The organism is Ruegeria sp. I3, assembly GCF_056532525.1.
On sequence record NZ_JBQFNI010000004.1, the window covers coordinates 1 to 55,377 of the forward strand.

Consider the following 55,377-nt stretch of genomic DNA (forward strand, 5'->3'; position numbering starts at 1 on the left):
CCAACTCGCGGGAATTGCGGCACAATTCCGGGTCAGAAAACACAACTGGATTGAGACAGGTATGAGTGGCGGGGAGACAGGGATTCGAACCCTGGGAACGCTCTCACGTTCAACGGTTTTCAAGACCGCCGCATTCGACCACTCTGCCACCTCCCCGCGTGAGGCTGGGTCTAAGACGAGTTGAGCGCGGAGGCAAGCCATAAAGCGGGAAATCTTGCCGAAGCGAATGTAGCAGTCTTTCCATGGCCCGATGCCCGCGCTATGATCTGCGGGAAAGACCGCACAAGACTGGCAAAAAGAACCAGCAATGACGCGGTGGGGCGCGGCCGGAATGGCCTTGTCAGGCAAGGGATTGAGAAAATGGAGCGAGCTACGGGCACACGCTTTGGGCCACAACGGCTGGCAATTTTGGTCGTGACCATGGCAGCATTGGCTGGATGCGAAGAAGGGCTACTTACTACAGAGGACCCGCTTGAGGATACGGCCGCCGAAGACGCGGACAACACAAACCGGTTCGAACTGTTCCCCGAGGCTGCCGCGACCAATCAGCGCGATGTTGAAGCCCCCGAGGTTTTTCAGGTCACCGAAGCAGGGTTGTGGGACGGGCGGCCATCGCTGGGTGGTATCTGGGTGGCGCATCCCGATGTGACTCAACCCGAGCGGGTGCTGATCAAGAATACAGCCAACAACAAATCGGTAACGGGTGCCCTGTTCCGCCGTGAGCGGAATTTGCCGGGACCCGCGCTGCAGGTCTCGTCATCCGCTGCCGAGCAATTGGGAATGCTGGCTGGTGCTCCAACCAGGGTGCAGGTTGTCGCGTTGCGACGTGAGGCCATTGAAGAACCCCCTGCACCTGTCGCCGCGGAACCTGCCGAAGAGACAGATAGTGCAGAGAGTTCGGAAACAACCGACACCGCAGAAGCGTCGGAAGCGGGCGCTGCTGAAAAGCCTCAAAAGCGGAAATGGTGGCAGAAAAAGCCAAGCACCGAAGCAGCGACCGGAGCTGCAGTCGTTGCTGGGGCTGCCGTTGCTGCATCGTCGAATGAAGATGCGCCCAGTGCAGAAGCCTCGACCAATGCAGAAGCCCCGACCAGTGAATTGGCCGCGAATGAGGCCCCAGCCCCAGAGAAACCGGCCAAACGCAAATGGTGGCAGAAAAAGCCAAGCGACGAGACTGCAGTCGCTGCAGCTGGCGCAGCAACCGCAGCGGCTGCCGAGACCGAATCCCCTTCGTCAGAAACACAGACGGCAGCATTGTCGGATCCCGAACTGACGGCACCGGCTGAAAAACCGGCCAAGCGCAAGTGGTGGCAAAAGAAAGACCCTAACGCAATCACCGAAACGCCTCTGGACCCGATTGCCGGAGCGGCAGCGGCCATCAAGGCCTCTGAACCAACGGCCGCGGCACCAGCGACGGCGAGTGCTGCGACGACAAGTGGGTTGGCAAAACCTTTTGTTCAGGCGGGCACCTTCAGCGTAGAATCCAACGCCAAGAGCGCGGCGGACAAGATCCGGCGCAATGGCATGGCCGCCGAAGTCATGGAACTGAAAAGCGAGGACAAGTCGGTCTGGCGCGTTTTGGTTGGACCCGTTGCAACCCGCGCGGAACGTCGGGCGATGTTGAACGATGTGAAAGACCTTGGGTTTACCGATGCTTTCACGGCAAAGAACTGATCAAACAGGAGGCCCATGATGCTTTCCGCTTTGCGATCCACCACACTGGCCCTCGGGTTGGCGCTGTTGGCACTGCCCGCCCATGCCTTCGACACCACCGCGCGTGCGGCTTATGTGATGGACCAGAAAACCGGCACTGTGCTGTTGTCTAAAGACGCCGATCAGCCTCTGCCTCCAGCGTCCATGTCGAAGCTCATGACGCTTTATGTGGCGTTTGAAGCCTTGCGCGATGGCCGTTTGACGCTGGACGAAACTTTGCCCGTCTCGGAACATGCAATGAGCTATGGCGGCTCGACCATGTTCCTGAACACGCAGGATCGTGTCCGGGTCGAGGATCTTTTGCGCGGGATCATCGTGCTTTCGGGCAATGACGCCTGTGTCGTGATCGCCGAAGCGCTCAGCCCCGACGGAAGCGAAGCCGGATTCGCCCGTTTCATGACTCAGCGGGCGCAGCAGATGGGCATGAACAACTCGAACTTTGCCAATTCCAACGGCTGGCCTGCTGCTGGGCACATGATGTCAGTGCACGATCTGGCAGTACTGGCCGACCGGCTGATCACCGATTTCCCCGAGTACTATCCCCTGTTTGCCGAAGAAGAGTTCGAATTCGATGGCCGCGCGCCCTCGAACGCGCGGAACCGCAATCCGCTGCTGAAGCTGGATATCGGGGCCGATGGCCTCAAGACTGGCCATACCCAAGAGGCAGGATATGGTTTGGTCGGTTCTGCCAAACAAGGCGACCGACGGGTTGTCTTTGTACTTTCAGGGCTCGACAGCACTGCCAAGCGCGCAGAGGAGGCTGAGGCCGTGGTTAACTGGTCGTTTCGAAATTTTGTCGAGAGGACAGTTGCCAAATCAGAAGAACCGGTAGCCCAGGCCAAGCTTTGGATGGGGGCGGAAAAGACTGTGGGATTGGTGCCCGAGGGTGATCTGACCTTGCTGTTCCCCGTTTTGGGCGACAAGGACATCAAGGCCGAGGTTGTCTATGACGGCCCTATCAACGCACCGGTCAGCAAAGGCCAGCAATTGGCCGAGTTGGTGATCCAACCCGAAGGATTGCCCGAAATCCGCCGCCCGCTGGTGGCGGAAAAGGATGTTCCCTTGGGCGGGTTTGTCGTACGTATGTTGACCGTGGGTGGCATCGTTCTGAAAGAAGTGATCAACACTCCGCTGGAGCAAATGTGACAGCGCGCGGAACGTTTCTGACCTTCGAAGGCATTGACGGATCAGGCAAGTCCACGCAGGCGCGCCTGCTGGCCGAGCACTTGCGGCATCAAGGCCGCGACGTCGTTCTGACGCGCGAGCCCGGCGGATCGGACGGGGCAGAAGAAATTCGCAGCCTTGTGCTGCAGGGTGATCCGGACCGCTGGTCGGCCGAGACCGAGATCCTGCTGTTCACCGCTGCCCGGCGCGATCATCTTGAGCGCACGATTGAACCCGCGTTGGCAGAGGGCAAGGTTGTGATCTGCGATCGCTTTGCCGACAGTACCCGGATGTATCAAGGTCTGTCGCGCGGCGATCTGCGGGGTTTGGTGGATCAGTTGCACAGCTTGATGATCCGGCGAGAGCCAGATATGACCTTGCTGATCGATATGGACCCGGAAACCGGTCTGTTGCGCGCCAAAGGTCGTCAGGGCACCGAAGAACGATTCGAAGATTTCGGTTTGGATCTTCAACAACAGATGCGGGCAGGTTTTCTGGGTCTGGCCCAAGAATTCTCTGACCGTTTCCACGTGGTCGACGGCAATCGGGACATGGACAGCGTTGCGCGGGATGTGACAGATATTGTCATGGCGTCCCTGCAATTGAGCTGACATGAGCGACGATATCCAAACACCGGATCAGGCCCCTGGTGCCCCGCATCCGCGCGAAACTCTCAAGCTGTTCGGACAGGATGCGGCCCAAGAGGCGTTTTTAACCGCGTATAACTCGGACCGGCTGCACCACGGCTGGTTGCTAACGGGGCCGCGCGGCGTGGGCAAGGCTACCCTTGCCTGGCGCATTGCACAGTTTTTGTTGGCCACACCTCCGGCAGATGAAGGCGGGTTGTTTGGTGCCCCTCCTGCGCCTGAGACGTTGGACATCGACCCGGACCACCCCGTCGCTCACCGAATCCAGGCGGGGGCCGAGCCCGGCCTTGCCGCAATCACCCGGTCCGTCAACGATCAGGGACGGCTGCGCAACGAAATCGTTGTCGATGACATCCGCAAACTGGGCAAGTTCTTCGGCCTGTCCTCTGCCGATGGTGGTCGCCGGGTTGTTATCGTCGATTCAGCGGATGAAATGAATGTCAGCGCCGCCAATGCGCTGCTGAAAATGCTCGAAGAACCCCCAGCGCGCACGACGCTGCTGCTGGTTTCACACCAACCTTCGCGCCTGCTGCCGACCATCCGTTCGCGTTGCCGCACGCTGCGGCTTTCACCCCTTGGCGCAGATGACATGCAGGCCGCGCTAGCGCAGACCGGCACAGAAATCCCTAGTCGGGCCGAGCATTTGGCAGCCCTCGCCGCCGGTTCAGTGGGTGATGCCGTCCGCTTGATCAATCTCGGCGGGCTAGAGCTTTATGCCGAGCTGATTGCAATTCTGGGCTCCCTTCCCCGGCTCGACCGCCAGTGCACCCTAAAACTGGCAGAAGCGGCTGCTCAGCGAGGTGCTGCGGAACGGTTTGATCTGCTGCTTTCACTGATCGACGTTGCGCTCTCGCGTTTGGCGCTGACAGGTGCAAAGGGTGCCGCCCCCATACCCGAGGCCGCCCCGAATGAGGCTGAAACTCTGTCGCGCCTCTCTAACTCGCAGCACAAGGCCCGCCAATGGGCGGAGGTCGCCGCGCTCATCACGGCGCGCGCGCGGCATGGGCAGGCGGTGAACCTTGACCCTGCCTCGCTTGTCCTAGATACGGTGTTCAAGATACAGGAAACCGCCGGTCACAGCTGATGAGCCTCACCCCCGAAATTACCGACAGCCACTGCCATCTGGATTTCCCTGATTTCGACGGTCAGTTGGATGAAATCGTAGCACGCGCTGCCGAGGCTGGCGTGACCCGCATGGTGACCATCTGCACCCGGCTGCGCAACGAACCCGCTGTGCGCGCCATCGCCGAGGCTCACGCCCCAGTCTTCTACGCTGCAGGCACCCACCCGATGAGCGCCGCTGATGAGCCGATGGCCACGGTCGATGAGCTGGTCGCATTGGCTAAGCATCCCAAGTTCGTGGGCATTGGGGAAAGCGGGCTTGATTATCACTACACGGCCGAGTCGGCAGATGTTCAGAAACAATCGCTGCGCATCCATATCGAGGCCGCCCAGCGCACTGGCCTGCCATTGATCATCCACGCGCGCGCTGCTGATGACGACATGGCCCGCATTCTGACCGAAGAGCATCGTAATACGCCCTATTCCTGTGTCATGCATTGTTTCTCTTCATCGGCTGAACTGGCCCGGGCCGCGCTTGATCTGGGCTTTTACCTGTCCATGTCCGGCATCGCGGCCTTCCCAAGAAGCCAGGAACTGCGCGATATCTTCGCTTCGGCACCTGTTGACCGAATTCTGGTCGAAACCGATGCGCCCTATCTTGCCCCCCCACCATATCGCGGTAAACGGAATGAGCCCGCCTATACGGCACACACCGCCCGTAAAGGGGCTGAGGTCTTCGGATTGGAGTACGCAGATTTCGCCGCACAAACGCAGGCCAATTTTGACCGGCTCTTCACCAAAGCCGCCACATACAAGGCGGCTGCATGAGCGAGCTGCGCCTGACAATTCTGGGCTGCGGGTCATCCGGTGGCGTCCCCCGTCTCGGGGGACATTGGGGCGATTGTGATCCGGAAAACCCGAAAAACCAGCGTCGGCGATGCTCGTTACTGGTCGAACGGGACGGGCCGGACGGGACTACGTCGGTTCTGATCGACACCTCACCTGATATGCGTAGCCAATTGCTGGACACCGGGACTGGGCGATTGGACGGTGTCGTCTACACGCATTCCCACGCGGACCACATGAATGGGATCGACGATCTGCGGATGATCGTTTTCAATATGAAAACCCGCGTTCCCGTCTGGGCCGATGGTGACACGCAGAACGATCTGCTCAGCCGGTTTGGCTATGCCTTCGTTCAGCCCGAGGGATCGCCCTATCCGCCCATACTCGACCTCAAGACAATCAATGGGCCGTTCGAAATTCCCGGTCCAGGCGGCACGATCCCGCTTCGGCCATTTCGCGTGAACCACGGATCGATTGATGCGCTTGGCTTCAGAATGGGAAACATCGTCTATCTGCCTGATGTAGCAGAGCTTTATGATGAGAGCATGACTGAACTGGCGAATCTGGAATGCCTGATTATTGACGCTCTGCGTCGTTCCCCGCATCCAACCCATGCCCATCTGGAAAAGACGCTGGAGTGGATCGACCAATTGAAACCAAAACGCGCCGTTTTGACCAACATGCATATCGATCTGGATTATGCGACGGTCGATGCGGAAACACCGGATCATATCACGCCTGCCTATGATGGCATGGTGATCCGGCACGCCCTGTAAGGCATGCTGCTGCACGCGCTTACGATACCCCGTATGGCGCCGCCATGTTACAAAGCCTGATTGATGTCATCCTGCCGGTGTTTCTGGTCATCGGTGCCGGATACACGGCGACGAGGTTCGGCTATTTTCGCGAAACCCATATCGATGGGTTAATGAGTTTCACGCAGAACTTTGCCATTCCTTGCCTACTGTTTCTCGCCATTGCCAATCTCGATCTCGGCACCAGCTTCGATCCTCGGCTTTTGGTCAGTTTCTATTCAGCAGCTGGTCTGTGTTTTGTCGCTGGTATGATCGGTGCGCGCCTGATCTTCGGACGAGCGTGGGAGGATACGGTTGCTATTGGATTTTGCTGTCTGTTTTCAAACTCGGTCCTCTTGGGGTTGCCTATTACCGAGCGCGCCTATGGGGTCGAAAATTTAGTTGGCAACTTCACAATCATCGCGTTCCACTCACCCTTTTGCTATTGCCTCGGCATCACGGTGATGGAGGTGCTTCGAAACCGCGGCAACGGCGGAGTGCTGATGTTGAAATCCGTGCTGTCGGCCATGTTCAAGAATGCACTCATTCTTGGGATCTCGTTGGGGTTTGTCGTAAACCTCACTGGACTGGCCATACCCGGAGTTGTAGACGAAGCCTTGAACCTGATCACCCGCGCGGCCTTGCCCGGTGCCCTGTTCGCGCTGGGGGGCGTGCTGGTTAAGTACCGACCCGAGGGCGATCTGCGTACCATTATTTTCGTCTGCTGTATCTCATTGATGCTGCACCCGAGCCTGGTTTGGTTCTTCGGGTCATCTCTGGCGCTGCCGCAAGACCTGTTCCGCTCGGGCGTTCTTACCGCAGCGATGGCGCCGGGGATCAATAGCTACATCTTCGCAAACATGTACGGACATGCCAAACGTGTGGCCGCGTCGTCAGTTCTGATCGGAACGACCGCGTCAATATTGACGGTCTGGTTGTGGCTGACCCTCTTGGGATGACGAAAGTGCCAACACCGCATTGACTCTGCCCACCAGCAATACATCTATCGCAGAACCTATCCGGAGCCCTGCATGACACACGCCGTTATCGTCGCCCATGGCCAACCCTCGGACCCTGCACCTGCAGAAGCTGCGCTAGCAGCCTTTGCGCGAGAGGTAGATGAGTTATGTCAACGGGTTTCGGTATCGTCGGCCACATTGGCAGCCCCGCAGGCGTTGGAAAATTGCCTTGATGGATTGACCAGCGACACAGTTATCTACCCCTTATTCATGGCGCGCGGCTGGTTTGTCACCAGCGCTCTGCCAAAGCGGATTGGCCAGCGTTCTGTCACGATTCTGGACCCCATGGGTATCGATCCCGAACTGCCTGCCCTGATTACAGCGGCCATACATCAGGAACTGACGCACAGGGTTTGGAGCGCGGCGGACACAAATCTTGTGATCGCTGCACATGGCTCGGGCCGCAGCGCCAATCCGGCCATTGTCGCAAAGGGTTTCGCCGAGAATCTGGGTCGGCTTACCGCATTCAATAGCATTCGCACCGGGTTCGTTGAGCAAACCCCATCAATTGCGGACGCCGCCAAAGGGTGCGGTGGCAAGGCGCTGTGCCTGCCGTTTTTTGCCTGCACCGGAGGCCATGTTTTGGAAGATGTACCCGAGGAGCTTGCCCGCGCCAGCTTTCAGGGACACGTAATGCCTGTGATTTCAGAGCTTCCTCAGGTCAAGCGACACATCGCGGCGATGTTGGATACACTGTAGCGAAGCAAAGGGGTGCCACCTGCGTCAACCTGAATGCTGCGCATCCGATAGCTCGCAATAGAAACGGTGGCAGGATCGCCCGCTTCGTTTCGCTGCGTATAAAGCCAGATCGGCGGCATGAAGAATATCTTCGGCCTTGGGCACTTCGAATTGTGTCGAGAGTGCTGTACCAATACTTGCCGATATACGGCAGGTTGCCCCATCGAACTGCATCGGCTTGCACAGGCGTGAAATCAGGCGCCCTGCAATACCATCAAGCTTTGTACGATCGTTCATGCCCTTAAAAATCAAGACAAACTCATCACCCCCGACTCGGGCAACCGTGTCGTCGCTGCGTGTGACGTCCAGCATGATCTTTGCGGCTTGCTGCAGAACATAGTCCCCTGCAGCATGCCCCAATCGATCATTGACCGATTTGAAGAAATCCAGATCCAGATGCATCATTGCAAAACTCGATTTCGACGAAATCAAATGCCCCAGTATATGATCCATCGCGCGTCGATTTTTCAGCCCGGTCAACGTGTCCGTATAGGCTTGTTCTTCTGCCGCCAGCATCGCACCTTGCAGACGCAAGTTCAGCGAGCGTGACGCTTCCATCGCGGCAGAATTTGCCTCGACCAGATACAACAATTCTATGGCCAGATCAGTGCCCGGGAAATCGGTGCTGGTCAGAGAATAGTCGCGTACCGCATCCAGTATCGAAATTCCAAACGACAGGTTGATGACCGCCCCGCTTCCGCCAGGAAACGGCGCGATCAGACCTTTGAACGCAGTCTGCGGCCGGTCTTGAAATCTGAGGTGTAGCTTTCGGTCCGGCACCATCATCAGCGCAGCTACTGTCGTGATTGAGCGAGGGCGCACCAGCTCAAAGACATCCAGAAAGCTTCGGCCGACCATAGGCCGATCCGGACGTAGCTTCTGCAGAGTTGGTCCAACCTGCCCGATCCGCCCCATGTCATCTACAAGGACGAACATCGGACATAAGGTGTCCAGCAACTGTCCAAGATCTGCGGTCTTGATCATGATTTACGTGCCCCAAGATCAAAGTGACGCCCTTCGGCAAACGCGCTTTCGATCAATGTGATTGAAATCAACTCAACCCCGTTTTGGCACCCTTCATTGGACAGGATCACCAACGCCCCATAGTCATCCGCCATGGCTCGTAGTACACCTGTCATGACGCTGGAATACCCCGGCAAATCAGGAGTGCAGTGCAAGTGATATTCCCCGGGCGAGTGTTCCTGCAGTTCCAAATCCGGCAATCTCAGATCGGACACAGCAAGGCGGACGCGATCCGACAGATCATCAAGCGAATGCAGAAACTCCAAATAGGTGACCCCGCCAAAACGCAATAACCTGCGTAGATCTTCCATGTTCGAGTGTGAGACCAGATAAGTGCCCAAATCCTCAAGAAATTCGGATTTTGGGCGGTTCAAGTCAGCGCACAAAGCGTCGAGCACTCGGGTCGATATCTCCGCGTCATAGATCAACATCGCCTCGAACTCATCAAATCCCAGCCCGGCCGTATGAGTCGCGCGCAACCAGCATTGACGCCCGTAGGTGGCGCAGACAAAGGATTGGATCGCCCTGTTGATCAGCCCGTGCATGAGTCGCCTCAGATTGAAAGACACTCTCAAGTGATCGCAGAAAGCTTAACAAACACCCAAAATCCGATACGGGATTATGAGAATCCGATCTAATCCCAAACTGAAGGGCTGATTCGGCAGCGATCAGAAATCGGTCGGCGCACCGCCTTCGGCCTTGCGGCGCTCAACAAACTCGGCCAGCTCCTCGCGGATCGCCTCATCCATCTTCGGGGCTTCGAAATTGTTCACGATCTCCTTGAACATCCGATGGGCACGTTCCGCAGTCCAGATACCACCAGCTGCTTCCCAGGCTTCGAAGTTTTTCCAGTCACTCAGGAACGGCTGATAAAATGCGGTGGTATAACGATCTTGCGTATGTTGGATGCCAAAGAAATGCCCGTCGTTTCCAACAGACCGGATCGCTTCAAGGGCGATGTCATCCGGGCCCGTTGCTGTCAGTTCCGGCTGCATATACCGCTGAATCTGCTGCAGGATTTCGCAATCCATGATGAATTTCTCGGGGCTTGCGATAAGGCCTCCTTCCAGCCAGCCTGCCGCATGATATACCATGTTGGTGCCTGACTGCACCGCCGCCCAAAGGGAATTCGAGGTTTCCCAAACCGACTGCCCATCGGGCACATTTGCCGCGCAAACGCCCGAGGACCGCATAGGCAAGCCATAATACCGTGCCATCTGCCCAGTCATCTGGGTCGAGCGCATGTATTCCGGTGTCCCGAATGCAGGCGCACCGGATTTCATATCGACATTCGAAGTAAAGGTCCCGATCACGCATGGAATACCCGGGCGAACGTACTGAAACAACGCAATCGCGCACAGCGCTTCGGCAAGCGATTGTGCCACTGCGCCAGCCATCGTCACAGGGGCCATCGCCCCGGCCAGAGTGAAAGGTGTCACGACAATTGCCTGCCCACGCCGCGCAAGCCGCAGGCAGCCATCGATCATTGGATGGTCGTGTTTCAACGGTGAGGTCGAGTTGATGTTAGTGTACATCCGGGGCGTGGCCTCGAATTCCTCGTGGCTCAGGCCACCCGCGATACGCACCATCTCCATCACGTCTTCGACGCGCTCTTTCCCCAGCGAATAGGCATGCATTGCCTTATCAGTCAGGGTCAGCTTGTCATAAAGCACATCAAGGTGCCGAATGCTGGCGTGGATATCGACCGGCTCAACCGGATATCCACCTGCAAAGTGGATACAGTTGAAGTATTGCGTCAGCTTCAGCAGGTCCTGACACATCCGCCGGGTGCCGGGCACTTTTTTTCCGATTTCCATGTCCCAATAATTTGGTGGGGATGAAACATTGCCGAACAGAATGGTCTTGCCACCAATCTCGATCTGATGCTCCGGGTTGCGCGGCGTGATGGTAAATTTGTTGGGCGCCTTGCCCACCATTTCCATCACGAAATCCCGGTCCATACGGACGTTGTCGCCGGAAATTGTACAGCCCGCCTTGCGCAGGATCCCGATGGCTTCTTGATTGTAGAACTCGATGCCGATCTCTTCGAGAATCCGCATGGCACCTTCGTGAACCGCTTCGATTCCCTCGGGTCCCAACGGCTCGATTGGCTTGTCGATGTTTGTGGGCGGGTTCCAGGGCATCTGCTCGATCACCGCCGCGCCGCGCCTCGCGGCTGCGCCCGCGCGTCCACCACCGCGACGTTTGCGTGTCTTGCTCTCAGCCATCACCATCCTCCGCGCTTTCACTCCTATGAAAGCCCCGAAGATTCAGTATCGCCGTTCTGTCTGCGACAAGAGTTGTCGGTTTTATTATCCAACCCGGCGATTTGGAACCGAGGTTATTCGGTTTTCGACAACCAGCCGGGAATGTGCCTGATGTTGGGCAAGACGACATCCGCCAGCGGTTCGAGTGTTTTGGCCGTCGCCATGCCGGTCAGAACCCCGATGGTGACCATCCCTGCGGCGCGTCCCGCCTCTAGATCGTGAAGACTGTCACCAACCATCGCAACACGAGATGGCGCGACCTCGACATGCTGAGCAAAGGCCAATAGCTGCCCCGGACCTGGCTTGTAACCATGTCCGCTGTCATATCCGGCTACAAAATCAAAATGGTCTCGCACACCAACGGACTGCAGGTGCTGCAGGGCCGGCATTTCAGCATCGTTCGTCGCAACGCCCAGTTTCAGCCCGGCGCGACGCAGCTCGGCAAGGAATGGTGCCAAGGGAACGGCTTGGATCTGCTCTGCGTTCGCTGACGCCCGGTTGAGTGTTTCGATCAGGTGCCCCAGAGATACCTCAGGCAAATGCGGTGTCAGGGCTGCAGCAACTTCATCGACCGTTCCGGCGATGACTACGCTATTCGGGTCGTAGCTCTCTTGTTCAAAATCAAATCCGATGGCCTTCCCCAACTCGGTCGCGCGCTGCACATCTCCATCAGAGAGCTGCAGCATCGCGATACGCCCGAACGCACCCCAAGTGGCTGCAAAATCAAAAAGAGTACCGTCCTTGTCGAACACGAGGGCGTCGATTGCCATGAAACAAATTTCCTTTGGGTTAGGTCCAGTGCATATCCGAAATTCCGGACAACGCGGCACGGGCTTGACCCGGCTCTTCGTAGGGCACGGAATTGGCGTCACAAAAAGCGATCACCCATGAATCGTCAAGCAGCAGAAAGTCCAACACAGACCCAAGAAATTCAGCCTCACCCGCACGGTCGCGCAAATCTTGTTCCGAGGCACCTGTCGCCCCCAGGAAAACGGGCAGCAACTCATCATTTCCCACCAGCCAGCCCAGCACATTCAGGGCCAGAGTTTCAGCGGAATTGGCGGAGATCGGCATAAACTGGCCTCGGACACTGTGTTGGAAAGGGTTTGTTAACCAGACTCATAAACACTTTAGCAACGCATGCAATCAAACGGTGAATGGCTATGTCTGTACAAGGCACCATACTCGTCCTCGACGGTGTTTCGACCAATCGCATAATGCTCAAGGTTCAGTTGACGGCCGCCTGGTACCATGTCGTGCAGGGTGAGAAACTGGCCGGGCTTGGTGCATTGCTGCGGCGGACACGGCCTGATCTGGTTCTTACAGCGCAAACTCTGCCCGACGGAAGCGCTGCGGATGTTAAGAAAGTGATGGCGGCAGATCCTGCTCTGATCGATGTGCCGATTGTTGCGATTGCACCGCAAAACGACAAAGCAGCGCGTTTGAAGGCACTGTCGGACGGGCTGGATGATGTGCTTGGCTATCCGTTCAAGGATACACTTCTATTGGCCCGCGTGCGCAGCTTGTTACGTACGCGCGCCGAACGGCAGGAATTAAACATCGAAGGTTCGGCCCAAACCATTGGCTTTGGCGAGGCGCCACAGGTGCTGATCGCCCCGCCATCGACGGCAGAGATCGCGATCCTGACGCAAACAGTTCGAACCAGCGCGTTGTGGAGTAATGCTCTGACCCATCAAACCCGGCATCGTGTGACCGGCCATACTCTGCCTGATCTCAAAGGCATCCTGTCCGGAACGATCCCGGACGCGATTATTGTTGAACTTGCACCGAATAGCTCGGGGCGGAACCTACTGGCAGATCTTCGGTCGCGCGGTGCGACACGAAATACGGTGCTGATCGGTGTGTTGCCGGGTGATAATCCCGCACTTGCGGCCGAGGCGCTGGACCGAGGTGCTGATGCGGTCTGCATGGGCGGGTTTCAGACAGATGAGATATGCTTGCGGCTTGAAACTTTGATCGCCCGCAAGACCCGAGACGACAGATTGCGAGCGACATTGCGCAGGGATTTGGCCGAATCCATGATCGATCCGCTGACCGGACTGTTCAATCGCCGCTACGCGATGCGCGCGCTGGACCAGATCGCGCATCAGGCCCCAGAAACGGAACACGGATTCGCCGTGATGCTGGCCGATCTGGACCACTTCAAGGCAATCAATGACCGTTACGGTCACGCCGCGGGGGATTTGGTTCTGACCGAAACCGCGAAAAGGCTGCGAGTCGTGATAGGAAAAACCGGTTTTGTCGCGCGTATCGGCGGCGAAGAGTTCATGATCGGGCTACCGAATGCCCCAACCGACCAAGCGCTGAAGCAAGCGAAACAGATTTGTGAAACAATTTGCGAAAAACCTTTTCAGCTGCCGGATCGTCCGGCCCCAGTACCCGTAACGATCAGCGTGGGGGTGAAATTATGTACCTCGCCCGAACTCTCTCATCCAGGCGAAGCAGACCCGGTTGGTCGATTGATCAGCTCGGCGGACAAAGCACTTTATGCCGCCAAAAAAGCGGGCCGCAACCAGGTACAGATTCGGCAAAGCGCAGCTTGACTAGTCAGTCCCGTTTTTTGTGTTTGCGCGGGCCGCGTTTAACCACGTCCTCCAGCCGGTCCGCGTAAGCGGCACGTTGGTCATCATTCATGGCCGAGATCTGGGCCAGCCATTGCTGATGAAGCGCAATCTGCAGATCAGCAGTTGCCTTCGACTGCTGTGCCAAAAGACTCGCAACCGCTGCGGGATCGAAAGGCACGGCCCTAAGCACTTGACTAAGAGCAGTAAAATCCTGCTTGCGCCGATGTGATCCTTTTCCGCGCAGGTCCGACAACTCACCTCTCAGAGCCTTTCGATCCGACTTTGGCAGCGCATAATACAGCGCCGGGCCAAATCCCGGAGGCGCATCGGCATGAGCGCTTCCTTTAAAGCGCAATGCCGCACCCAAAATGACTCCGACAATCAGCAGATTCAAAGCAAGAGAGACAACCAGCAATATCGGCATCCATTTGCGTTTGGGTGCGGGATGATCGCTCATTCTGCGTCCTCCAGATAGTTTTCGTCTAAATTCAGATCGGCCATCAGATAGGTCGTCTCTTGTGAGATGAAATAATCAACAGGGTCCGGTAAGAAGGCCGGAGCGGAGAACCCGATCCAGACGCCAGCTGCGCTTGCGGCCACAAGACCGCTCAACCCTTGCCACCCCCCGATAACGCCTATCTTTTGCCGCCATGCCCGCCGCTGCGGTCTTGCAGTCCGGGCCAGACGTATGGCTTCGGCATCAGTTTCGATGCGAACCGCAAGATCGTCAGGAAACGTATCCCGCGCCGCACGCGCCCGTGCAAACAGATGGTCGAGTTCGTTATCTTGATCAGCCATGTTCGTACCCCAGTTCATCCCGACGCCCCGCCAGTATCGCGGTCAGAGATCGTTTGCCACGCGCGGTCAGGCTTTCAACCGCCTCGACCGAAATATCCATGATCCCCGCGATTTCGGGATTGGACAATTCTTCGATGTGCCGCAGAACCACAGCCTGCCGCTGCCGGTCCGGCAAATGCTCCAATGCAGCCTGCAACGCGTCCTTGCGGGCACTCTCCTGCATCTGGTCGACCACACTGGCAGTCTCATCTTCGGGTTCGGCCACATTGTCCAACGCTTGAGGCCGCTTTTTCCGGCGCAAGTCCACACATAGATTCAGTGTTACGCGATAGAGCCAGGTCGATAACTGCGCCTGCCCCGGCACCCAGTCAGGTGCCATCTTCCAAAGGCGCATCATCGCTTCTTGCGTCACGTCCTCTGCTTCTGCTGGGTTTCCCAGCATTCGCAAAGCCACGGAATAACTTCGCGGCCCCAACCGCCCGGTCAGCAGGCGGGCCGCCGTAGCATCGCCATCAGAAAACCGGCCCAGCAACTCTTCGTCGCTGGGCTCGGGCATGGCAGGTGTTCCGCCATGCTCGATGTCGGGATAAGAGGTCAGATCCTCCATCCCGCATCAGTTGTTGTCGGTGTCCGACTTCTGATGCCGCTTGTGTTTCCGGCCCATTTTGTCTTTTGCATCCGCGTATTCCTGTTCTGAGATCGAACCGTTGCCGTCGGCATCGATGCGCTCGAACATCTTGGAGGCGCGGCGCGGTTTCGGCAATTCATCTTCGCTAAGGAAACCATCCGCATTTGCGTCGTGCTTTTCGAACATCTTGGTGACACGCTCGTTGGCCTTGGTCTGCGCCGCAGCCTGCATTTCTTCGACGCTCAGTTGGCCGTCGCCATCCGTATCGGCAGCGGTGAATTTCTGGTTGCGATGTGTCTCGATCTCGGCCTGAGTCACCTGCCCGTCCCCGTCGGCATCCAGTTCCTGAAATGTCGCACGCGGGCCCTTGGCCAAAGCGGAAGTGCCGGTCACAGTAACTGCAGCTACGACGATTGCCGAAATGAAGCTTTTGGTTTTCATTACATAGTTCCCTGAATTTGGCGGCCATTTGCCGCTGTTGATACCTGTTCAAACGCGGCTTGGGCGGGTTTCCGTCGCTTCCGGCACAACTTTTTTTTGGTTTATTTGAAACGCCAATAGAAAATGATACGCTAAGCAGCAGCGCCACAAAGCGACGCACCCCCCTTTTCCGTTGGGTCTGATCCTGCCTATATGCCTTCAGGAAAGATGCGCGAGATACATATGATTGACCAAACTATTGACAGTTCGCTCGAAGAAGACCGCCCAACAAAACCCGCATTGATCCGAGGGTTCCGGTGCAAATGCCCGAATTGCGGTGAGGGTGCGCTGTTGCACAGCTATCTCAAGGTGAATGACACCTGTTCGGAATGCGGGCAGGAATTGTTCCATCATCGCGCTGATGACGGCCCGGCCTACCTGACGATCCTGCTGGTGGGGCACCTTCTGGCACCCGCCCTTCATGTCTCTTATGTGCAGTGGCGTCCCGATCCATGGACCATGGCGATTGCATTCTCGATCGGCTGCGTCGCGCTATCCCTGTTCCTTCTGCCCCGTCTCAAAGGGGCCGTTGTCGCCTATCAATGGGCGCGGCGGATGCACGGGTTTGGCAAGGCCGGATGACGGCGGATAAAACCGCAATCCGGGATGCTGCTACCGTAATCGTATTGCGTGATCGGTTCACAGACCCGTCGATCCTGATGGGCCAACGCGGTGCCAAGGCTGCGTTCATGCCGAACAAATTCGTGTTCCCGGGCGGCGCGGTTGATGCTTCCGATGCGGGCATCTCGCTCAGCACGCCATTGCCCGATCTATGCAACGATCGCCTGTCACAACAATCAGCGCCAAACTTGCAGACCTCTCTGGCTGTCGCGGCGATCCGAGAGTTGTGGGAAGAAACCGGGCTTGTTCTGGGGCAACAAGGGGATTGGCAAGGCGCGATCCCGGCCGATTGGCAAAGCTTTGCGGCGATGGGCTACCTGCCGTCTGCAGAAGCACTGCAATTTGTCTTTCGCGCAGTCACACCACCGGGGCGACCCCGCCGGTTCGACGCCAGGTTCTTTCTGGTCGATGCGGACGCGATTCAGGGGGATCTTGACGACTTCACCCATGCCTCGGACGAGCTATCGCATTTGCAATGGGTCAAGATCAGCCAAGCGCGAGAGTTCGACCTGCCCTTCATCACCGAAGTTGTTCTGGCCGAAGTCGCCGCCCGTGCAGAGGACCCGAACCCGCCTGAAACTGTTCCCTTCTTTCTCAACAACGAAGAGGCCAGCCTTTTCCTGCAGCTTCGGGGCTATCCGATGCCCTATGCAGATTAACGCATTCGGCTAACAACCACTGTTACCTCGGGTTTCTTGCCGATCTCGGCCTGCGCGGTCTGACGTGCGATCCGGCGCAACCCTTCTTCCAGTTTGTCGTCATCACGCAGCGTCTTTGCACCCGCACGCATCAGGAACTGGTTCAGGTCCTCTTCCAGCACCTCAATCAGCCCCGCGCGGGATGATCCCATTTCGGGCAGGCCCATCGTATCGCACCACGGCTCACCCAGCGGTTCGTCTTCTTCGTCCAATATCACGGTGATGATGATATGGCCGTTCAGCGCCATCCGAATCCGGTCGCGCACCACGCCGTCCAAGGCGCCGATTTTGACTGTACCATCCAGATAGGTCCGGCCAGTCTCGATATAATCCGCCACTTTGGGCGCATTCCCAGTCAGATCCAGCATAGTGCCGTTAACAGCGAGAATCCCAGTGCGACCACCCGTTTCGGCCAGTTTGGCATGCTCACGCAAGTGGCGGTGTTCGCCATGCATCGGGATAACCATCTGCGGATCGATCAGGGCGTGAACCTTCTCAAGATCAGGCCGGTTGGCGTGACCCGAGACGTGATACAGACCAGAGCTGTCATCGACCACATCCACGCCCTTCTCACTGAGCTGGTTCATGATGCGGATCACGCCACGTTCATTGCCGGGAATAGTCTTGGACGAGAACAGAAACAGATCGCCCTCTTTCGCTTCTAGTCCGCGATACTTACCGCGCGCCAGTTGGGCGCTGGCTGCGCGGCGTTCGCCTTGGCTGCCAGTCACAATCAACATCAGGTTCGCGCGTGGCACGTCGACGGCCTCTTCGGCGCTGATAACCTTTGGAAAATCGGTCAGGATGCCGGTCTCGGTCGCCGCCTCGATCATACGCCGCATCGCACGACCCAGCAGTACGACCGAACGGCCGGCTTTCTGTCCCGCCTCTGCCAGCGTTTTCACGCGTGCCACGTTCGAGGCAAACGTGGTTGCGATGACCATGCCGCTGGCCTCTTGAACCAGACGGGTGATCTCGGGGCCGACTTCGGATTCCGAACGCCCGGGATGGCTTGAGAACACATTGGTACTATCACAGACCAACGCTTTGACGCCGGGCTTTGCCACCTCGGCCCACAGATCGGGATCGAATGGTTCGCCCACGACCGGGTTGGAATCGAGCTTGAAATCCCCCGTATGCACCACGCGCCCGGCAGGCGAGTCGATAACGAGCCCTGCACTTTCAGGGATGGAATGCGAAACCGGCAGGAAACCAACGGTAAACGGGCCAGCCTTGATCTGTTCGGGCCATGGAGACGCAGTTTGCACCGCCTCGGTCGGGTGGCCGCGTTCTTCCATCTTGCGACGCGCGATATTGGCGGTAAAAGCGCGCGCGTAGACCGGCGCGCCCAAAGCCTCATAACAGTGGGCCACCGCCCCGACATGATCTTCGTGCGCGTGAGTGACAAAAACTGCTTCCAGCTGATCGGCACGCTTTTTCAACCAGGTGATGTCTGCAAAGATCAGATCCACGCCGGGCGAGGTGTCCATGTCCGGGAAGGCAACGCCAAGATCCACAAGGATCAACCGCTCTTGCCCCGGCTTACCGTAACCATAGACATAGGCATTCATGCCGATTTCGCCTGCACCGCCCAGCGGCAGATAGATCAGTCGTTCACTGCTCATGTTGAGCCATTTTCCTTGTTATAGCGATGTATCACGGTCAACCCGTGCATCGTCAGATCATCCTCGATAGCGTCAAAACCCACGTCAGCCTGGTCAAACAGAGGCGCCAGGCCCCCGGTACCGACGACTTTCATCGCCATTCCGTATTCAGCTTTCACGCGCGAGATCAGCCCTTCGATCAGGCCGGAATATCCCCAATACACGCCGGACTGGATACAGCCAACCGTGTTTGTTCCAATCACTTTTTCGGGCCTCGTGATGTCGATATGCGGCAACGCCGCGGCACCCTGATGCAGTGCCTCAAGGCTCAGGTTCACGCCAGGGGCGATGATACCACCGACGTAGGCGCCGTCGGCTGCGACTACGTCGAAATTCGTAGCCGTCCCAAAGTCAACCACAACCACATTGCCGCCATGGCGGTCGAACGCCGCCGCCGCGTTGGCCAACCGGTCCGGACCGGGCACGGTGCCTTCGTCCACGCGCGGATTGACCGGCAGCAGGCAATCTGGCTTGCCAACAACAATCGGCCGGCATCCAAAAAAGCGATCAGCAAAGACCCGCAGGTTGAACACCACGCGTGGCACGGTTGAGGCGATGATCACATCCGAGATATCAGCTTCGATACCGTAGTGTTTCACCAAGGTTGAATACCAAGTGAAATATGCGTCCGCTGTGCGGGCATGATGAGTTGAGGTGCGCAGGGTGCACAGAAACTTTTCGCCATCCCAGATCGAGAAAACGGTGTTGGTATTGCCGCAATCAATCGCCAGAAGCATCCCGCGCCCCTTTCAGAAGTACACATCCGCAGCCGGAATGCTGACCCGGCCCTTGGCGGTGTTTAGGACAAGGCTGCCACCCACGTCTACCGTTTCGAAGGTTCCAACCGTTTCGGACGTGGCTGTACGAGCGGTTATGACTTCGCCCAACCGCGCTGCTCGGGATAGCCAGGCGGTGCGGATCGGTTCGAACCCGTAGGTCATGAACTGGGTCTCATAATGCGCATAAGCTACCGCCAGTTCGGTCAGAAAATCCTCGGGGGTGGTGAGCGCGCCGGTTTCCGAGAGCAGAGAAACAGGTCGCACCGCTCCGGCTTCGACGCGATCAGTGCCCGGTGCCTCGGACAGGTTCACCCCAACCCCTATCGCCAGATGTGACACCCCCCGGCCCTGCCCCGTGCTTTCTAGCAGGATACCCGCTAGTTTTCCGCCGTTGAGCAGCACGTCATTGGGCCATTTCAGTGCCAAACCTACTGCGCGCCCCGTTACCGCCACACAAGCATCATACAGGGCGAGCGCTGCGACAAAACTTCGAAGGGCCGCCTGTTCCGGATCACCCGGCGGGCGCATCAGCAAAGTCGCTGCCAGATTACCTTTGGGGTTGGCCCAGGCTCGCCCGCGCCGACCACGCGCGGCGGTCTGATGATGTGCCATGATCCAGACCGGACCGGTCGCTGTTGGCGCAAGCCGCACCGCCTCATTCAGAGTGCTGTCGACTTCTTTCAGTATATGCAGGCCATATCCCTGCGGCCATTCGCTCATGTCAAAAAGGCCCGGTCGCGCGACCGAGCCTCGGTTGATCGAAACGCGGCAGTATCAGTTGACAAGCGTCGCCGCAGCAGCTGCAGCTGCCCCTTCCACACCGAACTGATAAAATACGCCAATCAACATCAGAGCCGCAGAGCCCATCAGCGCTGCCCACAAAACCGGGGTCGAGCGGATCTCGATCGGGTCTTCATTCTCCGCCCCGAAATACATGTAGAACACGATCCGCAGATAGTAGAACGCACCGATGACCGAGGCGATGGCCGAGACGATCACCAGCCCGAACAGGTCGGCATCGATACCCGCTTGCCAGACGCCGAACTTGGCGAAGAAGCCCAGCATCGGTGGCACGCCCGCCAGACTGAACATCAGGATCAGGACTGCCAGAGCTTTGCCCGGATCGCGCTTCGAGAACTGACGCAACGCATCGATATCGGTGACAGGTTTGCCATCACGCTCCATCATCAGGATGAATGCGAAGGTTCCGATATTCATCGTCACATAGATGGCCAGATACATCAGCATTGCCTTGATGCCCATCTCGGTCCCAGCGGCCAGTCCGATCAGAGCATATCCCATATGGGCAATCGACGAAAACGCCATCAGCCGCTTGATGTCCCGCTGCCCGATAGCCGCAACCGCGCCCAGCAGCATCGACAGGACCGAAAGCAGCACGACCACTTGCTGCCAATCCTTGATCACGCCTCCGAATGCGTCATGCATCAGGCGCGCGAACAAGGCCATCGCAGCCACTTTCGGAGCGGTGGCGAAGAACGCGGTAATCGGGGTCGGAGACCCTTCATACACATCCGGCGTCCACATGTGGAACGGCACGGCCGAGACCTTGAAGGCCAGACCCGAGATCATGAACACCAGGCCAAACAGGAGGCCAATCGAGACATCTCCATGATGCACCGTTTGGATGATGCCCGAGAACAGCGTGGTGCCAGTGAAGCCGTAAACCAGCGACGCACCATAGAGCAGCAAGCCAGAACTCAACGCGCCCAGCACGAAGTATTTCAAACCGGCTTCGGTGGATTTGGCACTGTCGCGCCGCAAGGCGGCCACGACGTAAAGCGACAGCGACTGCAGCTCAAGCCCCATATAAAGCGACATCAGATCGCCTGCGCTAACCATCATCATCATGCCGACAGCCGCAAGTGCGACCAGCAAAGGATATTCAAAGCGCAGCAGATCGCGGCGCGCCATATATTCCTGGCTCATCAGCAATACCGCAGCGGCGGACAGCAGAATCGCAACCTTTGCAAATCGAGCAAAGCCGTCATCCACAAACATGCCGTTGAAGGCCACGTTGGTACCTTCGCCATTCATCGCAATCCAGATTGCCAACACCGCCATCAGACCTGAAGTGGCCCAGACCAGCATGGGAGCCAGAGCATCCTTGGTGGTGTAGACAGCCCCGATCAGCGCCGCCATCGCATAAATTGCCAGAACAATTTCCGGCAGGATGATTGTCAGATCAGCCTGGATCATGTCTCCAAAGCCCCCTTAATGCGAAGCGGCTGTCTGGGTTGCGGCTTCAGCCGCGGCCAGAGCCGTGTCATAGTTCGAGATTAGCGCTGCGGTGGATTGCCCGATCACATCGGTCACCAGCGAGGGATAAATCCCAAGCAGAATGGTCATCACGATCAGCGGCGCGAAGATCAGCCGCTCGCGCGAACTCATGTCTGTGATGGCCTTGAGGCTTTCCTTGATCAGATCTCCAAAGACTACCCGGCGATAGAGCCACAGCGCATAGCCCGCTGAGAAGATCACACCGGTTGCAGCCACAGCCGTCACCCAGGTGTTGACCTGGAAAGCGCCCATCAGGGTCAGGAATTCCCCGATGAAGCCTGATGTACCAGGCAAGCCAACATTGGCCATGGTGAACAGCATGAAGACCAGAGCGTAAGCCGGCATCCGGATGACCAAACCGCCATACGCCTCGATATCGCGGGTGTGCATCCGGTCATAGATCACGCCAACACACAGGAAGAGCGCTGCGGAAATGAACCCATGACTGAGCATCTGGAAGATCGCGCCATCAATGCCCTGCTGGTTCGCTGCAAAGATACCCATGGTCACAAAGCCCATATGCGCGACCGAGGAATAGGCGATCAGCTTCTTCATATCCTCCTGCACCAGCGCGACCAGAGAGGTGTAGACAACAGCAATCGCCGACATCCACAGCACCACATCGGTCATCACCGCAGACCCCACGGGGAACATCGGCAGGCTGAACCGCAGGAAGCCATAGCCGCCCATCTTCAACAGGATCGCCGCCAACACGACCGAACCCGCCGTCGGCGCCTGAACGTGCGCATCCGGCAGCCAGGTATGCACCGGCCACATCGGCATCTTCACCGCGAACGACGCGAAGAAGGCCAGGAACATCAGCGTCTGCATGCCGCCGACGATATAGATGCCCAGTACGCTGAACCCTTCGGACGAGAACTGATGGCTCATCAGCGCCTCGATATCCGTGGTGCCCGCATCCGCATACATCGCAACCATCGCCACCAGCATCAGCACCGAGCCGAGGAAGGTGTATAGGAAGAACTTGAAGCTGGCATAGATGCGGTCCTTGCCACCCCAGATACCGATGATCAGGAACATCGGGATCAGGCCCGCCTCGAAGAACAGGTAAAACAGCACGAGATCCAGCGCCATGAACACGCCCAGCATCAGCGTTTCCAGCAGCAGGAATGCGATCATGTATTCCTTGACCCGGTCCGTGACCTGCCAGCTGGCCAGAATGGTCAGCGGCATGATGAAGGTGGTCAGCAGCACGAAAAGAACGCTGATACCATCGACACCCATCTTGTACTTCAGGCCCAGCAGCCACTCGCCCTCTTCCACCATCTGGAAGCCGGTGTTGGACGGATCAAAGCCGGTATAGATGCCGATTGAGACCAGAAAGGTCACGGTTGTGGCAACCAGCGCAACCCATTTGGCGTTGCGCTGCGCGGCTACGTCCTCGCCATGCAGAAACAGGGCCAGAATGCCTGCTGCGATGGCGGGTATGAAGGTGACAATAGATAGGATATTGTCCATTAGTTTGCGCCTCCGCCGATCGACATCCAGGTGACAAGAGCGGCGATGCCCAAAACCATCCAGAAGGCGTAAGTAAAGATGTAACCCGTCTGAGCTTTGCCTGCGAGGCGGGTAAAGAAGGGCACCACGCCCATCGAAACCCCGTTCAGGAAGCCATCAATCGTGTTGCCGTCACCGCGTTTCCACAGGAACCGACCCAACGCAACGGTAGGTTTGACAAAGATCGCGTCGTAGATCTCGTCAAAGTACCACTTGTTCTTGAGAAACAGGTACAGTGGCCGCTGGTTCGCCGCCAGACGAGCGGGAAGCGACGTGTTCACGATGTAGAACCAATAAGCTACGACAAAACCCAGCAGCATAGCAACAAAAGGCGATACTTTGACCCATTTCGGAGCCTCATGCGCATCGTTCAGGACATTGTTTTCAGGTGCCATATACAGCGCGCCTTCGCCCGGCTCACCGCCAAAGCTGGCATGCTTCTTGTCCGCCTTGTAGTCACCCTCGCCTTTATCAGCCTTCGCGTCGACTTGGTCGTCATTTGCCTTGGCCTCACCATGAGATGCGTCTGCGGCAACTTCGCCATGACCGCCAGTCTCTTCCGCCAGCGGAATACCGTAGAACTTGGCCACTTTATCGGTGTAGCCGAAGAACTGGTTGTACCACAGCATCCCCGAGAACACCGCGCCCAGCGACAGTACCCCCAGCGGGACCAGCATGACCATCGGACTTTCATGCGCGTGCTCATGCGTATGCTTGTCGCCACGCGGCTCGCCATAGAAGGTCAGGAATATCAGACGCCAGCTGTAGAATGAGGTGAACACCGCTGCGATCACCAACATCCAGAAGGCATAACCTGTGCCACCTACAAAGGCGCTTTCGATGATGGCATCCTTCGACAGGAACCCAGCGAATCCAAACGTGGTCAGCGGGATGCCCACACCGGTAATGGCCAGCGTGCCGATCATCATCGCCCAGAACGTATAGGGGATTTTCTTCCGCAGACCGCCGTACTCGGTCATCTCCTGCTCATGATGCATCGCATGGATCACTGAACCGGCACCAAGGAACAGCAGCGCCTTGAAGAATGCGTGCGTCAGCAGATGGAACATCGCGGCTGAGTACATGCCAACGCCGGCGGCGACAAACATGTAACCCAATTGCGAACAGGTCGAATACGCTATGACCCGCTTGATATCGGTCTGCACCAAGCCCACGGTTGCAGCAAAAAACGCAGTCGAAGCGCCAAGGAAAGCTATGAACCCGGTGGCCCCCGGTGCGAACTCCATCAGCGGCGACATACGGCAGACCAGGAACACACCTGCGGTAACCATGGTCGCAGCGTGGATCAGCGCGGACACAGGGGTCGGACCTTCCATCGCATCCGGCAGCCAGGTGTGTAGTATCAACTGCGCCGATTTACCCATCGCGCCGATGAACAGCAGAACACAGATCACCTCAATCGCAGTCCACTCACCCCAGAGGAAGCTCAGTTTTTCCTCCGCCAATGCCGGGGCCGACGCGAATATGTCTGAGAAATTGATGCTGTCGGTCAGGAAGAACAGCGCGAAGATCCCCAGCGCAAAGCCGAAATCGCCCACTCGGTTCACGATGAACGCTTTCATCGCCGCTGCATTGGCGCTGGGCTTGCGATAATAGAACCCGATCAGCAGGTACGAGGCGACACCCACGCCTTCCCAGCCAAAGAACATCTGAACCAGATTGTCCGCCGTCACCAGCATCAGCATGGCGAAGGTGAAGAACGACAGATAGGCAAAGAAACGCGGCTTATAGCTTTCGCCTTCACGCCATTGCGGGTCGTGATCCATGTAGCCGAATGAATACAAGTGAACCAGCGCCGAAACGGTCGTCACCACGATCAGCATGATCGCCGTCAGACGGTCCAGACGAATGGCCCAGCTTGTCGACAGCGAACCACTTTCGATCCAGCGCATGATCTCAATCTGCTGGGTGTGGCCATCAAATGAAAGGAAGACGATCCAGCTGAGCAGGCAGGCCAGAAACAGCAGGCCCGTTGCGGTCCACATGGCGGCTTTCTCACCAATGAAGCGCCAGCCAAAACCGCAGATCAACGCACCCACGAGCGGGGCAAAGAGGATGGTGGTTTCCATATTCTCTTACCCCTTCATCATATTGACGTCTTCAACCGCGATGGTGCCACGGTTGCGGAAGAAGCAGACCAGAATGGCAAGGCCAATCGCCGCCTCAGCCGCCGCAACTGTCAACACGAACAGCGTAAAGACCTGCCCGACCAGATCGCCGAGGAAACTAGAGAACGCCACGAGGTTGATATTCACCGCCAGCAGCATCAACTCGATGCTCATCAGCAGGATGATGACGTTCTTGCGGTTCAGGAAGAGACCGAAGATGCCGATGACGAATAGCGTCGCCGCGACCGTAAGATAGTGTTCAAGTCCGATCATCGTCTCAAAGTCCCTGCCCCGGTTTCACGTCCTTCAACTCCATCGCTTTGGCCGGGTCGCGCATCATCTGGCCGATGATGTCCTGACGCTTGATGTCCTGACGGTGGCGCAGTGTCAGCACAATGGCACCGATCATGGCCACCAGCAGGATCAGGCCCGCCAGTTGGAACAGAAGGAAGTATTGATCGTATAGAATGACGCCGAGCGCCTCAGTGTTGTGGCGGTCGCTCGGTACCGGCTGCGCCAGATTGGCGGCGGCACCCTGCGCGCTGTCCCATGCTCCGATGGCCATGACGAACTGCATCAGGATCACCAATCCGATCAACAGCGCCAGCGGCATGTAGCGCGCCATCTCGGCCTTCAGCTCGGCAAAGTCCACATCCAGCATCATCACCACGAAGAGGAACAGAACCGCGACCGCGCCGACGTAAACGATAATCAGCAGCATCGCCACGAACTCGGCCCCCAGCAGCACGAACAGGCCCGCCGAGGACAGAAAGGACAGGATCAGCCACAGCACCGAATGCACCGGCTGGCGGCTGATCACCGTGAACAGCCCGCCGGTGATGGCGCTGATGGCAAACAGATAGAAGGCAAAGACGGTCATTGATCCTCATCCTCGTTATCACCCATGACCTCTTGCGCCAGATCCAGCGCACGGGTCATGGCCGGGATGCCGGCAAAGACCGACATCTGACCGATCGTTTCCACGATCTCTTGTTTCTTGGCGCCAGCTTCCAGCGCATGGCGCACGGTCTGACGCACCGCCGAGTCCGCCTGAGCGCCCTGACAGGTCAGCCCGGCCAGCGTCAGCAGAAGGCGAGTTTTGGCGTCCAGCCCGTCCTTGTTGACGGTATTGCCGAACATCATCTCCATGACCTCTTTCGGCATGGTCGGCCACAGCGCCTCGAACCCTTTGGGCGAGAAATTTTCCATCGCCGGGTTCATCGCCTTGGCCATGTCCTGAGCTTGCTTCATCATCAGCTCGAACGGATTTGTCGGACTGTCACTCATCTGTACGGCGCGTCCATTTCCAGATTGCGAGCGATTTCGGCTTCCCAGCGTTCGCCATTATCCAGCAGTTTCTGCTTGTCGTAGAACAACTCTTCCCGGGTTTCGGTGGCGAATTCGAAATTCGGGCCCTCGACGATGGCATCAACCGGACATGCCTCCTGGCAGAAACCGCAATAGATGCATTTGGTCATGTCGATGTCATAGCGCGTGGTGCGGCGGCTTCCGTCTTCGCGCGGCTCGGCATCGATGGTGATGGCTTGTGCAGGACAGATCGCTTCGCACAGTTTGCAGGCGATGCAGCGTTCCTCACCGTTCGGATAACGGCGCAGGGCATGTTCACCCCGGAACCGCGGGGACAAGGGCCCCTTTTCATGCGGGTAGTTCACGGTGGCTTTTGGGGCGAAGAAATACTTCAAGCCCAATTTCATTCCGACCCAGAAGTCCTGCAGCAGGAAATACTTGGCGGCGCGGGTGTAGTCGATTTGAGTCATATCAGCCTCCTACGCTCCAACGGGCAAACGCGCCCCAGAACCAGTCGAATTTCGCCGCGAAGGCCACGAAGACGACCCAGACGAGGCTGAACGGCAAGAACACTTTCCAACCCAGGCGCATCAACTGGTCATAGCGGTAGCGGGGTGTGATCGCCTTGACCATCGCGAAGATGAAGAAGAAGAACGCCATCTTGGCAACCATCCACAATACGCCGTCAGGCAGGCCTGGGATCGGGGACAGCCAGCCGCCAAAGAACAGCAGTGTGGTCAGAGCACACATCAGGAAGATGGCGATGTATTCACCAGCCATGAAAAGCAGGAAAGGCGTGGCCGAGTATTCGACCTGATAGCCTGCAACCAGTTCCGATTCCGCCTCGGGCAGATCGAAGGGTGGACGGTTGGTTTCAGCCAATGCCGAGATGAAAAACAGGAACACCATCGGGAAATGCGGCAGCCAGTACCAGCTGAAGAACCCGAACGAGCCATCCTGTGCGCGGACGATATCACCAAAGTTCATCGAACCGGTCGAGATGATGATGCCGATGATGATCAGACCGATGGATACCTCGTATGAAATCATCTGCGCGGCAGAGCGCAGCGACCCAAGGAATGGATACTTTGAGTTCGACGCCCAACCACCCATAATCACGCCATAAACCTCAAGCGATGAGACTGCGAAGACATAGAGGATGGCGACGTTGATGTCCGACAGGACCCAGCCATCGTTGAACGGGATCACCGCCCAGGCGATCATCGCGAGGACAAAACTGGTCAATGGTGCGAGGATAAACACCGTACGGTCGGCACCTGCGGGAATGACGACCTCTTTCACCACATATTTCAGTGCGTCCGCCACCGATTGCAGCAGGCCGTATACGCCGACAACGTTGGGGCCGCGACGCATCTGGACGGCGGCCCAGATCTTGCGGTCGCCGTAAACGAGGAACAACAGCGAGATCATCACGAACGCAACAACAGCAAGCACTTGCGCCAGAATGATGATGGCTATTCCGCCTGGGGTGTTAAAGAAGTCAGCCATTGGTCCTCACACCGTGGGTATTTTGGTTTCCGCGTGCGATGCAAAGGCCAGATGCCTGCGCAATCTGCGGCTGGGTCGGCGCGTTGGTGTAAACAGCATCTGCCGTCTGTACGCCACCCTTAATCTTCAATTTCACACGCAAATCCGGCGCGGCTATCTGCCACCCGGGCACCGCGTACGTCTGTGATATGAAACGTTTCTGATTCATTCAGCCGCAATCTTCTCAGTCTTGCGGGTCTGCGCCTGTGCCGATAGTTCGGCCATCAATTGGGAGGCGCGGGCAATCGGGTTGGTCAGGTAGAAATCCTTGATTGCATTGCGGAAGCTGGCTTCACCCAATTTTCCGGCTTGTAGCGCCGCTGCTTCATTCTCAATCACCTCATCAATGCGCGCCAGATGCGGAACAGATTCGAGCAAGGAGGTGCGCAATTGAGCCAATGTATCGTAGGGCAGAGTAGCCCCCAGCTCGGCAGACAACGCCCTTAGGATTGCCCAGTTTTCCTTGGCCTCTCCCGGTGCAAAGCCTGCGCGCATGGCGAGTTGAGGACGCCCTTCGGTGTTCACGAACAGACCGTTTTCTTCTGTGTAAGCCGCCCCCGGCAGGATCACATCTGCGCGGTGCGCGCCACGATCGCCGTGACTGCCCTGATAGATCACAAAAGCACCCTCGCCGATCTCGACTTCGTCAGCACCGAGGTTATAGATCACATCGGCCGCGTTGACCGCCTCCATGCCACTTTCGTTGGTCGCATCCACATCCATCGCACCCACGCGCGATGCTGCGGTGTGCAGAACGATCAGCCCACTTTCGGTATTGCTTGCAATGGCTTGCGCGGCGGCCAGAACGGCAGAGCCATCGGCCTCCTGCAGCGCGCCCTGCCCGACGATGACAAGAGAGCGCTTGCCCTTGATCTCATCATCACCACCCATATCAACGATGGTCTGCAGCGCGGCACGGTCGCTGCCTACATGGTGATACTCATAGGTCAGATCGACGGCAGGCCCGACCAGGGCCACCTCGGCGCCGTGTGCCCAGGCCTTGCGGATACGAGCATTCAAAACCGGAGCCTCGTCACGCGGGTTGGTCCCGATCAACAGGATACGTTCAGCCGCATCAATATCTTCGATTGCCGCGGTCCCGGCATAGGCTGCTCGGTTACCCGCAGGCAGTTTGGCGCCGTCGGTGCGGCACTCAACGATACCGCCTTGCCCTTCGATCATCTGTTTGAGTGCGAATGTGGCCTCAACTGGAGCCAGATCACCGACAATCCCGGCTGGCTTCTCAGCCCCTTTCAGTGCCTCAGCGGCTTTGGTCAATGCCTCGGGCCAAGTGGCTGGTCGCAGCTTGCCGTTTTCCCGCACATACGGCTTGTCCAGCCGTTGGCGCCGCAACCCGTCCCAGACAAAGCGGGTCTTGTCGCTAATCCATTCCTCGTTCACACCGTCATGGTTGCGCGGCAGAAAGCGCATCACTTCACGCCCTTTGGTATCTACACGGATGCTTGAGCCCAAAGCGTCCATCACGTCGATACTCTCGGTTTTGGTCAGTTCCCAAGGGCGAGCGGTGAATGCATATGGCTTCGAGGTCAACGCCCCTACCGGGCACAGATCGATGATGTTGCCCTGCAGGTTCGAATCCAGCGTCTGGTTCAGGTACGAGGTGATCTCGGCATCTTCGCCACGCCCGGTCTGGCCCATCTGAGTGATCCCGGCAACCTCGGTGGTGAAGCGCACGCAACGAGTACAACTGATGCAGCGAGTCATCGCGGTGCCAACCAGCGGACCAAGGTCCAGATCATCCACGGCACGCTTGGCTTCTTTGAAGCGCGTCCCTGACAGACCATAGGCCATGGCCTGATCCTGCAGGTCACACTCACCGCCCTGATCGCAGATCGGGCAATCCAGCGGGTGGTTGATCAGCAGAAACTCCATCACCCCTTCGCGGGCCTTCTTGACCATGGGCGAGTTCGTCTTGACCACCGGTGCCTGCCCTTCCGGACCCGGACGCAGATCGCGCACCTGCATCGCGCAGGAGGCCGCCGGTTTCGGCGGGCCGCCCACGACCTCAACCAGACACATCCGGCAGTTCCCGGCAATCGACAGACGCTCGTGATAGCAAAAGCGCGGCACTTCGACCCCGGCCTGCTCGCAGGCCTGGATCAGTGTCATCGCGCCATCGACTTCGATTTCCTGCCCGTCGATATTGACTTTGCGGAGGTCAGACATCGCTAGTTCGCCCTCAAATACACGCCGATGGCGCTGTTTCTTTGAATCTCTTTCCGCCCCAACGTGCAGAAAGAATTGGGATTTTCATAAGACACGCCGTTTTGGGTCAGATACGCCTCACCCTTGGCACGCATCCTGTCTTTCTCGGCATCCGAGTCCACATAGGCGCGGATTTCCTTGTCCGAATATCCCAGTTTGTTCGCCTTGGACCGCAGATCCCACATCACCCCAATCGCCTTAAGTCGACGCCCGCTGATCGACGGACAGTACTCCGAAATCTCATTTGCGATCGCGATGTAGTAGAGTTCGTTGTCGATCTCTTTGACATCCCTCAAGGGTGGTTTGGCTTCGGCCATTACAGGCATCGAAATCGCGCAAATCGCGGCCAGAAGTCGTACAACGGTCATGACATTTCCTTTCGTCTTGGGATTCCCAAGACGGCGGTCAGCCGGGCTGCTATGCAATAACAGCCCATGGGTTTTGCCGTGATATGCGATACGGTGGCTCATGGTCGCTGACAGCTTCCGGCATATGTGAGCTTATCGTTTTCGATCCGTAGATTTTGCGGCTCGGTCTCCGGCCCAACCTTCCATACAATTCTGGACGATCCAAAATTCTGAATGCAGAATTTTGTGCCCTCATAACGGCCTGCTTCGCGTGCGCCTTCCAATGACTGCGAAACGCCATTCACAGTCACAGTGAAATCGGTAGGTGTCGTCTTCTTATCCACGTGTTTAGCGTTGGCGTTGAAGAAAATGCCATCAAACGCCACGCGGGTCGCCCTCGATTTCGCTGTACCGCAGGCAGATACAAGTAAGCTTCCCACCAATACAATTGTCATTACGAATACGCGTTTCGCCATCATGACCACTCCTGTTTCGTGGCTGGCGCTTGTGGCATCCGCTGATGCGCAGGAGAAAGCGTATGAAACAACATCCCGCTCACTCCGCCGCGACCTGAACGCAACGATTGTCGCGCCACTTGCTGGCCTGTTTCAATTCTGCCCACCCAAAGGCATGCTCGCTGGGTCCTTCCGAGCGCAGCTTTTCCAGACGATCCAGCGCTTCGGCCAAACTGGGGCAATGCCCTTCCCGCACCCACCACATGACAAAATGTTGTTCGCCAAGGATTTCGAACCACTCTTGCCGACGCTCGTAGAACTGTTTGTGGATAGTCCCCCAAACAAATTTCTCAAGGCTGGCGACGTCTTCCCAAACCGTCAGGTTCGCGACGAATTGCGGATCATCCCCGATGCTGTTTTCGGTGTTGCCTGTTCCCGGTTCTCCGGACCCTTCCATCATCCAGACAAAGCCGGACATCCGCTTGCCAAGCCCGTTGACGCGATCCAGGTTGGCCATGAATTCAGCCACGCGCGGATCGTCTGTTGGCGCCAACAAACGGCCGACATTCAACTCGGCCAGATGATATCCTTCGGGCTGGATCAAAACGCGGCCACCAAAGCAATAAGGCCAAGAATGAACATGCAGGCCCATCCAACCACATAAGCAACAGACCGGACCCCGCTATGCGGCTTGCCGATCCCGCGCAGGTGAATCACCAACATAACAACCCGCGCCAGCAGCGCTACTGAGGCCAGCAGGTTCACCCAGAACGGGCTGGCCCCCAACAGGATCGCCGCGACTGTAACAGTCAAAAAGGCAGGCAGAGTTTCAGTGCCGTTCAGATAAGCGCGGTTCAAACGATAGGCCCTGTCCGAATAATCCTGATCCGGAGTGGCCCCCGGTGCCAGCCCCTTGCCCGCTTTTGCAAGCGCCGAGAACGGCGACATGAACAGAACGATCAGGGTAAAGATCACCAAAGCGGCGATCGCGTGGGAATATTCGGCATAGACTTCCATCGATTTTACTCCGCTGCCATCGCACCCATGCGGCCCGATTTCTGGGCCTTGATGCGGTCCTCTATTTCTTCTCGGAAATTGCGGATCAGACCTTGGATCGGCCAGGCCGCCGCATCGCCAAGGGCGCAGATCGTGTGGCCTTCAACCTGTTTGGTGACGTCAAACAGCATGTCGATCTCTTCCAGTTCGGCTTCACCGCGTACAAGACGGTCCATCACGCGCATCATCCAACCAGTGCCTTCACGACATGGCGTACACTGGCCGCAACTTTCGTGCTTGTAGAACTTCGACAACCGCCAGATTGCCTTGATGATGTCGGTGGACCTGTCCATCACGATGACTGCTGCCGTGCCTAGACCCGAGCCCAGTTCTCCGCGCAGATAGTCAAAATCCATGATCGCGTCGCGCATGTTCTCACCGCGCACGCATGGCACCGAAGACCCGCCGGGTATTACCGCCAGCAGATTGTCCCAGCCGCCACGAATGCCGCCGCAATGGGTATCAATCAGCTCTTCGAAGGAAATCGACATCGCTTCTTCAACGACGCAGGGATTGTTCACGTGACCTGAGATCGCAAATAGCTTGGTGCCCGCGTTGTTCTGTCGACCAAAGCCAGCGAACCAGTCCGCGCCACGCCGCAGGATGGTCGGCACAACCGCAATCGATTCCACGTTATTCACGGTAGTCGGACAGCCATACAGCCCCGCACCCGCCGGAAACGGAGGCTTCATGCGCGGCATACCCTTCTTGCCCTCAAGGCTTTCGATCAGAGCAGTTTCCTCGCCGCAGATATAAGCCCCAGCGCCGTGATGCAGGAACAGGTCGAAATCCCAGCCGGAACCAGCAGCATTCTTCCCGAGCAGACCCGCGTCATAGGCTTCGTCAATCGCGATCTGCAGAGCCTCACGCTCGCGGATGTATTCGCCGCGCAGGTAGATGTAGCAAGTATTCGCGTTCATTGCGAAAGACGCGATCAGGCACCCCTCGATCAGCGTGTGCGGATCATGACGCATAATCTCGCGGTCTTTGCACGTCCCGGGTTCGGATTCATCCGCGTTCACCACCAGATAAGCCGGGCGACCATCGCTTTCCTTGGGCATGAAAGACCATTTCAGACCGGTCGGGAAACCCGCACCACCACGGCCGCGCAGACCTGAATCCTTCATCGTCTGGATGATCCAGTCACGGCCCTTTTCAATTAGGCCAGCGGTGCCGTCCCAATGCCCCCGGGCCTGCGCGCCTTTCAAAGTGCGCTCGTGCATCCCGTAGATGTTGGTAAAGATCCTGTCCTGATCCTTCAGCATCGCTCAGTTACCTTTGGCTGTCCTGACGCATGCGCCAGAGTTGAAATATGTTGACGCCCGCATAGATGAATCCTGCCAAAGCGGCAAAATCAAACAGCAGCGCATAACGCCCCGGCAATCCGATTGCAGGGCCAATGAACAAGGTCATTCCAAGCCAAATCACCATCGTCACCGCAATGACGATGCCGATATGTCGGCCCTTGCGGGCTATGGCCAGTTCCTTGTCCGTATCCATCTTGTCCTGATGCCCTAGGCGGGCACTCGTTTAATTTTCGTAAGTGCCGTCTTCTTTGGCACGTTTGGCAAACTCGGTTTCTTCACCTGCAGCCAGTTTCGCGGCTTGTTCGATCCACCCGTCCCGCTCGATCCGGCCTTTGAATTTCAGCCGTGCATCGACCCAGGCCACCTGCTCAGGCGTCCATGCAGCGATCTGGTCATAATGATAAAAGCCCAGCCCGTTCAGGGTTTCTTCCAGCTTCGGACCAACGCCCTTGAGCATCTTGAGATCATCCGGCTTGCCACCCCGCGCTTCTTTCAGCGTTTCCGGCTGATCCTCTTTCGCTGCTTTCGCTTCTGCGGCCTGTTTCACAGCAGGTTTCGCGGGGGTCGGCGCTTTGGGTGGCTTCGGCGCGGCTTTGGTCGCTGCTGCTTTGCCATCCTTGCCCAGCCACGGGGTCAGGATCGGAACCTCGGTCCCGTCGATGCGCTTGACGGTATCACCCAGATCGCTCGCTAGCTGGACGCTGGCGTTATACTGCGTTCTGCCGCTGTCATATTCTGTCAGGCTTGTCAGCCCTTTGAGGGGTTCCGCCGCATAGCGCCCGTTCTGAGGACCCGGAGTCGGCACTTTGCCCGCCACCAGATCATCGAGAATCTTGCCAAAGCTCTCGGTCGTTAGATCTTCGTAGTAATCCTTACCGATCTGCGCCATCGGGGCATTGGTGCAAGATCCGAGGCATTCCACCTCTTCCCAGCTCAGCTTGCCATCAGCAGACAGTTCATGCGGCTTTGCAGCGATCTTTTCCTTGCAAACCGCAATCAGATCTTCGGCCCCGCAGATCATACAGGAGGTCGTGCCGCAGACCTGAATATGCGCAACCGAACCAACCGGCTGCAGTTGGAACATGAAGTAGAACGAGGCAACCTCAAGAACGCGGATATAGGCCATACCAAGCATGTCGGCGACGGATTCGATCGCCGGACGGCTCAGCCATCCCTCCTGCTCCTGCGCGCGCCACAGCAGCGGGATGACCGCACTGGCCTGACGCCCCTCGGGATATTTGGTTATTTGCGCTTCGGCCCATTGCTGGTTAGCAGCAGTGAAGGCGAAGCTTTCGGGTTGTTCGGCGTGAAGACGGCGGAGCATTAGCGGTCAATCTCTCCAAATACGACGTCCATGGTGCCGATAATCGCGGCGACGTCGGCCAGTTGGTGGCCTCCGGCGACGTGGTCCATGGCTTGCAAGTGCAGGAACCCCGGCGCGCGGAGTTTGGCGCGGTAGGGTTTGTTAGTGCCGTCGGCGACCAGATATACGCCGAACTCGCCCTTGGGGGCTTCGACAGCGGCATAGACCTCGCCTGCGGGGACGTGGAAGCCTTCGGTGTAGAGCTTGAAGTGATGGATCAGACTTTCCATCGAGGTCTTCATGTCCGAACGTTTCGGCGGGGTGATCTTTCCGCGCGCCAGAACGTCTCCGGGACAGTCGCGGATTTTGGCGATGGCCTGACGGATGATCAGCAGCGACTGGCGCATCTCTTCCATGCGCACCAGATAGCGGTCATAGCAATCGCCGTTCTTTCCGACTGGAATCTGAAACTCGAACTCGTCATAGCATTCATAGGGCTGCGCGCGGCGCAGGTCCCATGCCAGCCCCGATCCGCGCACCATTACGCCCGAGAAGCCGTATTTCTGAATGTCATCCTCGGTCACGACACCAATATCGGCGTTGCGCTGTTTGAAGATGCGGTTTTCGGTCAACAGGCCGTCAATGTCATCGAGAACGGCGGGAAACTCGTGGCTCCAAGCCTCGATATCGTCCAGCAGTTCCGGCGGCAGGTCCTGATGAACGCCACCGGGGCGGAAATAGGCGGCGTGCAGGCGGGCACCGCAAGCACGCTCGTAGAACACCATCAGCTTTTCGCGTTCCTCAAAACCCCACAGAGGCGGGGTCAGCGCGCCAACGTCCATGGCCTGAGTGGTCACGTTCAGCAGGTGGTTAAGAATACGACCGATCTCGGAATACAAAACGCGGATCAAAGAGCCGCGACGCGGTACTTCAACACCGGTCAGTTTTTCGATGGCCAGACACCAGGCATGTTCCTGGTTCATCGGTGCCACGTAATCAAGACGGTCGAAATACGGCAGATTCTGCAGATACGTCCGACTTTCCATCAGCTTTTCGGTACCACGGTGCAACAGACCGATATGCGGGTCGCAACGTTCGACGATCTCGCCGTCCAGCTCAAGCACAAGTCGCAGAACTCCGTGCGCCGCAGGGTGTTGCGGGCCGAAGTTAATGTTGAAGTTGCGGATCTTCTGTTCTCCGCTCAGCGCGTCCGTGCTGCCGTCATCGTATCTTGAGCCGTCCATCAACGCCCTCGTTTCTTCTTCGCTTCGGCCCGTACCCGGACCTTTTCCGCCTCAGCTGCCTTGGCAGCGGCCCCAGCCAGCAGAACCCCAAGCGCCCCCAACGCAATCAGTTCCCCCAGCCCCATCAGCGGCGCTCCATCTCTTGCAGTTTCATGGCCATGATCCAAATCAGGATCAGCGTTCCAATCGGGATGACGCAGGCTACGACCCAGTATTTCTCGATCCCAAAATGCGGTAGCAGCTTCAGCATCGGGATAATCGTGGCAACCGTGACGGCAATCCAGATCAGGAACTCCATGACTTACGACTCCTGTTTTTCATCCCCCGGAAGAATGTAGTTCGCACCTTCCCACGGGGACATGAAATCAAATTGACGGTATTCCTGAACCAATGAGACCGGTTCGTAGACCACGCGCTTTTGCGCTTCGTCATAGCGGACTTCAGTATAGCCAGTGGTCGGGAAATCCTTGCGCAGCGGATAGCCGCGGAAACCATAATCCGTAAGGATGCGTCGCAAGTCTGGATGACCCGAGAACAGGATGCCGAACATGTCGAACACCTCGCGCTCGAACCAATTGGCAGAGGGGTGCACGTCCACGATTGAAGGCACCATGTCATCTTCTCGGATCGAGACTCGCAAGCGAATGCGCTGGTTCTGATACATTGACAGGAAGTGGTAGACCACATCGAACCGCTTGGCCCGTTCGGGGTAGTCGACGCCGGTGATGTCAACCAGGGTCGAGAACTGGCAGGTCCGCTCACTTTTGAGAAACTCAATGAATTCCACCAGATTCGAAGGAGCCACATCGACGTTCAGCTCGCCATGGGTCACATCCCAGGCCAGAACGCAATCTGCACGTTTCAGCTCCAACTGAGTGCCGAGTTCTTTGAGTGCTTCGCTCATCTACCTCTCCCTCAGCGTACGATGGTGCCGGTTCGGCGGATTTTGCGTTGCAGCTGCATCAGTCCATACAACAACGCCTCAGCGGTTGGAGGGCAGCCGGGCACGTAGATGTCCACCGGAACAACCCGGTCACAGCCACGCACAACGGAATAGGAATAGTGGTAATACCCACCGCCATTCGCGCAGGACCCCATCGAGATCACATAGCGCGGCTCGGGCATCTGGTCATAAACCTTGCGCAGCGCCGGGGCCATCTTGTTGGTCAGCGTTCCAGCGACGATCATCACATCAGACTGGCGCGGAGACGCACGAGGCGCGATGCCGAACCGTTCCGCGTCATACCGTGGCATCGACGTGTGCATCATCTCTACCGCGCAGCAGGCCAGACCAAAGGTCATCCAGTGCAAGGATCCGGTCCGCGCCCAGTTGATGATGTCCTCGGTCGAGGTCAGCAGAAACCCCTTGTCCTGCAGTTCCGCGTTCAGGGCCTGGGTGGCGACTTCCTTGTCGACGCCGGCGGTGTTTGCGCCCGTCATCACTCCCATTCCAGGGCCCCTTTCTTCCATTCATAGGCAAAGCCGATGGTCAGCACCGCCAGAAACACCATCATCGACCAGAACCCAACATCGCTGATGTCTTTGAAGCCAACGGCCCAGGGGAACAGGAAGGCGATTTCCAGATCAAAGATGATGAAGAGAATCGCGACCAGATAGAATCGGACATCAAACTTCATCCGCGCATCGTCGAAGGCGTTGAAACCACATTCATAGGCGCTGACCTTTTCGGGGTCGGGATTGCGGACAGCCAGGACCACAGCAGCCAGAATCAGTACGATTCCAAGGCCTACGGCAACGGCCAGAAACACCAGAATCGGGAGGTACTCCCGCAGCAGGTCTTCCACGTATAGCTCCTTTCCTGCGCAAGTCCCGAAAGGGTGCGCCGTCAATTGGCGATTTGACTGGACATTCTCTATCCCTGTGGGGTCAGAGGGTCAACCGAACAGAAACGCGCAGGTCGGCATTGTTACAATCATCCAGTGGGCGATTGCGGAGAACACTTCTGGAACAAAGTGATCGGCTAAACCTAACTAATCCATGCAGGTTTTCGTTTGTCGAAAAAGGCGCCGATTCCCTCTTGCGCCTCATCAGTTTCCCAACGCGCGACAAGCTGTCGAATGGTGTGGTCAATCACCGCGTCATCAATTCGCGGCCCAAGTGACTGGATCAGCTGCTTGGCCGAAGACACTGCACCGGGTGCACAGGACAGATAGGGAAGCACCTCGGCTTCAACCGCCTCGGCCAACGTTTCAGCGGGCACTGCGCGGGCCAGCAGGCCCAGTTCGACCGCTTCCGCCGCTTCGAACAGGCGGGCAGACATAAAGACGCGCCGCGACCGTGCTTCGCCCATTCGGGCAATGACATAGGGTCCAATCGTCGCCGGGATCAGGCCAAGCCGCGTCTCGGTCAGACCCATCTTCAGGCTTTCCACACCGATCGCCACATCGCAGACCGAGGCCATCCCGACACCTCCACCAAACGCGTTTCCCTGCAACGCGCCGATCAAGGGTTTGGGCAGCGTATTTAAGGCATTCAGCATCTCAGCCAGCTTGCGCGCTTCGGCAAAACGCGTCTCGGGATCTGCAGCCATCTGCGCCTGCATCCAACCCAGATCTCCCCCGGCGCAAAAGCTCTTGCCCGCGGCGGCCAGAACCACCACCCGCACCGCATCATCATTTGCCAATTGCCCAGCGGCCTGGGTTAGCTCTGCAATCATCTGCGCCGACAGTGCGTTGTGCTTCTCGGGTCGATCCAGCGTCAGAGTAGCCACGCCACGCGCGTCTGTGTTCAGCGTAATGGTCTCGAACATATCTTATTCCGCCCGCATTGCCCGCGCCATGCGCGCCGCCTGTTCCAGAACCGGCACATCCAGACCGGTCTCATATCCCAACCGTTCCAGATGTGCGGTCACGGCTTCGGTTGCGACATTACCGGCCGCACCCGGCGCATAAGGGCAACCACCCAGCCCGCCCACGGCGGTATCAAATACCCGCACACCCAAGGCAAGCGAAGCGTCTATGTTGTCGATTGCCCGCCCGTTGGTATCATGAAAATGTCCTGCAAGCCGGGTAACCGGCACTCGTTCGCGCACGGCCAGCAGCATATGAGCAATCTTGTCCGGCGTTCCCTGCCCAATTGTGTCCCCCAGCGAAATCTCATAGCAGCCATGGGCAAACAGCGCGTCCGCTACCTCAGCCACCTTCTCGGGTGGGGTCGGGCCGTCATAGGGACAGTCGGTCACGCACGAGACATAGCCCCGGACGGGCAGATCAATATGTCGTGCCGCTTCGAGAATGGGCACAAACCGTTCGATGGATTCGGCAATCGTCGCGTTTATGTTCGCTTTCGAGAATCCCTCGGACGCCGAAGCAAACACCGCGATCTCATCTGCCTTGGCTGCCAACGCGTCCTCATACCCGCGCATATTCGGCGTCAGCGCAGCGTACCGCACGCCTTCGGTCCGTGTGATTCCAGCCATAACTTCACCGCTGCCCGCCATTTGCGGGACCCATTTCGGTGAGACAAAACTGGCAACTTCGATCCGGTTGAAACCGGCCCGGCTGAGGCAATCGACCAAGGCGACCTTCTCGGCCACCGGGATCTCGCGCTGTTCGTTCTGCAGGCCGTCGCGTGGCCCGACCTCGAATATTTCGACCCGTTCTTTCATCAGCGCATCCCTTCCCGGTTTCTTATCGTTTCAATTGCGGATGGCCCGACTTTGCCACGCAATCCGCGGGCCGAACAGATCAATCCTCGGCCAACCGAACCAACGCTGCACCGGCCTCGACCTGTGCCCCCGCCTCGGCCAGCACTTCCGCGACCACCCCATCTCGGGCGGCCAACAAAGAATGCTCCATCTTCATGGCTTCCAGAATGGCCAGCCGGTCGCCCTCTTTCACCGCTTGCCCTGCTGCGGCAAAGACGGCCTTGACCAAACCGGGCATCGGCGCCTCGATCACGTTGGTGTCGCCCGCTGCACTTGCATCGCGATCCAGAGGATCGATAACGTCAAACACCTGCCCGTAGTCGTCGAACACGGTGACCTGAGATCCTGCGATGGCGACGTTGGGCATTGGCTTTCCGTCAATAATCCAACCGCCATTTCGCTGCGCAATCACCTGCGCGCCGTTAACAGTCCAAACCTGCCGATGCGGGTTTTCAACCTGCACGTCCAAATCAATGACCTCTCCGTCGCGCATTAGCTGCACAGCCCGGTGCAATGCCCCCCAAAGGGTGAAGCCTGTCTCAGAGGCAGTCTCTATCAGGCCCAGCGCCGTCATCGCCGCAGCCACCGTTGACGCATGACCTGTATCAGCGACCTCTACCAGAGCCTCAAGATCGCGCCCGATCAGCCCGGTGTCCACATCGCCGGACGCAAACCCGCTGTGACGCGTCAGAGCACCAAGGAAGGCGAGATTTGTGACAGTCCCGGCGACCTCGGTCTGGCGCAAGGTCCGGTGGAGATTTTCCAAAGCGACCGCGCGTGTCGGGCCATGCACCACGACCTTGGCAATCATAGGGTCGTACCATGGGCTGATCGTATCCCCGGCGCGCACGCCACTGTCGGCACGGCAGCCTTCCGGGAACTGTAGATGAGTCAGCGTACCCGTCGCAGGCAGAAAGCCTTTGGGCACATCTTCGGCATAAAGCCTCGCCTCAAAGGAATGCCCACGGATCGACAAATCGCCCTGCCGCTTCGGCAGGCTTTCACCCGCTGCTACGCGCAACTGCCATTCGACCAGATCAACGCCGGTAATGGCCTCGGTCACCGGGTGCTCGACTTGCAGGCGCGTGTTCATCTCCATGAACCAGAACCGATCCGGGCGTAGCCCGTCCGAGGCATCGACGATGAACTCAACCGTCCCTGCGCCCTTGTATCCAATCGCCTCAGCCGCACGCACGCCCGCCTGCCCCATCGCCTCACGCATCTCGGCAGTCATTCCAGGGGCTGGGGCCTCTTCGATCACTTTCTGATGTCGCCGCTGCAACGAGCAGTCGCGTTCAAACAGATGCACCGCATGGGTGCCATCGCCGAACACCTGCACCTCGATATGTCGGGGCTTGGCGACGAATTTCTCGACAAGTACAGCATCGTTACCGAACGCCGTCCTTGCCTCACCGCGCGCGCTGTCCAATGCAGCCGAGAACTCCTCGGGCGCCTCGACCAGCCGCATCCCCTTGCCGCCACCACCCGCAACGGCCTTGATCAAAACGGGATAACCGATTGTGTCTGCCGCGCCAGCCAGATGTTCGGGGTCCTGATTTTCGCCATGATAGCCGGGGACGACGGGAACTCCTGCGTCCTCCATCAACACCTTGGCTGCATCCTTAAGGCCCATCTTGCGGATCGCGTCCGCCGATGGCCCGATGAAGGTCAGACCTGCAGCCTCGACTGCATCCACAAAATCCGGGTTTTCGGACAAGAACCCATAACCAGGATGGATCGCCTGCGCTCCTGTATCCAGCGCCGCCTGTATGATCACATCACCCTTCAGATAGCTTTCGGCTGGGGCCGCGCCACCAATATGCACCGCTTCATCCGCCATTTGCGCATGCTTGGCCGATGCATCAGCATCCGAATACACAGCCACACAAGATACGCCCATCTTCTGAGCAGTTTCCATGACCCGGCAGGCGATCTCGCCGCGGTTGGCAATCAGGATTTTGTTAAACATGGCTTACCCCTTAACCGCCAGATCTTCGACAAGGCGGAAGCGTTCGCACAGCAATTCCATCTCGGGATCGAACCCGCCATTGCGTTCGAAATACCGGCGATGATCCTCGCGCCATCCCTCAAGCGTTTCATTCTCACCCTCGGCCAACGCAAAGTCTTCGGTCACATCGCAATATCGGCAGGTCGAGACCTCGACCGTTTCGATCACCAAAGCCGGGCGATCATCCCATTCCAGTGCAATATCCTGCCGCCCAACGATCGGAATATCTGCACTGCCTTCGGGGTAGTCTCGCAAAGCACCACATGTCGCCGTTTTTCGGCCTAATCTTACCAACGCCAGCAGCTCGGCGCTTAGCGATGCGCTGTCTCCAAACTTGAAGGTCTGCGCGCCCGGGTAGCGGGCCATTACTTCATTCAATGAAACGCTCATCTTACATCCTGAACACGCCGAAACGTGTCTCCTCAATCGGGGCGTTTAGCGCGGCGCTCAGCGATAGGGCCAGCACGTCGCGGCTTTTGCGCGGGTCGATGATGCCGTCATCCCAGAGCCGGGCCGAGGCATAAAGCGGGTGGGATTGCTCCTCGAACATGTCCAGCGTCGGGCGCTTGAATTCAGCCTCTTCCTCGGCGGACCATGTGCCGCCCTGTCGTTCGATCCCGTCACGCTTGACGGTGGCAAGAACGCCCGCAGCCTGCTCGCCCCCCATCACGGAAATGCGCGAATTCGGCCAGGTCCACAGGAACCGAGGCTGATAGGCGCGTCCTGCCATGCCGTAGTTTCCAGCTCCGAAGGACCCTCCGACAAGCATTGTGATCTTTGGAACGCTCGTCGTCGCCACCGCCGTCACCATCTTGGCCCCGTGCCTCGCGATGCCTTCGTTTTCGTATTTGCGGCCGACCATGAAGCCGGTGATGTTCTGCAGGAAGACCAGCGGGGTTTTGCGCTGCGAACACAGTTCGACAAAATGCGCACCCTTCTGCGCAGCCTCCGAGAACAGCACGCCATTGTTGGCAATGATCCCAACCGGGCAACCTTTGACATGGGCGAATCCGGTCACCAGCGTCTCACCAAATCGCGGTTTGAACTCGTCGAAGCGCGAGCCATCGACCAGCCGCGCAATCACCTCGCGGATGTCATAGGGCGTCCGCAGATCGGCGGGAACTACGCCCAAAATTTCCTCGGGATCATAGGCAGGCTCTTCCGGTGTTTCGAACTGTAGGCCAGGCTTCAGCTCGGCACCCCCCAACGACCCGACGGCCCGCCGAGCCAAGGCCAACGCATGCGCATCATCCTCGGCCAGATAATCCGCCACACCGGACAGGCGCGTATGCACATCGCCGCCACCCAGATCTTCGGCTGTCACAACCTCCCCCGTCGCAGCCTTGACCAAAGGCGGTCCGGCCAGAAAGATCGTGCCCTGTTCTTTTACGATGATCGTGACATCGGACATCGCAGGCACATAGGCCCCGCCTGCCGTACACGAGCCCATCACGACGGCTATCTGAGCGATCCCCTTCGCGCTCATCCGCGCCTGATTATAGAAGATGCGGCCAAAGTGATCGCGGTCGGGGAAAACCTCATCCTGATTGGGCAGGTTCGCGCCGCCGCTATCGACCAAATAGATGCAGGGCAGATGGTTTTCCTCGGCAATCTCCTGCGCGCGGAGGTGTTTCTTGACCGTCATCGGATAATAGGTGCCGCCCTTTACTGTGGCGTCATTGCACACCACCATGACCTCGCGCCCTTGCACCCGGCCAATCCCGGCGATCACCCCAGCACAGGGCGCGGCATCCCCATACATCCCATGCGCCGCCGTCGCGCCGATTTCCAAGAACGGAGAACCCGGATCGAGCAGGTTCGCCACCCGACGACGCGGCAGCATCTTGCCCCGCGATTCATGTCGCGCCCGGGATTTCTCACCCCCACCCATGCGGGCCGCTTCGGCGGCATCCGCAATATGTGCCAGCGCATCCAGATGTGCGGCTCGGTTCGCCTTAAACCCCTCAGAGGTTGGTATGGCTTTGGATTTTAGTTTCATTCCATCTTCCCCAAGTCGCGCAATTCCACAGCGCGTTCAGCGGTTTCGGTCAGCAGGCAATTTGCGGCAACAATCGAGCGTATCGTTCCATCAGACCATATGCCGTAGGCCAGACCGCATTCAGCATCCCGAAACCCGATCCATGCGCGTTGAGCTTCTCGCAACTGGTCCGAAAGTTCGGGACTTTGTTCAGCCAGTTCTGCTCGACGCAGTTTATACTGTTCGTTTAGATATGAATCCCAAATTTGGGTTTCGGCTTGAATACACTCGGTGATGCCAAGGGTTGTTTCATTTCCCGGTATAGTTTGGCAGGCATTGGCAGCTGCGCCGAGACATGATGACATGCTATCGCCCTGCTGCGTCTGAGAAAAACATTGTTGAATATACGACTGGTCTACCCAAGCGCCCTGAGCGGAAACAAGCGATGGTACTAGCATCGCAGCAAGTGCAATTCGCATCATGTAATTGCCTCCCCTGCAGCCCGCGCCTTCAATTCCTTCCGGATCACCTTTCCCGTCACCGTCATCGGCAACTCTTCCAGAAACGACACCTCACGCGGATAGGAATACTGCGCCAAACGGTCCTTAACCCAATTCTGCAACTCAGCGCCCGACGCCTCAGCCCCCGGCTTCAATACCACATAGGCCTTCACGATCTCGGTCCGCAGCTCATCGGGCTTGCCGACCACGCCCACAGTTGCCACTGACGGATGGGTCAGCAGGCAATCCTCGATCTCAGCCGGGCCAATCCGGTATCCTGCCGAGGTAATCACGTCATCATCACGACCGACAAAGCGCAGATAATCGCCCTCCCACACGCCACGGTCACCGGTGATCAGCCAATCACCTCGGAATTTCTCAGCCGTTGCTTGCGGATTATTCCAGTATTCCAGCAGCATTGAGGCCGATCCTCGCCGGATGGCGACGTCGCCTTCCTCCGTCGTCGGTTGGCCATGATCGTCAATTACCGCCACCTCATGACCCGGCACCGGTTTACCGATACAGCCGGGGCAAACGGGGAAGTCCTCGGCGCAGGAGGATACGACCATGTTACACTCGGTCTGGCCATAAAACTCGTTGATCGTCAGACCAAACGCCTGCTGGCCCCAAGCCAACATCTCAGCCCCCAAAGGCTCGCCCCCGGACGCCACCGACCGCAATCCCGGTATCGACTGATCCGCAGCTTTGAGCATCCGTAAAGCCGTCGGCGGAAAGAAGACGTTCCGCACCCCCGCCCGCGCGATCACATCGGCGCAGGCCTGTGGGGTGAATTTGTCCAACCGCGTGGCGACCACCGGAACGCCCAGCGCAAGCCCGGGCATCAGAACGTCGAACAAACCGCCGATCCACGCCCAGTCTGCTGGCGTCCACAGGCAATCCCCATCGCGCAAGTGATTGTGGCTGATCGAGACGCCCGGCAGGTGGCCCGTCAGCACGCGATGGCCGTGCAGCGCACCCTTGGGGCTGCCAGTAGTGCCGGACGTGTAGATTAGGACTGCCGGATCCTCGGGGCCGGTATCAGCAAAGGGCACCGGTTCCCCTTCCTGCCTAATCTCATCAACCAAAAGCGGTTGGGCCAATTCACCCAGTAACGCAGACCCTTCCGCATCGGTCAAAACGATCCGCGCACCTGCATCTCTGACACGCGACGCCAGCGCATCGTGCTTGAACAGCTTGAACAGCGGCACCGAAATCGCGCCGATCTTCCAGATCGCCAGATGCGCGGCGGCACACCACGGCGACTGGCTGAGCAAGACGCCAACCCGGTCTCCTGGCTGGACCCGAGCTATCAACGCGCGAGCGATGCCATCAACCATAAGCTCCAGTTCGCCAAATGTTACCACGCTCGGATCGCCCCGGGTCAGATCCAGCAAAGCAACCCGATCGGATTGTTGCGACAGGCATTGCTGCGCCATGTTCAGCCGATCAGGCATCGCCCAGCTTTGGTCGCCGCGCAAACCCGGTATGCGCTCAGCGGGATGCATGCTGATTTTCCCTTATTTCATTAGCGGTTGCAGCTAGCCTCCCCGCTTCAGCAATTTCCGGAGTTTGATGCAGATCAGAGCATTTCTGCGCCGCGGCATCCAAAACATCGGCATCAACGCAAGCAAAGGCACGAATATGACAAAGAAACTCGCCGCTTTGACCCTTTCTACCGCACTTGTCGCTCTGGCTGCCCCAGCCTTCGCCCAATCCCAGGGCGATTGGACAGTCGGTGTTGGTGTCGGCTATCTGGACCCCAAATCCGACAATGGGACTCTGGCCGGGTTCGACGCCGAAATCGACTCGGACACCCGTCCGATTTTCACCGTCGAATACTTCGTTCAGGACAATCTTGGGATCGAGCTCTTGGCCTCGACCCCCTACAAGCATGACATCACTCTCGGTGGCAGCGTTGACGCGGGCAGCGTCAAGCATCTTCCGCCTACTCTGTCGCTGAACTATCACTTCCCGACCAATAGCGCGTGGAAGCCCTATGTCGGCGCCGGTCTGAACTACACCATCTTCTTCGAGGAAGACTCGCCTTTGGGCGATCTCGATCTGGACAACTCCTTCGGCGTTTCTCTGCAGGCCGGTCTGGATTACATGGTCACGGAAAAAGGCGCGGTGCGTCTGAACGTGCGCTGGTTCGACATCGACTCGGACGTCAAACTTGACGGCAACGACATCGGCACCGCCGAAATCGACCCGTTCCTGATTGGCCTGTCCTACGTTCATCGTTTCTGATCCAATCGCAAAAAGCCCCGTGGTTCAATGAACTGCGGGGTTTTCCGTCACAACATCTCGTTCATCATTTCGCGCCCAATCAGCATGCGGCGGATTTCGCTGGTGCCCGCGCCGATCTCCATCAGCTTTGCATCTCGGAAAATCCGGCTGACCGGCGAATCCGACAGGAATCCGGCACCACCCAACGCCTGAACGGCTTGATGCGCCTGCACCATCGCCTGTTCCGAGGCATATAGGCAGCACGCCGCAGCATCCTGACGGGTTACATCCCCGCGGTCGCATGCTTTGGCAACTTCGTAGACATAGGCCCGCGCCGAATTCATTGCTGTGTACATATCCGCGATCTTGCCTTGCATGAGCTGGAAGCTCCCGATCGGTTTTCCGAACTGCTTACGCTCGGCCAGATAGGGCATCACTTCATCCAAGCAGGCGGCCATGATCCCAGTTCCAATTCCCGCTAGAACCACACGCTCATAGTCCAGACCGGACATCAGAACGGCTACACCCCGCCCTTCTTCGCCCAGAACATTCTCGAACGGCACTTCAACATCTTCAAAGATCAACTCAGCGGTGTTCGAGCCGCGCATGCCAAGCTTGTCGAAATGAGGCGAAGTCGAAAACCCGGTCATCTCTTTCTCGATCAGAAAAGCCGTGATCCCCTTTGACCCGGCGTCCGGATCGGTCTTGGCATAGACGACCAGAGTGTCTGCATCCGGCCCGTTAGTGATCCAGTATTTGTTGCCATTCAGCCGATAGTGATCGTTTCGCTTTTCAGCACGTAGCTTCATGGAAACCACATCCGACCCAGCCGAGGGCTCGGACATAGCCAACGCCCCGACATGCTCACCCGAAATCAGACGGGGCAGATATTTTTGCTTCTGCTCATCCGTTCCGTTCAGCTTGATCTGGTTCACGCACAAGTTCGAATGCGCCCCATAGGACAAAGATACCGAGGCCGAGGCGCGCGCCACTTCCTCAACTGCCACCGTATGCGCCAGATAGGACATACCGGCCCCGCCATATTCTTCAGGGACTGTGACGCCCAACAAGCCAAGCTCACCCATTTCTTTCCACAGCTCATTCGGAAAGGCATTGGACGCGTCGATCTCGGCCGCCATCGGCTTGACCCGTTCCTGAGCCCAGCGGTGCACCATCTCACGCAGGGCGTTCACGTCCTCGCCCAGATCGAATTGCATTGTGGCCATAAACATGCAGGGCTCCTCCGATTGCATTAATGAACAAGCGTTCAATAATCAGATAGCAGCGTTTCCTCCTCTGGTCAATGACGACACGCAGGCCAACGCAAAACGCCGCCCGGCAAGGGGCGGCGTTTTCAGATAAATCGAGCGTGCGCTGAAAGCGCACTCCGCTGGACTATGATTGATAGACAGCGCTGACTTCAGCCCGGATAATGCGCGCAATTTGGGCACAATCTTCCAGCGAAAAGGTCAGTGGAACGCGCATATCCATGATCCCTGCCAATATCCGATCACTGACCGGCATCGGGGCGCTGTCGGCATAACGCCAACTGTCATAGCGTGAGGTAAAGCCCGACGGTTCAGCCCCCCCGAACCACTTCAGTTCGACCCCGCGCGCGGCGCAACGCTGGATTACCTCGGCAATGCGCGCGGGCGTCCAGTCCAGCAACAGGAATTGTATCGATGAACCGACATAGGTCTCAGCATCAGGCCGCTCCACCATCGTCAAACCCGGCGTTTCACGCAGGCCATGCTCAATCTCAACATAACGTTCATTCCAACGCTGCACCTGCCGATCAAGATCACGCAACTGCGGACGTAAGATCGCTGCACGCAAATTATCCATCCGACCCGAGACATTGGGGGTTGTGTACTTGATCTGCTCGAACACCTCCGGCCCAGGCGCGGCCAGATGGCGTTCATAAAGCATGTAAGACCCGGACAACATCGTAGCCTTGGCGGCCAGTTCCGGATCACCCGTGATCAGCAACCCGCCCTCGCCCGAATTGACATGTTTATAGGTCTGGCACGAGTAACATCCGATGGCCCCCTGCCGCCCAGACAGCTGCCCGCGCCAGGCGGCACCCATGGTATGGGCGCAATCTTCGATCACGATCACACCCGCCGCATCACACATCTGCATCAGGCGATCCATATCGCACAGATGCCCTCGCATGTGACTAAGCATTAGTACTTTCGCCTGATCCAGCTTGGCCTCAAGATCATCCAGATCGATGGTCAGGGCTTCGGTCACACCAACAAAGACCGGCTCTGCCCCAACCGACGCGATCGCCCCGGGCACCGGGGCCAGAGTGAACGCGTTGGTCAAAACCGGATCGCCCGGCTTAACCCCCACCGCCCGCAGAGCTGTGGCCAGAGCGTAGCCACCCGACGAGACCGCCAGACAGTATTTCGCTCCCATCTGGGCGGCGAATTCCTGCTCCAACAAAGCCGTCTCGCTCAACTCGCCAGGGGCAACATTGTAGCGGTGCAAACGACCATGGCGCAAAACGGCCAAGGCGGCCTCGATCGCCTCTTCGGGAATGGGTTCTTGCTGGGTGAAATTACCTGTGAATGTCTCAGTCATGAATCCGTTTTTATGCTGAGTGTTAAGCGGGTCAAGGGATCAGACCGCCGCTCCGATCAAATCGGAGACCAGTTTCGGTAAATCATCAAAATGATGCAACAACGCCTCGGGCTCCAGCGCAGCCATCTCATCGCCCGACGGGCCGAATGTCACCAGTACCGACGGCACTCCCGCAGCCCGCGCCGTATTTCGGTCGGTATCTGAGTCGCCGATCAATACGCAGTGGTCAGGGTGCCCTCCGGCGCGACGCGCTGCTTCGCGTAACGGTTCAGGGTCGGGTTTCCGCACCGGTAATGTGTCTGCACCGATCAGTGAAGCAAAGTGATCACGGACACCCATCCGGGTCAGCAGCAAATCAGCCAGGCCTTCGGGCTTGTTGGTGCAAATCCCCACGCCATAACCTGCATCTTTCAGTGTTTCGACGGCTTCAAGCGCACCGGGATAGAAATAGGTATGCGTATCGATCGCCTGCCCATAGACGTCCAAAAAGACCGGATAATAGGCTTCGACAACATCCGCATCATAGGCGCCGACCCGCTTCAATCCGTGGGACAACATCAAGCGTGCACCGCGTACCGATACCGCCGCATCAAGCTCGGGCGACAGAACATCTCCATGACCCATCTCGCGAAAACAATGGTTTGCAGCGGCCAGCAAATCACCAGATGTATCCGCCAAAGTTCCATCCAGATCAAAGATTACCGTTCGCATGCTCACCTCCTGAACCGGCGGGTTTCCGCCATGTCGTGTTGCAAACGGCAATCTTCTTTGATGGCTGAACCGCTTGCGCCTTTGCCCACAGCGGATAAAACGGGCGGCGACAAAACAAAAGAGAAAACGATTTCATGAGCACTGCCCTTGTCATTCTTGCCGCCGGAAAAGGCACAAGGATGAACTCTGATATTCCCAAAGTCCTGCATCCGATCGCTCAGGCCCCAATGCTGGTTCACGCCATGCGCGCCGGTGCTGTCCTGTCGCCCGAGCGCACGGTGATTGTTACCGGCCACGGTGCGGAAGCAGTCGCGCGTGTGGCTGAAGCCGAAGATGAAAACGCCAGCATTGCGGTGCAGGAAGAACAACTTGGCACCGCCCACGCGGTTGCGCAGGCGCGTGCAGCGCTGGAGGGCTTTCAGGGGGATGTGGTCGTCCTCTATGGTGATACCCCGTTTCTACAGCCCGACACCCTGCAGCGGATGATCGAAGCGCGCGCAAAAAACGATCTGGTCATTCTTGGATTCGAAGCTGCAAACCCCGCCCGTTATGGCCGCCTTGTGATGAACGGAGACGCCCTAGAGCGGATCGTCGAGTTCAAGGATGCCACAGATGAAGAGCGCACTATAACCTTCTGTAACTCAGGACTTTTGGCATGCGATTCCGAGACCTTGTTCTCACTGATCGATGCAGTTGGCAATGATAACGCCTCGGGTGAATACTATCTGACCGACGTAGTCGAGATCGCCCGCAGCCAAGGGCTGTCCGTAACTGCGGTTGCCTGCGACGAAGCTCAGACGCTGGGCATCAATTCGCGCACTGACCTGGCGGCGGCTGATGCGGTGTTTCAGGTGCAAGCACGGTCTGCATTGCTGGATCTGGGGGTCACTCTGATGGCCCCTGAAACCGTGTATCTGGCCGCAGATACCGTCATTGGCCGCGACACGGTCATTGAACCCAATGTGGTTTTCGGCCCCGGAGTGACCGTGGAAAGCGGCGCAACGATCCGGGCGTTTTCACATCTCGAAGGCTGCCATGTCAGCCGAGGTTCGGTGGTCGGACCCTATGCCCGGCTGCGTCCGGGTACAGAGCTGGCTGAAAACGCCAAAATTGGCAACTTTGTCGAGATCAAGAACGCCGAAATCGCCGAAGGCGCTAAGGTGAATCACCTCAGCTATATTGGCGATGCCTCAGTCGGGGCGGCGACAAATATTGGTGCGGGAACCATCACCTGCAACTATGACGGCGTGATGAAGCATAAAACGACCATCGGGGAAAACGTGTTCATCGGATCGAACACGATGCTGGTAGCCCCGGTCACTCTGGGTGATGGCTCAATGACCGCCACGGGGACCGTAGTGACCAAGGATATTGAGCCAGACGCACTAGCCGTGGCGCGTTCTAAGCAGGAAAACAAACCCGGCTATGCGCGTAAATTATTTGAAATGTTGAAGGCGAAGAAGGCTCGCCGCGACAAAGGAGCCTGAGTTATGTGTGGAATTGTTGGTGTTCTGGGCAGTCACGAAGCTGCCCCTATCCTGGTCGAAGCACTGAAGCGGCTTGAGTATCGCGGTTATGACAGCGCCGGTATCGCGACTGTGAACGATGGAGCATTGGGCCGTCGGAGGGCTGTCGGCAAGTTGGTGAACCTAAGCGACCTTCTGGTTCATAACCCCCTTCCAGGTAAATCCGGTATCGGTCACACACGCTGGGCCACCCATGGTGCCCCATCGGTTAACAATGCACATCCGCACAAGGCCGGGCCTGTCGCCGTAGTGCACAACGGCATCGTTGAAAACTATCGTGAACTGCGGGCCGAACTGGCCGAGAATGGGGTCGGTTTCGTGACGGATACCGACACTGAAACCGTCGCCCTGATGACGGAACGCTACATGTCCGAAGGGCTGTCTCCGGTCGACGCCGCGTTTAAAACCATTGATCGACTCAAAGGTGCATTTGCGCTCGCCTTTCTGTTCGACGGTCAAGAAGACCTGATTGTTGCGGCGCGCAAGGGCTCGCCCCTTGCAATTGGTCACGGCGATGGTGAGATGTTTGTTGGGTCTGATGCGATCGCGCTGGCCCCCCTGACGGATCGCATCACCTATCTTGAGGAAGGCGATCGGGCGGTTCTGACCCGCACTTCGCTTGAGATTCGAACCGAATCGGGAGAGCTTGCCAACCGCGAAATTCGGCAAATTCAAATCGATCAAACCCGTGCCGACAAAGGTGGCCACAAGCACTATATGGCCAAGGAAATTGCCGAGCAGCCTGTCGTGGTGGCCGAGGCGATCCGCTCGTATCTTCCGACCGGAGGCGATCAGGTGGTGTTGCCCGGTGACGATCTGGATTTCACCAAACTGGACCGTCTGACCATGGTGGCTTGCGGCACCGCATTCTATGCCTGCCTGACGGCAAAATATTGGTTCGAGCAGTTGGCCAAGATGCCGGTTGAAGTCGATATCGCCAGCGAGTTCCGCTATCGTGAGCCTCCAATCTCGGACCGGACGTTGGCGCTGTTTGTAAGCCAGTCGGGCGAAACCGCCGACACGCTTGCTGCCTTGCGCTATTGCGAAGGCAAGGCGGACAAGATTGTCTCGGTCGTGAATGTCGCGGAAAGCTCGATTGCGCGCGAAAGCGATGTGGCGTTGCCGATCCATGCGGGCGTCGAGATCGGTGTTGCCTCGACCAAGGCGTTCACCTGTCAGCTTAGCGTGTTGCTGATGCTTGCCCTCAAGGCCGCTGCAGATCGAGGCACGCTTAGCGATGAAGAGATCGCCGATCACGCGGCCGCCCTTCGCGGTTTGCCGACTGTTCTGAATGCTGCGCTGGATCAGAACGACGCTATTCGCCAATCCGCCCAACGCCTGTCCGAAGCGCGCGACGTGCTGTTCCTGGGCCGTGGCCTCATGTACCCGCTGGCGATGGAAGGCGCGCTGAAACTCAAGGAAATCAGCTATATTCACGCCGAAGGCTATGCCTCGGGTGAGTTGAAGCACGGCCCCATCGCCTTGATCGACAAGCATATGCCGGTTGTTGTCATGGCACCGCGCGACGCAGTTTTCGACAAGACAGTTTCGAACATGCAGGAGGTGATGGCGCGCAAGGGCAAGGTAATCCTTGTCTCGGATGATGACGGTATCGCTGAGGCAGAAGATGGAGTTTGGAGCACGATCCGTATGCCACATGTGCACACCAGCCTTGCCCCGATTCTCTATTCGGTGCCCGCGCAATTGCTAGCCTACCACACGGCGGTGGCCAAAGGCACAGATGTTGATCAGCCCCGTAATCTGGCAAAATCCGTCACGGTTGAGTGATCAGGCATGCAAGCCTATCTTGATCAGATCAAAGCCCATGCCGATCCCGAACGCGCGGAACAGGTGGCGGCCTATCACAAGGTTGATCGCCCCTATCTGGGTGTTCCGAACCCGGTTCTGAACGATCTGACCAAGGCTTGGCGGCGCGAACTTGAAGTCATCGACCGCATCGCTGTCGCCGATGGCTTATGGCAGACCAACATTCATGAAGCGCGGGTCGCGGCAGCAAAGCTGCTGACCCAAGCCCGTATCCGACCGGATGACGCGGTGTGGGACCTGCTGCAAAGCTGGCTACCGGATTTTGACGCCTGGGCCGTGGCCGATCATGCCTGTATGGCGATGCAAAAGCGTCTTTCGGCTGATCCAACCCGGCTGGACCAGGTCGAACGTTGGACCACGTCGGGCCACATGTGGACCAAACGCGCCGCGCTGGTCGCCACCTTGCCCTGGACCAAACAGAACCATCCCAAACCGAAAGACCTGGCATGCCGCGACCGTATACTCGGCTGGGCTGCCACGTATGTCTCCGATCGGGAATGGTTCATCCAGAAGGCCATCGCATGGTGGCTGCGCGAATTGTCAAAGCATGATCCAGGGCGCGTAGTCGCGTTTCTGGAAACGCACGGCGCAAACATGAAACCCTTTGCCCGCAAAGAGGCTGGGAAATACCTGCGCGCTCAGTCGGAATAGACTTCCAGTTCCACCAACTCGTCATATGGCACCAACAACGCGCGCATGGCTTCAAGCGACAGCCGTCCGCCACCGCCTTCGGGGCCTGGTGCGGGAACAAGCGTGACATAGGCCTGCGCACCCGTGCGCGGCACAACCACGCGGCCGTTGATTTTAGTTTGTACCAGAGGCGTCTGCAACCAGCGCCCCGGTGTGTTGGGATCGCCCAGCCCGGCAACGGTCGTTTTGGCGCCAGACCACCCTGCGGCAGCCACAGGTTCAGGAGTTACCTCCGTCGCCTCTGCTGTAACGGGTTCAGCCGCCGTCTCGTTGGATGAACTTCCGAACACCCGATCCGTCGTGGACCGAACGGAATCGCAACCGGCAACGAGGCTAAAAGCTAAAACCAAAGCATATTTCATAACACAAAACCTAGAGCGCTGCGCCTAACTGTACCAGTCCAAAACGCAGATGGCACTTGCCGCGAACATGCCTCCGCTTTACCTATGAGCCATGACAGCTCCGCTTATAGACCCGTTTGCCCGCGCCATCACCTATCTTCGCGTCTCCGTTACGGATCGCTGCGATTTCCGCTGCGTCTACTGCATGTCCGAAGATATGAAGTTTCTTCCCAAGAAAGACCTTCTGACTCTGGAAGAGTTGGATCGTATGTGCACGACTTTCGTCAATTTGGGCGTCGAGAAATTGCGCATCACCGGGGGCGAACCACTGGTTAGGCGAAACATAATGTCATTCTTCAACAGCATGACCCGACATCTGGTCAGCGGCGCCCTGAAGGAGTTGACGCTGACAACCAACGGATCACAATTGCACCGATTTGCAGATGATCTTTACGCCGCGGGCGTGCGGCGCGTGAATGTATCGCTCGATACGCTGGATGAAGACAAATTCGCCAAGGTCACCCGATGGGGCCGCCTGAAACAGGTGCTGAACGGCATTGACGCAGCGCAGAAGGCTGGCCTGCGGATCAAGATCAACGCTGTCGCTCTGAAAGGGTTCAACGAGCCCGAGCTACCCAAGATCACCGAATGGTGTGCCGAACGTGATATGGATCTGACCTGGATCGAGGTGATGCCCATGGGCGACATCGGCAACGAAGACCGGCTGGATCAGTATTGGTCGCTCAAAGACGTCCGCAAGGAATATCAGAACCACTATACGGTCACTGATCTGGCCGAACGGACAGGTGGTCCGGCGCGGTATGTCAGGCTTGAGGAGACCGGTCAAAAGATCGGTTTCATAACGCCACTCAGCCATAACTTCTGCGAAAGCTGCAACCGCGTGCGCCTGACCTGCACTGGTGAGATCTACATGTGCCTTGGCCAGGAAGATATGGCTGATCTGCGCGCACCCCTGCGCGATCATCCCGATACCGAGAAACCGTTGGAAGACGCGATCCGCGCAGCCATCAATCTCAAGCCCAAGGGCCATG

At 57.9% G+C, this 55,377-nt stretch carries 61 protein-coding genes and 1 tRNA gene (1 of these 62 only partly in view); 16 read left to right on the top strand and 46 right to left on the bottom strand.

Features of this window, described 5'->3' with window-relative positions; all coding sequences use genetic code 11:
- Positions 1 to 66: 66 nt before the first annotated feature.
- Positions 67 to 156 (bottom strand) — tRNA-Ser (locus tag ACR0L9_RS12220).
- Positions 157 to 360: 204 nt separating this feature from the next.
- Here ACR0L9_RS12220 and ACR0L9_RS12225 point away from each other — a divergent pair.
- The 8 genes from ACR0L9_RS12225 (at position 361) to ACR0L9_RS12260 (ending at position 7,944) form a co-directional block, all read left to right on the top strand.
- Positions 361 to 1,674 (top strand): SPOR domain-containing protein, encoded by a 1,314-nt coding sequence (locus ACR0L9_RS12225; protein ID WP_480895765.1) that lies wholly within the window; start codon positions 361 to 363, stop codon positions 1,672 to 1,674.
- 18 nt (positions 1,675 to 1,692) lie between these two features.
- Positions 1,693 to 2,859: a D-alanyl-D-alanine carboxypeptidase family protein gene (locus tag ACR0L9_RS12230; RefSeq protein WP_170396992.1), complete on the top strand. Its 1,167-nt coding sequence runs from the start codon at positions 1,693 to 1,695 to the stop codon at positions 2,857 to 2,859.
- On the top strand, positions 2,856 to 3,488 hold the full coding sequence (tmk, locus tag ACR0L9_RS12235; protein ID WP_170403915.1) for a dTMP kinase: 633 nt from the start codon (positions 2,856 to 2,858) through the stop codon (positions 3,486 to 3,488). The genes ACR0L9_RS12230 and tmk overlap by 4 nt, the downstream gene beginning before the upstream one ends.
- Before the next feature lies 1 nt (position 3,489).
- Positions 3,490 to 4,608 (top strand): DNA polymerase III subunit delta', encoded by a 1,119-nt coding sequence (locus ACR0L9_RS12240; RefSeq protein ID WP_480895766.1) that lies wholly within the window; start codon positions 3,490 to 3,492, stop codon positions 4,606 to 4,608.
- Positions 4,608 to 5,414: a TatD family hydrolase gene (locus ACR0L9_RS12245; protein ID WP_480895767.1), complete on the top strand. Its 807-nt coding sequence runs from the start codon at positions 4,608 to 4,610 to the stop codon at positions 5,412 to 5,414. Before ACR0L9_RS12240 ends, ACR0L9_RS12245 begins: the two co-directional genes overlap by 1 nt.
- Positions 5,411 to 6,208, top strand: a complete 798-nt coding sequence (locus ACR0L9_RS12250) for an MBL fold metallo-hydrolase (RefSeq protein ID WP_480895768.1) — start codon at positions 5,411 to 5,413, stop codon at positions 6,206 to 6,208. The genes ACR0L9_RS12245 and ACR0L9_RS12250 overlap by 4 nt, the downstream gene beginning before the upstream one ends.
- A gap of 44 nt (positions 6,209 to 6,252) precedes the next feature.
- The gene (locus ACR0L9_RS12255) at positions 6,253 to 7,185 is read left to right on the top strand and encodes an AEC family transporter (RefSeq protein ID WP_480895769.1); all 933 of its coding nucleotides are present in this window, start codon (positions 6,253 to 6,255) and stop codon (positions 7,183 to 7,185) included.
- 72 nt (positions 7,186 to 7,257) lie between these two features.
- A complete protein-coding gene (locus tag ACR0L9_RS12260) occupies positions 7,258 to 7,944 on the top strand; it encodes a CbiX/SirB N-terminal domain-containing protein (protein ID WP_480895770.1) in 687 nt (228 codons plus the stop codon).
- A gap of 24 nt (positions 7,945 to 7,968) precedes the next feature.
- Here ACR0L9_RS12260 and ACR0L9_RS12265 read toward each other — a convergent pair whose 3' ends face one another.
- From ACR0L9_RS12265 to ACR0L9_RS12285, 5 genes are all read right to left on the bottom strand, one after another.
- Positions 7,969 to 8,967: a GGDEF domain-containing protein gene (locus ACR0L9_RS12265; RefSeq protein ID WP_170403937.1), complete on the bottom strand. Its 999-nt coding sequence runs from the start codon at positions 8,965 to 8,967 to the stop codon at positions 7,969 to 7,971.
- Positions 8,964 to 9,551: a heme NO-binding domain-containing protein gene (locus ACR0L9_RS12270; RefSeq protein WP_170612253.1), complete on the bottom strand. Its 588-nt coding sequence runs from the start codon at positions 9,549 to 9,551 to the stop codon at positions 8,964 to 8,966. The genes ACR0L9_RS12265 and ACR0L9_RS12270 overlap by 4 nt, the downstream gene beginning before the upstream one ends.
- Before the next feature lie 123 nt (positions 9,552 to 9,674).
- Entirely contained in the window at positions 9,675 to 11,234 is a 1,560-nt protein-coding gene (locus ACR0L9_RS12275; protein ID WP_480895772.1) for a trimethylamine methyltransferase family protein, read from the bottom strand.
- A gap of 113 nt (positions 11,235 to 11,347) precedes the next feature.
- Positions 11,348 to 12,043 (bottom strand): HAD family hydrolase, encoded by a 696-nt coding sequence (locus tag ACR0L9_RS12280; RefSeq protein ID WP_480895773.1) that lies wholly within the window; start codon positions 12,041 to 12,043, stop codon positions 11,348 to 11,350.
- Between the two features lie 19 nt (positions 12,044 to 12,062).
- Positions 12,063 to 12,347 (bottom strand): DUF3572 domain-containing protein, encoded by a 285-nt coding sequence (locus ACR0L9_RS12285; RefSeq protein WP_170397013.1) that lies wholly within the window; start codon positions 12,345 to 12,347, stop codon positions 12,063 to 12,065.
- Between the two features lie 83 nt (positions 12,348 to 12,430).
- On the opposite strand from ACR0L9_RS12285, the gene ACR0L9_RS12290 reads away from it, so the two are divergent.
- On the top strand, positions 12,431 to 13,837 hold the full coding sequence (locus tag ACR0L9_RS12290; protein WP_480895774.1) for a diguanylate cyclase: 1,407 nt from the start codon (positions 12,431 to 12,433) through the stop codon (positions 13,835 to 13,837).
- Between the two features lie 4 nt (positions 13,838 to 13,841).
- On the opposite strand, the gene ACR0L9_RS12295 is transcribed toward ACR0L9_RS12290, so the two are convergent.
- The 4 genes from ACR0L9_RS12295 to ACR0L9_RS12310 are packed head-to-tail and all read right to left on the bottom strand — an operon-like array spanning position 13,842 to position 15,725.
- Positions 13,842 to 14,315, bottom strand: coding sequence for a periplasmic heavy metal sensor (locus ACR0L9_RS12295; protein ID WP_480895775.1), 474 nt, complete (start codon positions 14,313 to 14,315; stop codon positions 13,842 to 13,844).
- The gene (locus ACR0L9_RS12300; RefSeq protein ID WP_480895776.1) at positions 14,312 to 14,656 is read right to left on the bottom strand and encodes a hypothetical protein; all 345 of its coding nucleotides are present in this window, start codon (positions 14,654 to 14,656) and stop codon (positions 14,312 to 14,314) included. The genes ACR0L9_RS12295 and ACR0L9_RS12300 overlap by 4 nt, the downstream gene beginning before the upstream one ends.
- The gene (locus ACR0L9_RS12305) at positions 14,649 to 15,263 is read right to left on the bottom strand and encodes an RNA polymerase sigma factor (RefSeq protein ID WP_170403958.1); all 615 of its coding nucleotides are present in this window, start codon (positions 15,261 to 15,263) and stop codon (positions 14,649 to 14,651) included. Before ACR0L9_RS12305 ends, ACR0L9_RS12300 begins: the two co-directional genes overlap by 8 nt.
- Before the next feature lie 6 nt (positions 15,264 to 15,269).
- Positions 15,270 to 15,725: an EF-hand domain-containing protein gene (locus ACR0L9_RS12310; RefSeq protein WP_170403961.1), complete on the bottom strand. Its 456-nt coding sequence runs from the start codon at positions 15,723 to 15,725 to the stop codon at positions 15,270 to 15,272.
- A 222-nt stretch (positions 15,726 to 15,947) separates the two neighbouring features.
- Between ACR0L9_RS12310 and ACR0L9_RS12315 the strand changes: the two genes are divergently transcribed.
- Positions 15,948 to 16,346, top strand: a complete 399-nt coding sequence (locus tag ACR0L9_RS12315; protein ID WP_170397024.1) for a DUF983 domain-containing protein — start codon at positions 15,948 to 15,950, stop codon at positions 16,344 to 16,346.
- Positions 16,343 to 17,044: an NUDIX hydrolase gene (locus ACR0L9_RS12320; protein WP_480895777.1), complete on the top strand. Its 702-nt coding sequence runs from the start codon at positions 16,343 to 16,345 to the stop codon at positions 17,042 to 17,044. The genes ACR0L9_RS12315 and ACR0L9_RS12320 overlap by 4 nt, the downstream gene beginning before the upstream one ends.
- Here ACR0L9_RS12320 and ACR0L9_RS12325 read toward each other — a convergent pair.
- From ACR0L9_RS12325 to ACR0L9_RS12480, 32 genes are all read right to left on the bottom strand, one after another.
- Positions 17,041 to 18,708, bottom strand: coding sequence for a ribonuclease J (locus ACR0L9_RS12325; protein WP_480895778.1), 1,668 nt, complete (start codon positions 18,706 to 18,708; stop codon positions 17,041 to 17,043). The two genes, ACR0L9_RS12320 and ACR0L9_RS12325, sit on opposite strands and share 4 nt — an antisense overlap.
- Positions 18,705 to 19,484: a type III pantothenate kinase gene (locus tag ACR0L9_RS12330; RefSeq protein WP_170397028.1), complete on the bottom strand. Its 780-nt coding sequence runs from the start codon at positions 19,482 to 19,484 to the stop codon at positions 18,705 to 18,707. The genes ACR0L9_RS12325 and ACR0L9_RS12330 overlap by 4 nt, the downstream gene beginning before the upstream one ends.
- Before the next feature lie 12 nt (positions 19,485 to 19,496).
- Positions 19,497 to 20,246 carry a biotin--[acetyl-CoA-carboxylase] ligase gene (locus ACR0L9_RS12335; protein WP_170403973.1) on the bottom strand — a complete coding sequence of 250 codons (750 nt, stop codon included), beginning with the start codon at positions 20,244 to 20,246 and terminating at the stop codon, positions 19,497 to 19,499.
- 54 nt (positions 20,247 to 20,300) lie between these two features.
- Complete coding sequence (gene nuoN, locus ACR0L9_RS12340) at positions 20,301 to 21,743, bottom strand: NADH-quinone oxidoreductase subunit NuoN (RefSeq protein WP_170424093.1); 1,443 nt, start codon at positions 21,741 to 21,743, stop codon at positions 20,301 to 20,303.
- Between the two features lie 15 nt (positions 21,744 to 21,758).
- The gene (locus tag ACR0L9_RS12345; protein ID WP_170424095.1) at positions 21,759 to 23,303 is read right to left on the bottom strand and encodes an NADH-quinone oxidoreductase subunit M; all 1,545 of its coding nucleotides are present in this window, start codon (positions 23,301 to 23,303) and stop codon (positions 21,759 to 21,761) included.
- Positions 23,303 to 25,432, bottom strand: coding sequence for an NADH-quinone oxidoreductase subunit L (gene nuoL, locus ACR0L9_RS12350; protein ID WP_480895779.1), 2,130 nt, complete (start codon positions 25,430 to 25,432; stop codon positions 23,303 to 23,305). Before nuoL ends, ACR0L9_RS12345 begins: the two co-directional genes overlap by 1 nt.
- A 6-nt stretch (positions 25,433 to 25,438) precedes the next feature.
- A complete protein-coding gene (nuoK, locus tag ACR0L9_RS12355) occupies positions 25,439 to 25,744 on the bottom strand; it encodes an NADH-quinone oxidoreductase subunit NuoK (protein ID WP_005984024.1) in 306 nt (101 codons plus the stop codon).
- A 4-nt stretch (positions 25,745 to 25,748) separates the two neighbouring features.
- Positions 25,749 to 26,351 carry an NADH-quinone oxidoreductase subunit J gene (locus ACR0L9_RS12360; RefSeq protein ID WP_170397038.1) on the bottom strand — a complete coding sequence of 201 codons (603 nt, stop codon included), beginning with the start codon at positions 26,349 to 26,351 and terminating at the stop codon, positions 25,749 to 25,751.
- A complete protein-coding gene (locus ACR0L9_RS12365) occupies positions 26,348 to 26,758 on the bottom strand; it encodes a carboxymuconolactone decarboxylase family protein (RefSeq protein WP_010442761.1) in 411 nt (136 codons plus the stop codon). The genes ACR0L9_RS12360 and ACR0L9_RS12365 overlap by 4 nt, the downstream gene beginning before the upstream one ends.
- Entirely contained in the window at positions 26,755 to 27,249 is a 495-nt protein-coding gene (gene nuoI, locus ACR0L9_RS12370; RefSeq protein WP_170397042.1) for an NADH-quinone oxidoreductase subunit NuoI, read from the bottom strand. Before nuoI ends, ACR0L9_RS12365 begins: the two co-directional genes overlap by 4 nt.
- 1 nt (position 27,250) lies before the next feature.
- On the bottom strand, positions 27,251 to 28,288 hold the full coding sequence (gene nuoH, locus ACR0L9_RS12375; protein ID WP_039534288.1) for an NADH-quinone oxidoreductase subunit NuoH: 1,038 nt from the start codon (positions 28,286 to 28,288) through the stop codon (positions 27,251 to 27,253).
- A 204-nt stretch (positions 28,289 to 28,492) separates the two neighbouring features.
- A complete protein-coding gene (gene nuoG, locus ACR0L9_RS12380; protein WP_170564942.1) occupies positions 28,493 to 30,514 on the bottom strand; it encodes an NADH-quinone oxidoreductase subunit NuoG in 2,022 nt (673 codons plus the stop codon).
- Positions 30,515 to 30,516: 2 nt separating this feature from the next.
- On the bottom strand, positions 30,517 to 30,921 hold the full coding sequence (locus ACR0L9_RS12385) for a DUF5333 domain-containing protein (RefSeq protein ID WP_480895780.1): 405 nt from the start codon (positions 30,919 to 30,921) through the stop codon (positions 30,517 to 30,519).
- Positions 30,922 to 31,019: 98 nt separating this feature from the next.
- Positions 31,020 to 31,376, bottom strand: coding sequence for a hypothetical protein (locus tag ACR0L9_RS12390; RefSeq protein ID WP_480895781.1), 357 nt, complete (start codon positions 31,374 to 31,376; stop codon positions 31,020 to 31,022).
- 79 nt (positions 31,377 to 31,455) lie between these two features.
- Entirely contained in the window at positions 31,456 to 31,959 is a 504-nt protein-coding gene (locus ACR0L9_RS12395; RefSeq protein WP_170403991.1) for a DUF3291 domain-containing protein, read from the bottom strand.
- Positions 31,956 to 32,372, bottom strand: a complete 417-nt coding sequence (locus ACR0L9_RS12400) for an MAPEG family protein (RefSeq protein WP_170424105.1) — start codon at positions 32,370 to 32,372, stop codon at positions 31,956 to 31,958. Before ACR0L9_RS12400 ends, ACR0L9_RS12395 begins: the two co-directional genes overlap by 4 nt.
- A 5-nt stretch (positions 32,373 to 32,377) precedes the next feature.
- Positions 32,378 to 33,676 (bottom strand): NADH-quinone oxidoreductase subunit NuoF, encoded by a 1,299-nt coding sequence (nuoF, locus tag ACR0L9_RS12405; protein WP_170511589.1) that lies wholly within the window; start codon positions 33,674 to 33,676, stop codon positions 32,378 to 32,380.
- 7 nt (positions 33,677 to 33,683) lie between these two features.
- Positions 33,684 to 33,911, bottom strand: coding sequence for a DUF5337 domain-containing protein (locus ACR0L9_RS12410; protein WP_170404000.1), 228 nt, complete (start codon positions 33,909 to 33,911; stop codon positions 33,684 to 33,686).
- 30 nt (positions 33,912 to 33,941) lie between these two features.
- On the bottom strand, positions 33,942 to 35,042 hold the full coding sequence (gene nuoE, locus ACR0L9_RS12415) for an NADH-quinone oxidoreductase subunit NuoE (protein WP_480895782.1): 1,101 nt from the start codon (positions 35,040 to 35,042) through the stop codon (positions 33,942 to 33,944).
- On the bottom strand, positions 35,042 to 36,265 hold the full coding sequence (locus tag ACR0L9_RS12420) for an NADH-quinone oxidoreductase subunit D (protein ID WP_010442773.1): 1,224 nt from the start codon (positions 36,263 to 36,265) through the stop codon (positions 35,042 to 35,044). Before ACR0L9_RS12420 ends, nuoE begins: the two co-directional genes overlap by 1 nt.
- The gene (locus ACR0L9_RS12425) at positions 36,265 to 36,390 is read right to left on the bottom strand and encodes a hypothetical protein (RefSeq protein WP_010442774.1); all 126 of its coding nucleotides are present in this window, start codon (positions 36,388 to 36,390) and stop codon (positions 36,265 to 36,267) included. Before ACR0L9_RS12425 ends, ACR0L9_RS12420 begins: the two co-directional genes overlap by 1 nt.
- The gene (locus ACR0L9_RS12430; protein WP_170397057.1) at positions 36,390 to 36,563 is read right to left on the bottom strand and encodes a hypothetical protein; all 174 of its coding nucleotides are present in this window, start codon (positions 36,561 to 36,563) and stop codon (positions 36,390 to 36,392) included. Before ACR0L9_RS12430 ends, ACR0L9_RS12425 begins: the two co-directional genes overlap by 1 nt.
- A 3-nt stretch (positions 36,564 to 36,566) precedes the next feature.
- On the bottom strand, positions 36,567 to 37,169 hold the full coding sequence (locus ACR0L9_RS12435) for an NADH-quinone oxidoreductase subunit C (RefSeq protein ID WP_170424113.1): 603 nt from the start codon (positions 37,167 to 37,169) through the stop codon (positions 36,567 to 36,569).
- Positions 37,170 to 37,180: 11 nt separating this feature from the next.
- Positions 37,181 to 37,714 (bottom strand): NuoB/complex I 20 kDa subunit family protein, encoded by a 534-nt coding sequence (locus ACR0L9_RS12440; RefSeq protein WP_010442777.1) that lies wholly within the window; start codon positions 37,712 to 37,714, stop codon positions 37,181 to 37,183.
- A complete protein-coding gene (locus ACR0L9_RS12445) occupies positions 37,705 to 38,070 on the bottom strand; it encodes an NADH-quinone oxidoreductase subunit A (protein ID WP_010442778.1) in 366 nt (121 codons plus the stop codon). The genes ACR0L9_RS12440 and ACR0L9_RS12445 overlap by 10 nt, the downstream gene beginning before the upstream one ends.
- 182 nt (positions 38,071 to 38,252) lie before the next feature.
- Positions 38,253 to 39,035, bottom strand: coding sequence for a crotonase/enoyl-CoA hydratase family protein (locus ACR0L9_RS12450; protein WP_480561217.1), 783 nt, complete (start codon positions 39,033 to 39,035; stop codon positions 38,253 to 38,255).
- A 3-nt stretch (positions 39,036 to 39,038) separates the two neighbouring features.
- Positions 39,039 to 39,893: a hydroxymethylglutaryl-CoA lyase gene (locus ACR0L9_RS12455; RefSeq protein ID WP_170397063.1), complete on the bottom strand. Its 855-nt coding sequence runs from the start codon at positions 39,891 to 39,893 to the stop codon at positions 39,039 to 39,041.
- A 79-nt stretch (positions 39,894 to 39,972) separates the two neighbouring features.
- The gene (locus tag ACR0L9_RS12460) at positions 39,973 to 41,901 is read right to left on the bottom strand and encodes an acetyl/propionyl/methylcrotonyl-CoA carboxylase subunit alpha (RefSeq protein WP_480895783.1); all 1,929 of its coding nucleotides are present in this window, start codon (positions 41,899 to 41,901) and stop codon (positions 39,973 to 39,975) included.
- A 3-nt stretch (positions 41,902 to 41,904) separates the two neighbouring features.
- A complete protein-coding gene (locus ACR0L9_RS12465; protein ID WP_480895784.1) occupies positions 41,905 to 42,330 on the bottom strand; it encodes an ASCH domain-containing protein in 426 nt (141 codons plus the stop codon).
- A gap of 1 nt (position 42,331) precedes the next feature.
- On the bottom strand, positions 42,332 to 43,939 hold the full coding sequence (locus ACR0L9_RS12470) for a carboxyl transferase domain-containing protein (RefSeq protein WP_480895785.1): 1,608 nt from the start codon (positions 43,937 to 43,939) through the stop codon (positions 42,332 to 42,334).
- A complete protein-coding gene (locus tag ACR0L9_RS12475) occupies positions 43,936 to 44,400 on the bottom strand; it encodes a lysozyme inhibitor LprI family protein (RefSeq protein ID WP_480895786.1) in 465 nt (154 codons plus the stop codon). The genes ACR0L9_RS12470 and ACR0L9_RS12475 overlap by 4 nt, the downstream gene beginning before the upstream one ends.
- A complete protein-coding gene (locus ACR0L9_RS12480; protein WP_480895787.1) occupies positions 44,397 to 45,923 on the bottom strand; it encodes an AMP-binding protein in 1,527 nt (508 codons plus the stop codon). The genes ACR0L9_RS12475 and ACR0L9_RS12480 overlap by 4 nt, the downstream gene beginning before the upstream one ends.
- A gap of 136 nt (positions 45,924 to 46,059) precedes the next feature.
- Here ACR0L9_RS12480 and ACR0L9_RS12485 point away from each other — a divergent pair, with 136 nt between their 5' ends.
- Positions 46,060 to 46,665, top strand: coding sequence for an OmpW family outer membrane protein (locus ACR0L9_RS12485; protein ID WP_170612223.1), 606 nt, complete (start codon positions 46,060 to 46,062; stop codon positions 46,663 to 46,665).
- A 47-nt stretch (positions 46,666 to 46,712) separates the two neighbouring features.
- Here ACR0L9_RS12485 and ACR0L9_RS12490 read toward each other — a convergent pair whose 3' ends face one another.
- The 3 genes from ACR0L9_RS12490 to ACR0L9_RS12500 form a co-directional block, all read right to left on the bottom strand.
- Positions 46,713 to 47,876, bottom strand: a complete 1,164-nt coding sequence (locus tag ACR0L9_RS12490; protein WP_170511223.1) for an isovaleryl-CoA dehydrogenase — start codon at positions 47,874 to 47,876, stop codon at positions 46,713 to 46,715.
- Positions 47,877 to 48,039: 163 nt separating this feature from the next.
- Entirely contained in the window at positions 48,040 to 49,230 is a 1,191-nt protein-coding gene (locus tag ACR0L9_RS12495) for a DegT/DnrJ/EryC1/StrS family aminotransferase (RefSeq protein ID WP_480895788.1), read from the bottom strand.
- 39 nt (positions 49,231 to 49,269) lie between these two features.
- Entirely contained in the window at positions 49,270 to 49,941 is a 672-nt protein-coding gene (locus ACR0L9_RS12500; protein WP_480895789.1) for an HAD-IA family hydrolase, read from the bottom strand.
- A 134-nt stretch (positions 49,942 to 50,075) separates the two neighbouring features.
- Here ACR0L9_RS12500 and glmU point away from each other — a divergent pair, with 134 nt between their 5' ends.
- The 3 genes from glmU to ACR0L9_RS12515 are packed head-to-tail and all read left to right on the top strand — an operon-like array spanning position 50,076 to position 53,945.
- Positions 50,076 to 51,428: a bifunctional UDP-N-acetylglucosamine diphosphorylase/glucosamine-1-phosphate N-acetyltransferase GlmU gene (gene glmU / locus ACR0L9_RS12505; protein ID WP_480895790.1), complete on the top strand. Its 1,353-nt coding sequence runs from the start codon at positions 50,076 to 50,078 to the stop codon at positions 51,426 to 51,428.
- Positions 51,429 to 51,431: 3 nt separating this feature from the next.
- Positions 51,432 to 53,255: a glutamine--fructose-6-phosphate transaminase (isomerizing) gene (glmS, locus tag ACR0L9_RS12510; RefSeq protein ID WP_170612215.1), complete on the top strand. Its 1,824-nt coding sequence runs from the start codon at positions 51,432 to 51,434 to the stop codon at positions 53,253 to 53,255.
- A gap of 6 nt (positions 53,256 to 53,261) precedes the next feature.
- Entirely contained in the window at positions 53,262 to 53,945 is a 684-nt protein-coding gene (locus ACR0L9_RS12515) for a DNA alkylation repair protein (RefSeq protein ID WP_170397087.1), read from the top strand.
- Here ACR0L9_RS12515 and ACR0L9_RS12520 read toward each other — a convergent pair.
- Positions 53,933 to 54,346, bottom strand: coding sequence for a hypothetical protein (locus ACR0L9_RS12520; protein WP_480895791.1), 414 nt, complete (start codon positions 54,344 to 54,346; stop codon positions 53,933 to 53,935). The genes ACR0L9_RS12515 and ACR0L9_RS12520 overlap by 13 nt on opposite strands.
- Positions 54,347 to 54,437: 91 nt before the next feature.
- Between ACR0L9_RS12520 and moaA the strand changes: the two genes are divergently transcribed.
- On the top strand, positions 54,438 to 55,377 hold the 5' portion of the coding sequence (moaA, locus tag ACR0L9_RS12525; protein WP_480895792.1) for a GTP 3',8-cyclase MoaA. Its footprint extends 68 nt past the window's final position; only the first 940 of its 1,008 coding nucleotides appear in the window; it begins with the start codon at positions 54,438 to 54,440; its stop codon lies off the right edge, out of view.

Coding starts and splice junctions, on each gene's coding strand:
- ACR0L9_RS12225 (WP_480895765.1), top strand. CDS start 361: ATGGAGCGAGCTACGGGCACACGCTTTGGGCCACAACGGCTGGCAATT.
- ACR0L9_RS12230 (WP_170396992.1), top strand. CDS start 1,693: ATGCTTTCCGCTTTGCGATCCACCACACTGGCCCTCGGGTTGGCGCTG.
- ACR0L9_RS12240 (WP_480895766.1), top strand. CDS start 3,490: ATGAGCGACGATATCCAAACACCGGATCAGGCCCCTGGTGCCCCGCAT.
- ACR0L9_RS12245 (WP_480895767.1), top strand. CDS start 4,608: ATGAGCCTCACCCCCGAAATTACCGACAGCCACTGCCATCTGGATTTC.
- ACR0L9_RS12250 (WP_480895768.1), top strand. CDS start 5,411: ATGAGCGAGCTGCGCCTGACAATTCTGGGCTGCGGGTCATCCGGTGGC.
- ACR0L9_RS12255 (WP_480895769.1), top strand. CDS start 6,253: ATGTTACAAAGCCTGATTGATGTCATCCTGCCGGTGTTTCTGGTCATC.
- ACR0L9_RS12260 (WP_480895770.1), top strand. CDS start 7,258: ATGACACACGCCGTTATCGTCGCCCATGGCCAACCCTCGGACCCTGCA.
- ACR0L9_RS12265 (WP_170403937.1), bottom strand. CDS start 8,967: ATGATCAAGACCGCAGATCTTGGACAGTTGCTGGACACCTTATGTCCG.
- ACR0L9_RS12270 (WP_170612253.1), bottom strand. CDS start 9,551: ATGCACGGGCTGATCAACAGGGCGATCCAATCCTTTGTCTGCGCCACC.
- ACR0L9_RS12275 (WP_480895772.1), bottom strand. CDS start 11,234: ATGGCTGAGAGCAAGACACGCAAACGTCGCGGTGGTGGACGCGCGGGC.
- ACR0L9_RS12280 (WP_480895773.1), bottom strand. CDS start 12,043: ATGGCAATCGACGCCCTCGTGTTCGACAAGGACGGTACTCTTTTTGAT.
- ACR0L9_RS12285 (WP_170397013.1), bottom strand. CDS start 12,347: ATGCCGATCTCCGCCAATTCCGCTGAAACTCTGGCCCTGAATGTGCTG.
- ACR0L9_RS12290 (WP_480895774.1), top strand. CDS start 12,431: ATGGCTATGTCTGTACAAGGCACCATACTCGTCCTCGACGGTGTTTCG.
- ACR0L9_RS12295 (WP_480895775.1), bottom strand. CDS start 14,315: ATGAGCGATCATCCCGCACCCAAACGCAAATGGATGCCGATATTGCTG.
- ACR0L9_RS12300 (WP_480895776.1), bottom strand. CDS start 14,656: ATGGCTGATCAAGATAACGAACTCGACCATCTGTTTGCACGGGCGCGT.
- ACR0L9_RS12305 (WP_170403958.1), bottom strand. CDS start 15,263: ATGGAGGATCTGACCTCTTATCCCGACATCGAGCATGGCGGAACACCT.
- ACR0L9_RS12310 (WP_170403961.1), bottom strand. CDS start 15,725: ATGAAAACCAAAAGCTTCATTTCGGCAATCGTCGTAGCTGCAGTTACT.
- ACR0L9_RS12315 (WP_170397024.1), top strand. CDS start 15,948: ATGATTGACCAAACTATTGACAGTTCGCTCGAAGAAGACCGCCCAACA.
- ACR0L9_RS12320 (WP_480895777.1), top strand. CDS start 16,343: ATGACGGCGGATAAAACCGCAATCCGGGATGCTGCTACCGTAATCGTA.
- ACR0L9_RS12325 (WP_480895778.1), bottom strand. CDS start 18,708: ATGAGCAGTGAACGACTGATCTATCTGCCGCTGGGCGGTGCAGGCGAA.
- ACR0L9_RS12330 (WP_170397028.1), bottom strand. CDS start 19,484: ATGCTTCTGGCGATTGATTGCGGCAATACCAACACCGTTTTCTCGATC.
- ACR0L9_RS12335 (WP_170403973.1), bottom strand. CDS start 20,246: ATGAGCGAATGGCCGCAGGGATATGGCCTGCATATACTGAAAGAAGTC.
- nuoN (WP_170424093.1), bottom strand. CDS start 21,743: ATGATCCAGGCTGATCTGACAATCATCCTGCCGGAAATTGTTCTGGCA.
- ACR0L9_RS12345 (WP_170424095.1), bottom strand. CDS start 23,303: ATGGACAATATCCTATCTATTGTCACCTTCATACCCGCCATCGCAGCA.
- nuoL (WP_480895779.1), bottom strand. CDS start 25,432: ATGGAAACCACCATCCTCTTTGCCCCGCTCGTGGGTGCGTTGATCTGC.
- nuoK (WP_005984024.1), bottom strand. CDS start 25,744: ATGATCGGACTTGAACACTATCTTACGGTCGCGGCGACGCTATTCGTC.
- ACR0L9_RS12360 (WP_170397038.1), bottom strand. CDS start 26,351: ATGACCGTCTTTGCCTTCTATCTGTTTGCCATCAGCGCCATCACCGGC.
- ACR0L9_RS12365 (WP_010442761.1), bottom strand. CDS start 26,758: ATGAGTGACAGTCCGACAAATCCGTTCGAGCTGATGATGAAGCAAGCT.
- nuoI (WP_170397042.1), bottom strand. CDS start 27,249: ATGACTCAAATCGACTACACCCGCGCCGCCAAGTATTTCCTGCTGCAG.
- nuoH (WP_039534288.1), bottom strand. CDS start 28,288: ATGGCTGACTTCTTTAACACCCCAGGCGGAATAGCCATCATCATTCTG.
- nuoG (WP_170564942.1), bottom strand. CDS start 30,514: ATGTCTGACCTCCGCAAAGTCAATATCGACGGGCAGGAAATCGAAGTC.
- ACR0L9_RS12385 (WP_480895780.1), bottom strand. CDS start 30,921: ATGACCGTTGTACGACTTCTGGCCGCGATTTGCGCGATTTCGATGCCT.
- ACR0L9_RS12390 (WP_480895781.1), bottom strand. CDS start 31,376: ATGGCGAAACGCGTATTCGTAATGACAATTGTATTGGTGGGAAGCTTA.
- ACR0L9_RS12400 (WP_170424105.1), bottom strand. CDS start 32,372: ATGGAAGTCTATGCCGAATATTCCCACGCGATCGCCGCTTTGGTGATC.
- nuoF (WP_170511589.1), bottom strand. CDS start 33,676: ATGCTGAAGGATCAGGACAGGATCTTTACCAACATCTACGGGATGCAC.
- ACR0L9_RS12410 (WP_170404000.1), bottom strand. CDS start 33,911: ATGGATACGGACAAGGAACTGGCCATAGCCCGCAAGGGCCGACATATC.
- nuoE (WP_480895782.1), bottom strand. CDS start 35,042: ATGCTCCGCCGTCTTCACGCCGAACAACCCGAAAGCTTCGCCTTCACT.
- ACR0L9_RS12420 (WP_010442773.1), bottom strand. CDS start 36,265: ATGGACGGCTCAAGATACGATGACGGCAGCACGGACGCGCTGAGCGGA.
- ACR0L9_RS12425 (WP_010442774.1), bottom strand. CDS start 36,390: ATGGGGCTGGGGGAACTGATTGCGTTGGGGGCGCTTGGGGTTCTGCTG.
- ACR0L9_RS12430 (WP_170397057.1), bottom strand. CDS start 36,563: ATGGAGTTCCTGATCTGGATTGCCGTCACGGTTGCCACGATTATCCCG.
- ACR0L9_RS12435 (WP_170424113.1), bottom strand. CDS start 37,169: ATGAGCGAAGCACTCAAAGAACTCGGCACTCAGTTGGAGCTGAAACGT.
- ACR0L9_RS12440 (WP_010442777.1), bottom strand. CDS start 37,714: ATGGGAGTGATGACGGGCGCAAACACCGCCGGCGTCGACAAGGAAGTC.
- ACR0L9_RS12450 (WP_480561217.1), bottom strand. CDS start 39,035: ATGTTCGAGACCATTACGCTGAACACAGACGCGCGTGGCGTGGCTACT.
- ACR0L9_RS12455 (WP_170397063.1), bottom strand. CDS start 39,893: ATGAAAGAACGGGTCGAAATATTCGAGGTCGGGCCACGCGACGGCCTG.
- ACR0L9_RS12460 (WP_480895783.1), bottom strand. CDS start 41,901: ATGTTTAACAAAATCCTGATTGCCAACCGCGGCGAGATCGCCTGCCGG.
- ACR0L9_RS12465 (WP_480895784.1), bottom strand. CDS start 42,330: ATGAGCGTTTCATTGAATGAAGTAATGGCCCGCTACCCGGGCGCGCAG.
- ACR0L9_RS12470 (WP_480895785.1), bottom strand. CDS start 43,939: ATGAAACTAAAATCCAAAGCCATACCAACCTCTGAGGGGTTTAAGGCG.
- ACR0L9_RS12475 (WP_480895786.1), bottom strand. CDS start 44,400: ATGATGCGAATTGCACTTGCTGCGATGCTAGTACCATCGCTTGTTTCC.
- ACR0L9_RS12480 (WP_480895787.1), bottom strand. CDS start 45,923: ATGCATCCCGCTGAGCGCATACCGGGTTTGCGCGGCGACCAAAGCTGG.
- ACR0L9_RS12485 (WP_170612223.1), top strand. CDS start 46,060: ATGACAAAGAAACTCGCCGCTTTGACCCTTTCTACCGCACTTGTCGCT.
- ACR0L9_RS12490 (WP_170511223.1), bottom strand. CDS start 47,876: ATGTTTATGGCCACAATGCAATTCGATCTGGGCGAGGACGTGAACGCC.
- ACR0L9_RS12495 (WP_480895788.1), bottom strand. CDS start 49,230: ATGACTGAGACATTCACAGGTAATTTCACCCAGCAAGAACCCATTCCC.
- ACR0L9_RS12500 (WP_480895789.1), bottom strand. CDS start 49,941: ATGCGAACGGTAATCTTTGATCTGGATGGAACTTTGGCGGATACATCT.
- glmU (WP_480895790.1), top strand. CDS start 50,076: ATGAGCACTGCCCTTGTCATTCTTGCCGCCGGAAAAGGCACAAGGATG.
- glmS (WP_170612215.1), top strand. CDS start 51,432: ATGTGTGGAATTGTTGGTGTTCTGGGCAGTCACGAAGCTGCCCCTATC.
- ACR0L9_RS12515 (WP_170397087.1), top strand. CDS start 53,262: ATGCAAGCCTATCTTGATCAGATCAAAGCCCATGCCGATCCCGAACGC.
- ACR0L9_RS12520 (WP_480895791.1), bottom strand. CDS start 54,346: ATGAAATATGCTTTGGTTTTAGCTTTTAGCCTCGTTGCCGGTTGCGAT.